Raw genomic sequence first — 56,677 nt, 5'->3', positions numbered from 1 at the left:
TTTGCTTTAACCAATCTCTTAAGTTATCAGCGCGGGCATAAAACTGGCCCTGTTGTAATGATACGTCTGCTAAGCTTGCTCGGTAAAGATAGAGGTTATCTATGCCTTCTTGATATTTTGACTCGGCAGAAGGCAATATCCAGCTTAAACTATCATTATTAAATTGTGGCTGGGCCTTGGTTAGATGTGCATTTTCTACAGACTGGCTTTGTGAGCGACTAAAATCTTTTCGCATGGCTAATGCCAAATCTCGCGTCATTTCTAGTACACCAAATTCCCAACTTGGCATATTGTCCATCATCACACTTGGCGGGATAACATCATTTGAAAGATACCCACCATTTTTGTTTAGCAATACCTCAGCAACCGCTATCAAGCTCGTTGTCATAGTGTATCCTGGGACCACTTTCTCATTTTTAACTTGAGCATTTTGCTGAGCTAACTCTCTAGGCTCAAAACGGTCAGGTTCAACGCTCCAATAAATTGATAGTAGCCACAACAAAAAAACAAGTAGTGCAAATGCACTTATTATTCGTTTGGGCGTAATATATTTTTTCATTCAAATATCCTTAATGATGATGAGCATGGGATGGGCGGGCAACTGTCGCGATGAAGTCTAGCGTTTTTCCATCTAGCGTCAGTAAACGTATACTAACTTCTTGATGTTCAGTTAGTTTTTGATTCAATCCAAACAACATAATATGTAAACCACCTGGTTTAAACTGCACAGTTTCCTCAGGCTCTATCTTAACTGATTCCTGTTGTTGCATACTCATCATATCATTTACTAAAACGTGATTATGTAATTCTACTTTATCTGCAATAGTAGAAGATGCACTCACTAATATTTCAGTTTTATTTGAGAGGTTTTCAATTGAAAAATAAGCAGATGTGTTTGGCACTCCAGGGGGGAGTAGCCTAACGGTTGCATTAGTCACAACTAATTCTGCGTGCCCTAAAAAACTAGTCATTCCTAATAAAATAATGAAAGCCCGTAACATAAACATTCCACACCTAACAAATAATCAGACCTTGATTATTCAGCAATCACTGAGTCATGCCAAGCCTTGTTTATATTTTTATGTCCTAGTCAACACAAAGTTGTTGGCCTGATTTAATATGCTGAAGACGGTCGGTCTCTCACTAGCAAATAAATAATGATAGAAACTAAAATAACAGGCCAAAACATGCCTATCCCTGCTGCAAATACCCCTAACACACTTACAATCAAAACCAATGCGATTGCAGCAACAACACTAAAGGCCACCACAAATCCAACAAGTACCAATAAAACAACAACCCCAGTAGCGGCTAGAATTGACGTGAGTGGCTCAAGCTCATAATCAGATAAGACAAGATGCATATCAAACCACTCAGTCGCCACATGACCAAAACAGTAGGCCAGCACGGCCCCAATCAATACCGCTAAAAAAAGATTCTTTAACATAATAGTTACCGGTTAGGGATTAACACAGTTGCAGTTACATAGGCAACAGCAGTGACCACAGGTAAAGTAATTAAGCACACCACAGCTACACAGCGAACGAGTAATCTTGATACATCCCAGTGCTTTGCCAAACCAGCACAGACTCCAGAAATTTTTCCATGCAAAGAATCTTTATATAATTTGTTTACATCAATAAATTGTCTCATAACGAACCCCTTTCAAACTTAAATGGAGTGGCAAAGTTACCTTGCCACCTACAAATACACGGCCTTACTAAGCTACTTTTTTACGTAACGCTTCTAACTCTGCTTCAATCTGACTTTCAGCTTCAAGCTCCTTAAATTGAGCGTCCAAACCTTTAGTTTCATCAACTAGATCATAGGCTTCAACCTCAGACTCCAAGTCATCAATGCGACGTTCATATTGCTCAAAGCGGATAATGGCATCATCTATTTTCACCGAATGCACTTTCGTTTTCGCTTGCATACGTGCTGATACTGAGCGCTCTCTTAACATCATCGACTTTTGCTTCGCTCTTGCTTCAGCCAACTTTTCTTGCAGTCTCCCCATATCCCCTTGTAGCTTAGACAAAGACTCTTCTATCGCTTCCATTTCTCCCGATAGCGCCGTTAAACTTTGTTGAGTAAGACTTTTTTCTGTCAAAGCCGATCTTGCTAGATCTTCACGGTCTTTCTCTAATGCCAACTCAGCTTTTGCCTGCCAGCTTACGATTTGCTCTTCAAGCTTTGTAAGCTGACGCTGAACTTGTTTTTTCTCAGCTAGATTTGTCGCCGCAACAGAGCGTAGCTCTACTAGCGTTTCTTCCATCTCTTGAATCAGAAACTTGACAACTTTCGTTGGATCTTCAGCCTTATCTAATATGGCATTAATATTGGCTTGTACTATGTCTGACATTCTAGAAAACATACCCATAATAACTCTCCTATTGGTTTTTAAGTATCATAGGCTGAGTTATTTCAGCCTTGGTACGTTTGTTATTACAAGTGGTATGCCAACTCAACAACGCAAGCTAAACAACTGATTTAAAACAACATTTATAAATTTGATTATTTGAATAAAACTTTCAGAAGGGTAAACAATTAATAAAGTGGTCAAATAAACCAATTTATTGGTTAAATACACAACAACATCAAAGTCTGCCCATTAGACGGGATAACAAATTCAATTTAGCTGAGTCTATAAGCCAAACTACCATGACGCACATGTTAGGGAAGGGGCGATGTAACTATGCCTTTATGAGCCAAGAAAACGCTTGTGCAATAATGTCTCAGCCAGAGTTTTGTGAGTATACATTTTACCAATCGCCCAAACCAATTAGCTCCGTTGACACTGGCTTTGTAATCGGGAGAAAGTTAACTTCCGAGCGAGAAAGGATCAATAAACAAATAGCAGTTTTTATCAACTCGGGAGAATTAGAAAAAGCAATCAAAAAACACCTTGAACCAAGTGTTTTTCCAAAACCTACTTGCTAAGTTATTTATAAAAGAAAGGGAGGGAATTTTAGAGTGTAGAAAAGATAAAAACGGTCAATACTGCAATTAATGACCGTTTCTGCATGGAAATACATGGCAATGATAGCTGGTTAACGCTGCCTCTTTATATAAACGAGAAACACAACTAAACACTATTGCCCCAGCTACATAAGCGATTACTGGTGTTAACAACATAACTAATAAAGATAATTGATCAAACATGGTCAAATCCTTATTTTGTTTTAGTCGTCGAAGCCTTTTCATTTTCCACTTTTATGTCACTGATAGAGACACTGCCATTATAAGACTTACTCTCATCCATACTGACGTTATAAGCCACATTTAACACACTTTCGTGAACACTATTTTTAATCTCTTCTTGAGCCACCACCATTGCTTGGTGAACCATACTAGTAACGTAGCTTTCTAGTGACATGTCTTCAGCGCTAGCAGCTGAAGCAGCAGTTAAAGTAGAGATGAATGCAACAGCAGCGATTTTAGATTTAGCAAACATAATAATTTCCTTTTAGTTAATTGAATAAAAATCTGATTAAGCATCAGGTATTGGTTAAGTCGCAGTCTCTATAGCGATAGTTGTGCCAAAGCGATAATTATTTTTATCTACCTGATTTACTTAATATTTTTATTTATAAACTGAAATTTTAACTTACAAAAAAATTCTAAAAACCCAATTATTAGTTAAATTAACTAAAACTATAGTAAATTTAACCAAGCATTTCTGATTGAAATGATTTAGCTTTGACTTGCGCCTCTTTTAAAACATCTAACGCATCAGTAAGAAGCTCAATTCCAACACCGGCTTTAGTACCATTTTGGCTTAAATATCTACGCCATATACGCCCACCAGGTTGACCTTGAAACAATCCTAACATGTGTCTTGCAATATGCCAGGGCCTCGCACCTTCTGCAATCTGTTGTTCAACATACGGCAACATAGCTTCAACAACTTCAAAGCGGGTTCTCGCTGGCGCTTCGTCTTGATAAAACAGCTTATCGACCTCAGCAAGAATATACGGATTACTATAAACTTCACGGCCAATCATAACGCTGTCTATATGTTGCAAATGCTCTGCAGTTTCAGCAATGGTTTTTACACCACCATTAATACCTATGTGTAGTCTAGGAAACTCTTGCTTTAATTGATACACACGGTCATACATCAAAGGAGGAACATCACGGTTTTGTTTTGGGCTTAACCCTTGTAGCCAAGCTTTTCGTGCATGCACAATAAAAGTACTACAACCCGCCGAAGCGACGGTATCAATAAACGCAGACAGGTCTTTATACTCATCCATTTCATCAATACCAATGCGAGATTTTACTGTGACAGGAATATCCACTTCAGCCTGCATTGATTTAATACAGGCAGCAACAGTTTCTGGCTCAGCCATTAAGCAAGCACCAAATCTGCCATTTTGTACTCGGTCAGAGGGGCACCCAACGTTAATATTAACCTCATCATAACCATAGGTTTGCGCCAAGGCACTGCAACGAGCCATGTCAGCAGGATCAGAGCCCCCCAACTGCAAGGCAACAGGATGCTCTTCTTGGTTATACGCCAGATAATCACCCTTACCAAAAATGATCGCACCTGTAGTGACCATCTCGGTATACAGCAAAGTATGCTTTGATATTTGCCTAAGAAAATAACGACAATGTTTATCTGTCCAATCAAGCATTGGCGCGACAGAAATAGTGCGATTAATGGCTTTGCTCATAAGTACCTCAAAAATACGGGCGCGAAGTTTAGCTTATTTTATAAACAAGCACTAGGACGAAGTTTAGGTAGCGCTCTGACCTTGCGATGACAAAGCAAAGAGAACAGTACAATCAACTTTTATACATACTTTTTTAAAAACCACACCATAGAATCAACAAAACACCTAAAAAGTATGAAAGCTCAAGTGACACAAAAAAGCCGCTATAAATATCTAGCGGCTATTTTTACATGTAACACACACCTATTGGTTACAGAGGCTTGCCATGTGCATCTAACTCCACAATATTCTCAAATAGAGGTTTTAGATCTTCAAAGACTGCCTCTTTATCACCCACTACAACAGTAATCATTTCATCTAGTTTCAGATGTTTTGTAGCCAAAGCATTCAATTCTTCTTTAGTGATACTAGCAAGAATAGCGTTTTGCTCATCTTTAAAAGAAGTATCTAGATCGTAAGTCATTATGGTGGATAAAAAGCCCAACTTTTGTTTTGGCGTTTCAAAGCTTCTCGCATCCCTTTGGCCAATTGCACTTTTAACAAATTGCAGCTCTTGGTCTGTCATACCTTGTTTGGCAAATTCTGCTATTTCCTTTCTAAACTGCACAATAGAATCAGCGGTTGTGTCGGCACGCACACCTGCTTGAGCTCTGTAATAACCACGTATGTCATTACCACTAAAGAAAGAGCGGGCTCCATAGGTATAGCCCTTGTCTTCTCTGAGGTTCAAGTTAATGCGGCTGTTAAATGCTCCACCTAGGTTGTAGTTCATTAAATCCGCTCGATAATATTCGCCTGTGCTGTCATATTTAAGAGCCCGTTTACCAATACGGATTTCAGACTGGGCTGCGCCAGGCTTATCAATAAAATACAATGTTCCTGCTTCAAGGGTAGGATACGGATTAATTTTTGGAGCATCACTCGAGTTACCTTGCCAAGAGCCTAAAATAGCGATAGCTGATTCAATATGTTTTTCATCTAAGTCACTTACCACAATCAACTCTGATGCTTCAGGGCCATAGTGGTTAGCATAAAAGTTTTTAACATCATCAAGAGTAAGCTTTTCAACAGTTGAGATTAAACCGCCATTTCCATAAGAGAAGCTATTATTCTCGCCAAACACTAATTTATTAAAGCTATCCGTTGCGGTCACACTGGCATTTTTCTTAGCATTTTTTAAACCTTCTACCTGCTGTTTTTGTAATCTTAAAAAATCTACTTCAGCAAATTTAGGTTTAGTTAGTTTTTCTACAGCAATTTCGAGGGTTTCAGTTAGGTTTTTGGTTAAGGTTCTAATGTTCACAGTGGTAAACTGATCACCCGAACTAAAGCTCACTTGCGAGCCTAGCTTTTGCAATTCATTAGATAACTCCTCGGCACTGGATGTAAGCGTGGCCTCTCCCATCATGGCAGCGGTCAAAGAAGCTAGCCCCAGTTTATCTATGCTTTCGCGGGTTTGCCCCGCAGCGATACGCAAACTTAAAGTCGTTGTTGGAACTTCATCATTTACTGTACCTAAAACATGAATCCCATTATTAGTGTCTAAGCGATAAATTGCCGGTACATGAATACTTGGGTTTTTGCCAGAAGGCGGAATAACCGAGCGGTCAAAACTAGACGTTCCAGGACGCAGCGCTAAAGTAGAATCTTTGCTAGTTTCAGGTATGTTGCGCTGATATCTTTGCCAAGTATCAGGTTTGATTATCCCATCAAGCTGACCTTTAGGCACAATACTCATGATCACTGCATGCTGATTTTTAATGTATTTTTTATAGACACGCATCACATCATCTTTAGTGACATTTTCGTAACGTGCTACATCATCACCAATACCATTTGGGTTATTACGATAGGTTTGATAGGCAGCTAATTGACTTACCTTACCGCTGACACTTTCTAAACCATACACCATACCCGACACAATACTTGCTTTTACACGCTCAAGATCATCATCTTCGGCACCACCTCTTTCTTCAAATTCCTGTAATGATGCCCGCGCAATTTGTTCTAATTCCGCTAATGATGTACCAGGTGTGGGTAAGCCCAGCAAACTAAATTGACAACCCAACTCCTGACAACCATGGCCTGCTTGGGCTTGCACTGCTTTACCGTTTTTCACCATGTTTTTATATAGCAAAGAGGTTTTCCCCGAACCTAAGATAGACATAAGGACATCTAAAGGTGCTTCATCTGGGTGATTTAAATGAACTGTCGGGAAAGTCATATACATTAGAGGTAAAGACACATTATCTTCCATTGAAATATAACGGTCTTCAGGCAAGGTAATTTTGGTATATTCTGGCTCTAATACTTCTGGACCTCTTGGGATCCCACCAAAATATTGCTTTACCCAAGCTAAGGTTTGCGCTTCATCCAAATCACCACCTATGGTTAAAGTGGCATTATTAGGCCCATACCAACGTAAAAAGAATTCTTTCAAATCATTCAAGTTTGCTCGGTTTAAATCTTCAATGTAGCCAATAGTTAACCAAGAGTATGGATGTCCCTCTGGATACATAGCCTCATTTACTCGCTCTCTTAACAAGCCATAAGGACGGTTATCATAATTTTGACCGCGCTCGTTTTTAACGGTTTCTCTTTGGTTTTCAAACTTTTCGGTGGTAACTGCATCGAGAAAAAAACCCATTCGGTCTGACTCTAGCCACAACATTCGCTCTAACTGATTAGCAGGTACAGTTTCGTAATAATTGGTTCTATCGGTATTTGTCGAACCATTTAGAGTACCGCCAGACTCAGTAATCAAAGAAAAGTGCTGTTCATCTGCGACATTCTCAGAGCCTTGAAACATCATGTGTTCAAAAAAATGAGCAAAGCCAGATTTACCTAATTCTTCTCTAGCGGAGCCAACATGATAAGTCACATCAACATGCACTAAAGGATCCGACTTATCTGGATGAATAATAACGGTTAAGCCATTATCTAGCTCATATTGGTTAAATGGGATCACTAGCTCGTCTACATTTTTTGCTACAGATGTAACTTTTTTAATCCCCTCGGGGATCGCAATTTCATGACTTGATACTGGATTATCAAGCTGTTGGTCTTTCACACTACAAGCATTCAACCCCAATATAGACGCTATACCAACGATTAATAGATGATGTTTTTTCACTACGGATACTATCCTTCTCGTAAAATTTCAAACTGAATAATGATATACAAGTTCACACATTTAAAGCTCTATCGAAATTGTATAGTGATATGAGCAAAATAGTTTTGGATTGTTTCCAACTAAAAAAGTTTGTTACAAATTAACAAGCAATAAAGAACTACTACATATTAAGTGAGGTTTTAGTTTAAACTTGCGCAAGTTTTGGAGTAGTTGTTATGTTGAATACCATGTTTTTTTCATTATTAGGCGCGCTATCAGTCGTCATTTATTTTTTAAATACCATACTTTGGTTAATTCCTATTTTACTGTTTTCATTTCTAAAACTGCTTCCCATTGATCCTTGGCGCACCTTTATGTCTCATTTACTAGACGGCTGCGCCACACTTTGGATAAGCGTTAATACTATTAACCAGAGCATCTTTAGCCGAACAAAAATCACTGTCACTGGCTTAGAAGGCTTAAGTCAAAAAGACTGGTATTTAGTTATTTCGAACCATAGGTCTTGGGTCGATATTTTAGTGTTGCAAAGAGTATTTAATCGTAAAATCCCCTTTCTAAAATTCTTCCTAAAGAAAGAATTAATTTGGGTACCTTTTTTAGGGGTTGCTTGGTGGGCACTAGATTTCCCTTTCATGCACAGGTACAGCAAAAAACTCATCGCTAAAAAACCACATTTGAAAGGTAAAGATTTAGAGAACACCCGTAAAGCCTGTGAAAAATTTAAATATAAGCCTGTGAGTATCATGAACTTTGTGGAAGGCACTCGGTTAACCGAAGAAAAGCAAAAACGGCTTTCAGGACAGTTTCAGCATTTACTTAAACCTAAAGCGGGAGGCATGGCATTTGTGTTAGGGGCTATGGGTAACCAATTACATAAGTTACTTGATGTCACTATACATTACCCCCAAGGCACGCCAAGTTTTTGGGATTTTGCCTGTGGCAAAGTTAGTCACTTAACAGTCGATGTTAAGACCCACGATATAGAAGACTTATTGAACAGTGGCGTTTACGGGCCAGACTACTTTAACAACGCTGAGCAAAGAGTGAAATTTCAGCGTTGGTTAACTGACTTGTGGCTAGAAAAAGATCAGCGCTTAGAAGCAATGTCAGTTAATCAAGATACAAAATAGTCCCTAATAACCTTCTTATAACGAGAGTTTCATGGAAAAAAGCCAATACCTGAGTCAAAAATTACTGTCACTTTTAGAGTATTTTGGTTTTCATGTTTCTGAGGACAGCTGGGCGTTTCAAAGCACTGCATTAGTCGGAATTTTACTATTAGCATGGGCTAGTAACTGGCTAACAAAAAGCTTATTACACAGTCGTATTCGCAGGATAATCAGTAAAAGTAAGAACACCTTTGACGACGAGTTACACAAGCACAACTTTTTCCGAAGAGTGGGACATATTGTACCTGCAATTTTACTTTATCTATTAAGCTCATTGCTAATTGATAATGCACTGCTGTTAACCTTTTTACAAAAGTCTGCTGTGGTCTATGTCTTGGTGGCATCAGTATTGGCCGCCAGCGCTATTCTAAATACTGTTGAAGATACCTATAACGCCTCTAATTTAGCTAAAAAAGCACCTATTACTGGTTTTATACAAGTAGGTAAACTATTCATAATTGTTGTTGCCGCACTACTTATTATTTCTAACTTATTAGATAAATCTCCTCTGTTACTGATTTCTGGATTAGGCGCAGTAACCGCTATTTTATTATTGTTGTTTAGAGACACCATATTAGGTTTTGTCGCCGGCATTCAGATTGCCGCTAACCGTATGGTAAATACCGGCGATTGGATAGAAATGCCAAAGTATGGAGCTGATGGCGATGTTCTCCAAGTTGGATTAACAACTGTAAAAATTCAAAACTGGGATAAGACCATCTCCACTATTCCAACCTATGCGCTTATCAGCGATTCGGTTAAAAACTGGCGAGGAATGTCAGAGTCAGGAGGAAGGCGTATAAAGCGCTCAGTCTATATTGATATCCAAAGCATTCAATTCTGCGATCAGCAGATGTTAAATGACTTTTCAAAAATACGTTACATTAAAGAATACATTCAGCACAAACTTGAAGAGTTGCAGAACTTTCATAAAGAACAAAATATTGATACTGAAGATCTCGTTAACAGCCGCAGGCTTACAAACATAGGGACACTGCGTGCTTACATGGCAGCATATCTAGAAAACCACCCCATGATTAATAAAGAAATGACCCTAATAGTCAGACAAATGCCAGCGACCGAATTAGGTGTACCTATTGAGGTTTATTGTTTCTGTGCAGATAAAAAATGGCAAAACTACGAGGGAGTACAAAGCGATATTTTTGATCACTTGTTGGCTATTTTACCAACCTTCAAACTAAGAGCCTATCAACGTATTAGTGACAGGCCCTGATATACTTTAGGCTACGGCTAAAGCATAGATAAATACGACAAAAAGCACTAAGCCTGTCACACCAAAGAAGCCATATTCGACTCTAGATTGCATAGGGTCGTCGCCTTCTTTAATAGGTAAAAAGCTCATAATAAGGCTAGTCATACCCAAAACAAACGCGATTAATGTGAATCCAAATAAAATGGGTTCGTACCAGTTACTCATTAGCTAATTCCTAGTTATTACTTTCTCCATATATTATGCACCAAAAAACTCGTAGACGAAAAGCATAAATACAAAAATTAGATGGTCTAAATTACGAAATATTAGTCACAGTCACTAACCTTTTAATTTTCATTCTTGCTTATCCTCTACACAATCAGGCTATCTATTTGTTTTTTATATACTTTATATTTATGGCGTAGGCTTTGCTCTAGTACTGCAAATATCAAAAATAATACATTTGGAGACCAAGATGCGTTCAATTATTTTAGCTACCACTCTCACTTTTAGTTCACTATCAGCTTTTGCAAATCAGTGCGATATTGAGTTGGATGGAGAGTTAAAACTTGAAGATAAAGTATTGCAAGTTCAAGTTGATAGACGCAACAAGCTAACCATCACTGCAGATAAAACCCTTTACATCAACAATCAAGCCATTAGCCTAACTAGTGAACAACAGGAATGGGTAGATGATTATTACAATGGTATCAACCAAGCTGTACCACAAGCAGCGAATATAGCTACCGATGCCGTAGCATTAGCCAGTAGCGCAATGAATGAAGTCTTTGGCGAACTACTAGGCGCTGATAGCTATGTAATACAAGACCTATCCGATAAATTGTACGACTTAGAACAACAGGTTCACTACAACTTCTATGGAGATAACGGCAACATACGCATCAACTCAAATACCTTTGAAGATGGCGAGTTTATGGGTACACAATGGGAGCAAGAGTTCGAAGAGACAATAGAAGAGTTGGTTGCTGAGTCTATAGGTCACATTATGGTTGCGCTAGGTACTCAAATTATTTTCGGTGGGGGCGATTTAGACGAGTTCGAACATAAAATGGAACATTTTGGACAACGTATAGAGCACAAGTTTGAAACCCAAGCTACAAGTCTAGAAGCAAACACGAACGCCCTATGTTACACATTAACTAAGGTTGATGTGGCAGAAAACAATCTACAAAAAAGTATTCGCCAGCTCCGTAATTTAGATATATTACACATTAGTAACAAGGCTAACTTGATGTGATAACCTAGTATTATTACATTTCGATATGTGGAATAACCTTGTGAAAATATCCATAGTAGGCTGTGGTTGGTTAGGGCAACCATTAGCCTTAAGATTAAAAGAATGTGGTCACAATATTGTGGCCACCAGCCGTTCAGAGCAAAAGTGTCAAGCCCTAAGCAAGATGGGTTTAGAAGCCATTAAATTTGAGCTGGGCGATAACTTAGATGCTGCAAGCTTGAGCCCTATTTTTAACAGCCAAATACTCATACTAAACATACCTGTAGGGCGAAAATCCGTAACCCATGATAGCTTTACCCTAGGCATACAGTCTTTTTTAGAACAGGCTAATAAAGCAAAGATAAACAAAGTTGTATTTGTCAGCACCACGTCTGTCTATGGTAGCGAAGATAAAATCGTAACCGAGCAAAGCCTCACCGAGCCAGAGACGCTATCTGGCAAAATTAATCTTGCCATCGAAGCATTAGTCACCAAACAGTTTCCTAGTAATAGCGCAATCATGCGCCTGTCTGGTTTAGTCAATAGTGACAGACATCCAGTAAAGTATTTGGCCGGAAAAGTAGATTTACAGAACCCAAATGCCAAGGTTAACCTGATACACCAAGAGGATGTAATTAGTGCAATTGAGCATGTGATAGAAAAAGCGCTTTGGGGGCAAACATTCCACCTAAGTGCATTAATGCACCCCACCAGAAAGGACTATTATACTTGGTCAGCGGCACAATTAGGCCTACCAGAGCCTAGCTTTATCAATTGCGATACAGCACCTGCCGGAAAAGAAGTAAACGCAAACCAAAGCCTGAAAGAGCTGGGCTTAACACTCAAGTACCCTAGCCCATATGATATGATTGGATAGCAATACTGGCGGCTAAACAGCCTCGTTAGTTATCCCAGCCAATCATATCAAATGCTATCCTTACACTTAGCCTATTAGGGCGCTACCGAAGAATTTTAGAGCCACTGTATTTGCGAATATAATTAACAAAATCAGTGGGATAAAGGTACCTAGAGCAAAATTCACATAGCGTTCAAGAAAACTACTCTTGAACTCTGGCGCACCTTGATCTAGTTCATCATTAAATGCTTTTGTCTTCCATTTGTAGCTAACAAACAAACAAATTAGCAAACCATTTAAAGGTAAAATAGTGTCATAAAAAACGTCGTACACTAAATCAAAGAAAGACTTGGGAGTATCTGAACCTCCGTAACTCATAAATGAGGTAAAGAAATCAAAAAAGCCAAATGAGAATGCACACATAAGTGCAAATACAATCAAAAGGAACCCACAAATCAATAATGAATGTTTACGCGCTATGCCCTTTTCACTCATCAATGCGGCAACTGGAACCTCGAAGATTGACACAAGTGAAGTGATTGCTGCAAAAAAGACCAGTAAAAAGAAGGTACTAGCAACCACGCTTGCCCCTACATAGCCTAGAGTATCTTGCATGGCTAGAAATATTTGCGGTAAAAACGTAAAAATCATAGATACCGAAGACTCACTTAACTCACTAGGATTAACAGAAGGATTAAAGGAGAAAATTGCCGGTAAAATCATTAAACCAGCAGTAAAAGCAACGGCAGTATCGGTCAGAGCAACTAGTTTAGCGGAAGAAGGTAAATTAGAGCGCTTATCAATATAACTACCATAGGTAATCATAATTCCCATGCCCAAGGACAAGGAAAAGAATGCTTGGGAAAGTGCGCCATTAATGACACTGGCATTAATTTTATCAAAATCAGGGACCAGATAAAACGATACACCAGCCATAGCATTGTCACGGGTTAAGACAAATATAACCATGCCAATTAGCATGACAAAAAGCGCTGGCATTAGTATTTTTGCAGCCTTTTCAATTCCTTGTTTTACTCCGCCTTGCAAAATCAAATATATGATCCCAAGCACCACTGCCATGTAAATAAACAAGCTATTGCTAGAAATAAAATTTCCATAGGTGACGGGATCTGCAAGGACATCCAAATTACCAATACTTGATTCAAACAAGTAACCGAAAATCCACACGGTAATAACGAGATAAAATACCGCAATCATGAAAGGAGTAATAATGGATAACCAACCGGCTAGTCGCCAACCTTTGTTACCACCAGAAAGTGACGTTAAAGCCCCAAGAGGGTCTTTTTGACTAGCTCGTCCAACTGTCATTTCTGCAATCATTACAGGTACACATATAGCCACTACAAAAATGGCGTACATCATTAAAAATGCACCACCACCATTTTTAGCAGCACCGACAGGAAATCCCACTAGGTTACCTATACCTACAGCGGATCCTGCAGCAGCCAAGATAAAGCCTAATCGAGAGCCAAACTGTTCGCGAGGTGCGCTCATAACAAGTCCTATTTTATTTTTATAATTGGAGGCAGATATTACCAGCAGAATTTCAGAAAGTCTTTGTCGATAGCTAATCCTAATGCTTTCCTATAAAAATCATTACATCTATCAAGGACTTTTACATTACCAAGGGATCCTTTTACCTTGCCAATCTAAGTAATAAGGGGCATTTTGTACTGTTAAATCAGGGAGCATATTTAATAGTTGCGACACAGTAAAAGCAGCAGTAAATAATTTACCCTTCGGTACATTATTTTGGAAAGGCTTTGATAAGCCCGTATCTACCGTCCCCGGATGATAACTAACAATTGCAATATTCTTGGCACGTCTTTGCAATTCAATTTGCGCGGTTTGAATCAACATATTTAAAGCTGCCTTGCTGGCCCGGTAACCATACCAACCACCCAGCTTGTTATCAGTGATACTGCCTACTCTCGCACTAAAGAAAACCAACTTAGCCTCATGTTTACCTTTCAACAATTGTTCAACATTTTTAAGCCAAATAGCGGGAATGATGGTGTTTGTTGCAAAATAGAAATCAAGATTACGGCTGTTAATATCTTCAAGGCGTTTTTCTGGCGTAACTGGGTGTTCGTCATTAACCCCATGTAAAGCCCCTATGCAAGATATCACTAGTGTGAACTGAATATTTTGAGCTCTAAGGGATTGGCATAAACTAGCAATATTACCTTCGTCCTCAGAGTCCACCTTATGATAACAAACCTCTCTTACTGGCTCAGAAGGAAGTGTACGAGAAACGGCATGGACTTGATGATATAAACTTGATTGTATTAGCTGACTGACTAATTCGGAGCCGATACCACCGGAAGCTCCAATTACCAAAGCATTACCTTTAAACATTAGATCCCTTTTTAGCAGTTTCACAAGGTAAACAACGCTTTTTACCAGTTAACAGGAATGAGATGGTGTAACGATGCTTTGCAAAAACATTGTAAGCCAAATCTGCGAACCACCTAATAACAGGCCAGCGCAGTGGTGCATATACCCAACCTTTACCTACTAATTTCCAAGCTAAGTGAGTGACATCTAATCCACTTATCAAACGGCCATCGTTTAAATAACCATGAATGCGAGCATTCAAAGCCTGCCAATTTAAGTGAGGGTAATTTTGATTAAAGCTATCCTCTTGTATATCAACAAAAGCAATAGCCTGTGATGTATCTAACGCTTTTAGCTTGCGCATTTCAGCAAGACATAAAGGGCAATAGCCATCATAAAATATAGTGAGTTCGTGAGTCATCAATAAAACACGCCAGTTAGGTTAGCTTATACGTTCGTTACGAACCAACTAACCTCTAGGTTCAACTTTTAAGATTAACTGCGCGTTTTCTTATTAAAAAATCTCGCTCGCTACCGTTCTTACTTAATTTTATTGCCTTTTCTAACGATAGAGTTGCAGCAGCGGTTAGCTGCATGCGACTTTCTATATCACTTCTAGCCGCATAATAAGGTTGATAGTCATTTAACTTAGGTTCAAGTAATACTAATTCCTGGTAAGCTTTTTCTAGTTCACCACTATAAGACATAGCAACCAATAAATTTAACACCACAACCGCTGAGTCATTAAAGTCTAGTAGTCGCAAATATAATAACTGAATTTGATACCAATCCGTTTCTTCCCAAGTTGTCGCAGTGCTGTGCAAAGCACTAATAGCAGCCTGTAATTGATAAGGACCCGGCTGCCGTAAACTCATTGCTTTATTCAGTAATATGGACGCTTCTTGAATCTTAACCGTATCCCACAAACGCCTATCTTGCAGTTCTAGAGGGATATAAGTCGCAACACCAGTGGTCCGAGATTTTCGTCTGGCATCATGAAATAGTATTAATGCGGCATTTCCAAGTACTTCAGCCTTAGGAATTAACTCGACCATCAAGCAGCTTAGCCTTATAGCTTCTTGAGCTAAATCTTGCCGAGTCAGTGCTTGCCCTTCATATGCACTGTAAGACTCGTTATATATAAGGTAAATAACTTTAAGCACACTGGCTAAACGAGCGCTTATTTGCGCATGGCTTGGCACTTCATAAGAGATACCAGCTGTTTTAATTTTTCTCTTTGCTCTAGTGACCCGTTGACCCATTGCCACTTCAGAGGTCAAATACGCCCGAGCGATTTCTTTGACCGTTAAGCCACATAAGGTTTTAAGAGTAAGTGCTACCTGAGCATCCTCATTTAATGCTGGGTGGCAGCATGTAAAGATCAGTCTTAGCCTTTCATCGGGAACATCATAGTCTAGCTCAGACACCTGCTCCGGTTGGCAATACATGGCTTGCTCAATCAAGGCAATTTTCTGCTGTTCATTACGCCCATTTACTTGGCGTAATTTATCGATAAGTTTGCGTTTGGCAACTAGGTGTAACCAAGCACCACAATTAACAGGTATACCTTGAACAGGCCAATGGGTACTGGCCTGCTCGCAAGCATCTTGTAAGGCATCCTCTGCTAACTGCATATCTTGAGAAAAACACATCAAAGACGCGACAAGTTTCCCCGATTCAGCACGAAAAATCCTAGTTAACTCATCCAAGGCTTAAAACACCCCTATGACTCATGAATAAGTTATTCAATCATCATTATTGGTCTCACTTCAATGGTGCCATAACGGGCAGTGGGAATTTTAGCTGCCCACAGTAAAGCTTCATCCAGATCTTTACACTCCAGTAAATAATAGCCACCAAGCTGCTCTTTGGTTTCGGCAAAAGGCCCGTCAATCAATTCAGACTTTCCCTTTCGAACTCTCACAGAGGTTGCTGTACTCACTGCCTCTAAGGCATTGCCTCCTAATATAACCTTCGCGGCTTGCTCCTCAAAGGCACGGTATTGGCCAATTAAGGTTTCCATGTCTACATCGTCTTCGCCTTCACCGGCATAAATTAAAGCTAAATATTGCATAATTTTCCCCTATAAAATGGTTTAAAAAGGTTTGTTTATAAACCTCTCAATCTAATGACGAATCAGATAAGACTATTCCGACACATATTTAAAATTCTTTAGTATTTTTTTATATCTTGAATTTTGTATCTGTAACAACCACATTATGACTATAAACATATTATGTTGGAGTAAAAAATGGCGACAATTCAAACTGCAACCCTTGGTGGTGGCTGTTTTTGGTGTATCGAATCAGCTTTTAGCAGCGTTAATGGTGTGGTATCAGCCTATGCAGGGTACGCAGGTGGGCAGCTTGATAACCCAACCTATGAGCAAGTTTGTAGTGGTAATACAGGCCATGCAGAAGTAGTGCAGGTTAATTTTGATGCAGAATTAATTAGTTACCGTGACATTCTAGAAATATTCTTTGCTCTACATAACCCGACGCAATTAAATCGCCAAGGTAATGATGTGGGCACTCAGTATCGTAGTGCAATTTATTACCACGATGAGTCGCAAAAAATATTAGCCAGTGAGATTTTAAACGAAATTGCAGAAGAAAAAATTTGGCCAGACCCAATAGTTACCGAGCTAACCCCAATCAATAATTATTACCAGGCCGAAGACTATCACCAAGATTACTTTTCTAATAATCCGCAAAATCAATATTGCAATATGGTGGTTGCACCTAAGCTTGCAAAATTCAAAAAAACATTTGCCAGTAAGCTAAAATAGCAAGATTTATCTTGTGCACCTAGTGTTAGGTGCACAACTTAAATAGCCCTTATTGAAACCAAGCTTGTTGAATATCTAGGCTGAATAACAAAGGTGAAAAATTTTCATAATTTTCTTTATTTTCAGTACATTGAATATTATTAGGATACATTTTTTTCCACGGATCATTTATCAACCAAAGGGTGTCATTAAATACTGCAACGCCCTCAATTGAAGCATTGTCCATCTTTTCATACCCCACACAATTTTCGCTTTCACTTTTTAGCTCTGCATAAAATGTAAGTGGCAGCACGCGAGTTTCTTTTTTTCCAGAGATATCAATTACCCATAGGTTCTCGTCATTTCTAGCCGCTGCGATAAGGAACTCTCCGCCTGTTGGAGTTTGGTAATAATCCATGCCATTAATTGGGTGCCTACCTTCCGAATAATGGGGTAATTTTAAAGACAGGTTCGACACTTGGGCAAAATCTTCTGACTCCCAAAAATCGTCATCCATTTTTAAAGAAAATATACGAGCTTGGGTGTGCTTGTCTTTCTCAATGCCCAAATACAAAGTGCGGTTTTTACCGAAGGTCATAGCTTCGATACCATCATTGGGGAAATTCCCTACTTCCATGTCAGCAGAAAATTTAATAGGGCGAACATGGGTCATCAACACAGAGTTTTCATTTTGTAACTCTAAACGAATTAACAACCTAGGGTAATGAGTAGAACCAGTATTAGCATACTTCTGCTGGCACATTGCAGGCATAGGATCCGCGCCGCTGGCGTCTTCGGTAACCAGATAAAATACCTTGTCATCATTAGGATCAATTGCCAATGCCTCTAAATCAGGGTTACCACTGATATAGTCAGCAAAGCAGCTTTGAGTAAGCTTAGTCGATAGAGACATTAAAAGGTTAGGCCCCCTTAGCTTGGCATTATCAATCGATATTTTTCTAAGGCGTAAACGTTGCGATGGAACTGCACTGCGGTCGCTAACCATTAATAATCCGCCTTGCCAAGCTTTTAGTCCTGAAGGCTGAGGGTCAAGCATAACGCTACCGTCGCTCTCTATTACCCAACGGCCGTATACATCTGTACTTTCAGTAGACGAAGGTGTGCTGCACCCAAAAATTAAAAAACAACTGGATAAGACCAATGCCGAGATTAGTTTCATAAATGTTCCGAACTAGATAAGGTTGAAATTAGATAAAGGGTGCAATGAAAAACTAATCTCATGCTTCCAAGCATTCGAATATTACCTAAAGCAATGTAAAATAAAACCAAATAATATCCCTTTATTTTTTTCAATTACACTTTGTTGACGCACTTGGTAAGTAAAAATCCCAAAGAGTTATGTATAATATCAGTGGATAGTTTTTAAGTTACTTACATATTGTCTGACTACATTTTTCATTAAGGCCCACATGTCCACAAAAGAACTAAAGATTGGCTTATTCTATGGCTCCACAACTTGCTATACCGAAATGGCAGCTGAAAAAATTCAAACACAAATACAAGACTTGTCTGAAAGCGCTACCCTTGAGCTGTTTGATATTAAAGACACCCACTTAAAAAAGGCAGAAGAATATGACGTATTGATTTTCGGTATTTCAACTTGGGATTTTGGTGAGTTGCAAGAAGACTGGGAGTCGAGCTGGCAAGATATTAAGTCCTTAGATTTAGCAGGTAAAACCGTTGCCTTATATGGTTTAGGTGATCAACTAGGCTACGCAGATTGGTTTCAAGATGCACTGGGTATGCTGCACGATGAACTTGCAGTGCTACACTGTGAATTTATAGGCTATTGGCCCAACGAAGGGTATTACTTCAACCATTCAAAAGCGTTAATTGCAGAAAACAGCTTTTTTGTTGGCTTAAGCCTAGACGATGAAAATCAATATGACTTAACAGATAAGCGCATTGAACAATGGAGCAAGCAAATTCTAGATGAACTAGCTGGCATGTAAAAAATGCCAAGTCAGCCATCACGCATTCACCAACCCTATTATAGAAATGGTCCGTCCCACAGAGACGGCGCTGATGTTAGCTTTCAAGACATAGTGAAAATATTTGGGTTTCGTACCGTTACCATAGGTAAATGGGTGACCAAAGAAGAGCAACAACTAGCCGCCAACTTATTTTTTGATGCCTTATGCGACTTAATGGAAATCCTAGAGGTGTCAGAAACAGTTATCTCGTTAAATGGCAGCTTGTCGCTGGCATTTGGAAGTGGTGGCAGAAAACACAGCAGTGCCCACTACGACTCGCAGCGTAAAGTATTGGCTTTGGCTAAAAACGCCGGCGGAGGCGCATTAGCCCACGAGTGGTTTCATGGGTTTGACCATTACATTTGCAATAAATTGTTTATAGACACCAAAAGCCATCAATTTGCATCACAGTGCTGGTTGAAAGATCATCAACAAAAGCCCCACGCTCTAAATATAAAACTCAGTCGGGTTTTTGAAGCAATTTTTTTAACCCCCTCTAAAACCCAACCAAATGACTACGTAAACCGCAGTGCATTTGCCGATAAAACACTCAAAATGTATTACTACGCACAGCCCCAAGAGCTTAGTGCTCGTGCCTTTGAGGCCTGTATTCAGGATCACTACAGAAAAAATGCGTTTCTAGTACAAGGCACCAAACAAAGCCCCGAGGCCAAGTTAGGGATTTATCCGGTAGATGAACATAGAGCAACAATTTCTAAAAACTTACTGGATTATTTTGGTCATTTGGGGCAAGTGTTATCCCGACAATCAGTGTGAATCTACAGGCAAATAATCAAAAGCTCCTCTCAAATACAGCTACCCACAGGCTAGAAGATAATGTTAATTTTACCTACAAGCTAAACGTATAAAATTATAGGGATTTAAATGAAACTGCTGATTATTTTAATGCTTCTGCTAAGTGTTAACTTGGTTACCAAGCCTGCGCTGGCGATAGCTAATGCGACTGATAAGAAAGTGGCACACGTTAAAATTGCACGGGCAGATGCTGATGTGCCTGATGAGAAGATAAGGTCTCTTGCTCAAGGTATTTGTAACACTTACGATAATGGACATGATACTGTTTTAAATATTGAGAAAGTCATTAAAAGTCATATCACTGACTATATCCAAATATTAGACCTAACGCCTGAACAAATCACCCTGTTTTTAAATAAGCACAAAGACAATATGACTTGTACTATTAATGGTGAGCAAGTTCACTATATGCATTATTCATTTTATAAAAATAGTTTCGCTTTCTTTTCGCTGTTTAAAAAATACCTCAGCGATAAAGTCTGGATGAATATCGAAGACGAAAGTATAAATATTGATGTAAATGCGGTGAGTTATTTTCAAGACAGTAAACAACCCGAGACGGTTTTAGATTATATGCTTCGAGAATCAGCACGTTTACCTGAGGGCAATGAGCGAAAGGCGAGGATTGACCAAGTTATGCGGATTTTTGTGAATATGTTCGAGGCAAAAACCTACGGGCAATTAGTTGAAGAAAATTAGCCCTTCCTTTAGTGAGCTTATTGAGGGTGTAAATTGGGTTGTAGGCTATCTTAACTAATCTCACGCTATATTTGGTACTCTAGCGTGTACTTTCCCCTTTAGCTGGGCTCGCTAAAAACCTAAATAACTTAAACTTTAGAACCCATCAAACATCACTTTTTTAACTGCTCTCGCACTTGCATAAGCGCAAACCCTAATAGATTTTGCCCAAGCCATGTAGAAGGCTTTTGCGCTCTAGGGTCGGTTTCTTTTAAACCAATGCCCCAAATGGTGTCTGATGGGCTGGCTTCAACAAGCACTTTTTTGCCTGTGTCTAACAAAAAATCACGCAGAGCTTTGCTTTGACTAAATTTGGCTAAGTTGCCTTTTACCACCAAGTCAAATTTGTGGTTGTCCCATGTGTCTCGATTAAAACCTGCTACTTCTCTGCCGAGTTGTTTCGCTTCTTTGGGGCTTTTGCTGGTGATTATCTTTTTAAATATAGGCTCAGCATTAAATAGCTTGGCTTTTTGCGCCATCATGTAATGTTCTGAGGTTTGATACCAATGGCCATCTAGTTGAAAGCTACTTGAGTACCATTGGCTTAAATAGTTTTTATCTACTGCACCGTTTTTGGCTTTGTGATGGGCGCAAAATAACAGGTATTTAACCTTATTGCCCTGTTGTAGATGCGTTATTAGCGCTTGTTTGTTTTTCATCATTGATTGCTGAACACTCGAATGTTTGCGGATTAAGTAGTTGCGAATTAATCGCTTGGAGACTAAGCAGTTGGCGATTAAGTGCTTAGAGCTTGATTAATTTCATCTTGATATTGTTGTGTATCAAACACAATAGCGGGGAACTCTTTGTAGTTCCAAAACATGCCTTGTGCTATGCGTGTTCGGTCGCTGCGATAGGGGTTAGACCACTTACCCCAACAAACAAACTCGTCGTACATTACTATTTCGCCTGTTACAAACCAGCATTCCCATACACCTCAATCACAGGCGAGCGGTGTAAAACGCTGCCCTACTTCTGACAGGCTAATGTTTATAATATCGCTTGTTAATGTGTCGGTATAGGCACCATTAATACGCTTTGAATAGCGGGATTCAAATTCAGTAAACATATCTAACAAAGGTACCTTGTCGATTTGAACTTGATACAAAACCCCTTTGGTTCGATGTTCGTCTACCGCAACAAGTTTGAGTGTGTTTAACATATTAGCCTTTTTTCATGGTGTATATTGAGCTTGGGTTAAGCCAATCGAGCATGTGTTTAGTGTTGCCCAACAAAGCGTCACTTACTGTTTGCGTTAACTCGGCGTCGCTTAACTCGTAATCATCCAACTGACTTAAGGCTGCTCGTACTTCGCCAATGGCTTTGTTTTGCTGAGGGCTAAATAAGTCAGCTATGCCGTGTATTTGGTGCTTGGTTGATAGCCGTTCAAAATGCTTAGTAAATAACATGCTAGACAATCCAACGCAGATAGGCACAAAAAGAGCGTTAGCGAGAGGTTCGACTTATCCGGTATTCAGGTTACTTATACAATTTGTAGAATCTAAATGGCTTGGGCCATTCTTGCCTTGGGCAAAAGGCAATGGCGACTTCTTGGTTTTCTAGTGCTGATTCTGTTAACAGCACACTTTTTTCGAAGGTTTTAGCGGTTTCAAATTCTTTTGCGTTTACTTTACACACCACTTTATAAAATGGCCCAGACAACCATTCTTTTATCTCGGCTTGGTCGGCAAACTTTAAGTAAGCGGCAAGCGACGCATGGGCAGCGGCTAACATAGCAAAGCCCTGTGGTACGTCGTCTTTTATCAAAATGTACATTTTCATCTTATTACTTCTATCTTCGTTTTGTTTGTTGAGGTTTGAATAGGAGTGTCGGCAATGGTTGATTTATCTCAGTGCACAGGATACTCATTACCGGCTAATGCTATTTTTTATTTTGCAAATTTGTCTACTTGCCAGCTTGTTGGGTGTTAACTATGGTGAGCCTACCTATGCTGGTTTCAGCTTGTATATAGTGAGGTGACCACATGACCCTGCTGTTTACATTACACCGATTAATAGTGCCAATGTAGTTCTTCCCCTCTGTTGTAAAAGTTATGCTGCCATCTTCACAGATCCCATCATTACCATCCCCGGGAATATCAGCCTTTAAAGTCAGCTCATGTGTCATAATTTTCACATTTATGTATATGTTGTTGTTTGGCATTGATGTTATTGAACAGTCTTGAATGTCGCTTTCGTAAAAACAGTGTTTTGTACCTTGCTCATCGGTAAAATAGATATAAGATTCAAATCGACTGGGTGGTAACGCTAGGTATGCCGTTAATGCGGCATCAGCTTTATCAAACTGAGCTAGTTCAACTGCTATTCGGTATTGTTGTGCAGTAATAAAGCGAGAGGTAGGGGCGAGTTTTAGTAGAAAATGAGCTAATTCAAAATGCAATAATATTTCATTAAAGCTAATCAACAACCAATCGTCGTCTTGATAATCTGAATATGCTTTATCTAAACAAACCATTAGTTCATCGTAACGGTTTAGTTCATATAAACATCTTAGTTTTATGGGCAAGTAAGGGGTTAATAGCTTTTGCTCGTTCGGCGACGGATAACTGGCAAGCGCGGTATCAAAAGCAGCAAGACTGGCTTCATACTCCTCCCCATTATATAAGTCACTACATACCGACAGTACCTTTTTTATATTCATTATGTAGTACCTGTTGTTTTATCGCACTCTAGTCATAAACCACAGTGCGTTTTTGTTCGTAATCACTCATATCACAATGATAATAACCGTCAATTTTAACGGGCAACGCACTTAACTCATCAAACACGACGTTCCAAAAATCATCGCTTTCTGTTTTTGAGCAATAAAAATCCAGCTTTATGCAGTCGCCTTCTAGACTTGCTGGGTATTCAAGTATGCAGCTTGGGTCAAACAGGGTGTAGTTAAATAATTGTGGCGTATAGTAACCAAGAGCCTTCATTCGTGATTCGGTAAGCTCTATTTGCTCGGGCGTAGGAAAGCCATGTTTTTGTCGTAAATGTGGCCAAAACTCAAATGCTTCAAGCACCAAACGAGTGTGCTCAGGGTTGGGGTAAGTGAGTCGCAAGATAATATCTGTTGATGACATAGAAGTACCTATTGATAAATAGTTAGTGGTTACTGTGCTTGGTTATTTATATCAGGAGCTGTATGTTTTAACTCTGGTTTTACAAAAGGCCGACAGTGACTGCAGGCCCTAGAAGTATATAGATTTAATTTATGAACTGTACAAATATCAACCTACACTCCCCTCAGGCCACTCTACCATAAGAAAAAACACATATTAATTTTTGTATTTAACCAAATTGAAAAATCATGTTGCATCACAGTGCTGGTTAAAAGATCATCAACAAAAGCCTCACGCTCTAAATATAAAACTCAGTCGGGTTTTTGAAGCAATTTTTTTAACCCCCTCTAAAACCCAACCAAATGACTAGGTAAACCGCAGTGCCTTTGCCGATAAAACACTCAAAATGTATTACTACGCTCAGCCCCAAGAGCTTAGTGCTCGTGCCTTTGAGGCCTGTATTCAAGATCACTACAGAAAAAATGCGTTTCTAGTACAAGGCACCAAACAAAGCCCTGAGGCCAAGTTGGGGATTTATCCGGTAGATGAACATAGAGCAACAATTTCTAAAAACCTACTGGATTATTTTTGTCATTTGGGGCACGCTATAGGGAAGTGAAAAACACTAACGCGTGGAGTGTTCCGATAATTGTCTAAGAGCAGTTAGGATCTCCGAGATGAGCTGCCTTAATTTAGAGGCAGTATTCGTATTAACCCAATTGGCGATTTATACCGATGAAAAGAAAAAAGCACGGCAGCGCAGACGACGAAGCTGCAATTGATATGACTCCCATGTTGGACATAGTGTTCATCATGCTTATATTCTTTATTGTGACCACCTCTTTCGTTAAAGAGAAAGGTTTAGAAGTTAGTCGCCCTAAAGACTCTAATACACCACCACCTCCTACTAATGTAAAATCTTTATCTATTCGTGTAGAAGAAGATGGAACTATAGTAGTAAATGGTCGTCAGGTTGATATTCGCCGCGTAGAAGCAAACATTCAAAGCTTCTTAGCAGAAAACAATCAAGACGCAGCAGCTGTTCAGGCTCACCCTAAAGCGAAACACGGTGATGTGACTGAAGTTATAAATGAAGTGAAGAAAGCTGGTATTGCAAATGTTTCTGTATTGGTTGGCAAATAAGCGCTAACAATATTGTAAATTGAAAAAGCCGTGTTTTATAAACACGGCTTTTTTATTGCCTGCAATTTAAGCTCGAAATTAATTTTTGTGTGTAGTTAGGCCTATTGCTGTAAACCTTAAAACTATTCAAGATCCAATGAGTCAGGAGACAAAATGATACCCGTTTGGTCAGCATATAGGTGGTCTTCAGGCAAAAAAGTGACACCACCAAAATTAACAGCGACATCTAGCTCACCTAATTCTTGATCATCAGCACCAACTGGTATCGAGGCGATAGCATGAATACCAATATTTATTTCTTCTAACTCGTCTACTTCTCTAACACTGCCATAACAAACAATGCCTTCCCATCCGTTATCAAAGGCCAATTGTGCCGACGTAGCATCAATGAGGGCTCTACGCATTGAGCCTCCCCCATCAACTAATAATACTTTGCCTACACCAGGCTGTTCTAAAGTTTTATAAATCAAACCTTTATCTTCAAAACATTTAATTGTTGTAATTTCTCCTCCGTAAGAAGGTCTCCCTCCAAAACTAATAAACATGGGCTCAACCACGTCAACGCTGTCCGCAAAAATGTCGCATAAAGTAGATGTGTTGTAATCCATGTCATTTCCAAGTTTGGTGAAGTTAGGTACGAGTATACTGTTAGAAGAATTCAAATCTAGTGCAATCATCTCAATATTCTCAGATTACCCAAGATCCACTGTCATAAACCTTTAGTAAAAGTGTCATATACGATTCATAGGCGATTCATAAGATATTTTTAGTTTAGTAAAAACGAGCTAATCGAATGAAATCCTTACTGCAGAGTGACAAAGCCTTGTTTTACTGGCTATTTAACTTAACCGCTAATCGCGATTGCCGATGGATTAAATGGCTTTCTAAAACCGGAGATGGCCAACTCTACTTAGTCATTGGCTTGTTGCTATGGTACTTAGAGCCTGAACACGGTGATCTATTTCTCTATACCGCTTTATTGGCTTATGCTTTCGAAGTTCCCTTGTACATAATACTCAAACAAAGCTTACGTAGACAGCGCCCTTGTAATCAACAATTAGATATAGACGCACATATTATCCCTTCAGATAAGTTTAGCCTCCCCTCTGGACACACAGCGGCTGCATTTCTTATGGCTTCACTCCTTGCGAATTTTTACCCAATAATTGCTATCCCCGTCTATATTTGGGCTTCTTGCATTGGCTGTTCTCGAGTTTTATTGGGCGTGCATTACCCTGGCGATATATTAGCCGGAGCCGCACTTGGGATGGGTATTTCAATACTCAGCTTATCGTTTTTATAAGGTAGTGTGTTATGAGAATTCTGTATGGCGTGCAGGGCACGGGAAATGGCCACATCAGCCGCGCTAGGATCATGGCAAAGGCATTTAACAAACGAACTGACGTAGAAGTAGATTTTGTTTTCTCAGGAAGAGAGCACAGTAAATATTTTGATATGGAGGTGTTTGGGCAATATCAAACGTTACAAGGTTTATCTTTTGTTACCCACAATGGTGCGATAAATCATTGGAAGACGCTTAAAGCAGCTAAAATAAAACAATTTTTTCATGATATTAAACACCTCGACGTATCTCATTACGACTTGGTTTTAAACGACTTTGAGCCAGTAACAGCATGGGCAGCTAAAAACAAAAACATACCGTCTATCTCAATTAGTCATCAAGCTGCATTTTCTCACCCAATCCCCAAAAGAGAGGCTAACTTAATAGATAACCTTATAACTCGCTATTTCGCGCCAACAGATATTCAACTGGGTATTCATTGGTACCATTATGGTTATCCAATTTTACCGCCTTTTATTGACCCAGAATATTCAAATGAAAGAACCGATAAAAGTATCTTGGTGTACCTTCCGTTCGAAGAAGTCACAGCCATACAGGAGATACTAAGCCCTTTTGCTGAACATGATTTTGTGAGTTTTCACCCCTCGATTAAATACGCACATAAACATGAGAATGTGTGTTGGCACCCCACAGCTAAAGCTCCGTTTCACAAAGTCCTTAGTAGATGTAATGGAGTAATCGCCAATGCAGGATTTGAATTAGCTAGTGAGTGCTTACAGTTTAAAAAACGCATGCTTTTAAAGCCTTTAAATGGCCAGTTTGAGCAAATATCAAATGCCCAAACACTATTTGACTTAGGCCTTTGTCAATTTATGCGCGCCTTAGACCTAGATGCTATCGAGCAGTGGTTACAAAGTGATACGCCAGATACCATGCACTTTTCGGCTAATCCAAATACATTAATTGACTGGATCTTAGAAAAAAAATGGTCAGACACTAAGACGTTATGCTCTGCATTGTGGCGACAGGTAACCTTTCCAGACCAAGTCCTCAAGCAGTTAAATCAGGTCAATTTCTAAGTTTTTACTCAAACAAAAAAGAATCTACCCAATCCTTAAAAACTAAAAGCAGGCTAGTTAGTTATGTCATATTGCATAAAGTAGCAAATCTTCGCGTTCTAGCTCTTTGTTTTTTGGCTAGGTAATGACATTATTGCGAGCTATTTATTTTGCGGTGGTAGTTATGTCAAAACTTCTTAAATTTTCATCACAACTGATTCTACTTTCATGCCTACTAGGTATGTCGGCTTGTGGTCAAAAGCGGGCGCTTTATCTTCCTGAAGACACCCAAAGTAACCAAGTAGAAACAAACAACTCAGAAGCCACCGAATCCCCTGCTACAGGAGCCAATTAATATGGATTACTTTGCATATAAAAACCAAGAACTCTACGCTGAAAATGTCTCTTTAACAGCAGTAGCAGAAGAATTTAAAACACCTTGTTATGTATACTCGAAAGCAACTATTGAGCGTCATTGGCTCGCTTTTGATAAGGCCGCAGGCGCGCAGCCTCACCTAATTTGCTATGCAGTAAAAGCCAACTCAAATTTGGCGGTACTAAATGTTATGGCAAACCTAGGCTCTGGATTCGACATAGTATCTGGTGGTGAGCTGTTACGAGTACTTAAAGCAGGTGGCGACCCTAGCAAAGTGGTGTTTTCTGGCGTGGGCAAAACAGAACAAGAAATAGCCTTGGGGTTACAACATAATATTAAGTGTTTTAACGTCGAATCACGAAGTGAGTTAGCAAGAATAAACAAAGTAGCCGAGCAGCTTGATAAGCCGGCTCCTATCTCAATCAGAGTTAACCCAGACGTTGATGCTAATACACACCCATATATATCCACAGGCCTTAAAGCGAATAAGTTTGGTGTAGCCCGTCAGAACGCGGTAGAAATTTATAAATACGCGAAAAGTTTACCCTTTTTAAATGTCATTGGTATCGACTGCCATATCGGCTCACAGCTAACAGAGCTTTCACCTTTTGTTGATGCTTTAGATATCATTTTGGCACTCATTGACGAATTAGCAGAAAACGATATTCATCTAAAACATCTAGATGTGGGGGGAGGTTTAGGTGTTACTTACCAAAATGAAAAAGCGCCTCATCCTGATGAGTACACCCAAGCATTAGCAGAGCGTATGCAAGGTAGAGAAGATTTATTACTAATTTTCGAGCCAGGCCGCGCGATCATGGCAAACGCTGGCGTGTTATTGACCAAGGTTGAATTCTTAAAAGAAGGAGATGAAAAGAACTTTGCCATTGTTGATGCTGCCATGAACGACTTAATTCGCCCTTCTTTATATTCTGCTTGGCAAAATATCATTCCACTTAACACTGGTTTACAAAGAGATCTTGCGACCTATGATGTAGTAGGTCCAATCTGTGAAACAGGTGACTTCTTAGGTAAAGAAAGGGAGCTTGCTATAGCAGCTGATGATTACCTTGCTGTTCGAAGTGCTGGGGCATATGGTTTTGTTATGGCTTCAAACTATAACAGCCGAGGCCGAGCTGCAGAGGTATTAATAGATGGTGACAAAGCCCACTTAGTTAGAGAAAGAGAAACACTGGAAAGCTTATTTGAAAATGAGCATATACCAAGCTAGCTAAATTAGCTTAATTTGCCATGAGTTTATTCATGGCAATAATAATCTTAAAACACTGAGATATTGAGATTATTTTAGCTGTTGCTCATTAAAGGCATGGTCAGTCTTTATTTGAAATGATATAACTATCAACAACGAATCTGACGACCTGCTTTAAGCGGTTAGATAACAATTTTAGCTAAGTAATTACAATGCAAATCCAGTTTTCAAAGATGCATGGTCTGGGCAATGATTTTATGGTCATTGATAACGTCACTCAGAATGTATTCTTTTCAAAAGAGAAAATACAACAACTTTCAGATAGAAATTTTGGTGTAGGGTTCGATCAACTTCTTTTGGTTGAACCTCCTTACGATCCAGAACAAGATTTCCACTATAGGATCTTCAATGCCGATGGCTCTGAAGTATCTCAATGTGGCAATGGCGCGCGATGTTTTGCACGATTTGTTAAAATGAAAGGGTTAATAAATCGCAATAAAATCATAGTCAGCACAAAAGCTGGCCGCATGATTTTGTATATAGAAAAAGATGGCCAAGTTACAGTTAACATGGGCGTACCAAAGTTCGATCCACAAATGGTACCCATCAAAGCTAAAAAGCAGGAAAAAATTTATGTTCTGCGGGCAGAAGGGCAAACATTTTTTTGTGGAGCCGTCTCTATGGGTAACCCCCATTGTGTATTACTAGTAGACGACGTTCAAAAAGCCGATGTGGAAGGAATGGGACCTTTGCTTGAAAAGCATGAAAGGTTCACCGAAGGGGCAAATGTTGGCTTTATGCAAATCATCAACCCAAATCACGTTAAACTTAGAGTTTACGAACGTGGTGCAGGCGAAACGCTAGCCTGTGGAAGTGGTGCTTGCGCCGCAGTTGCCATTGGACAAATACACAATAAGTTAAGTAAAGATGTTAGAGTTGATTTACCTGGTGGCAGTTTAAAAATACGTTGGCAAGGAAAAGACAATGTATTAAAAATGACCGGAACAGCTGAGCATGTATTTGATGGACATATAAACATATGAGTAAAAGTTTGGAACAATATAATAACAATACGGATATAGACTCAAAATATGAACAAACACCTGCCTTATCAAGTGAGTTAGTAGCAACTTACTTATTAGAAAATCCTGACTTTTTTGCGCAACAAGCACACCTACTTGAAAAACTAGAAATCCCTCATTCCTTAAAAGGCAGTGTATCTCTGGTTGAGTTGCAAAGTGAGCAATTACGCAAAAAAGTAAGAGCGTTAAATCTTAAGCTCAATCAGTTAATTACTATCGCAAAGCAAAATGAAGCAATATACCGAGTTTATGCAGACTTAAATCTTCGTATTTTAAAATGCAAAGACTTGGATGAATTAAAATTCATTTTAGAAGAAGTCATTCAAGAGAATCTTAAGCTCTCAGCAGTGACACTTAAACCCTTTAAAGGTCCCCATGCACTTCCTGAAATTCAACGAAGATTATTTATTGAGAAACGTTTTCAGCGAGATACCTTTTTCTTTGGTCGCTTGAGTGAGCACGAACGTAAACTTTTATTTAATGACCAAGAAGCTAACTCCGTTGCCTTACTTCTTATCGGGGATTCGTCAGAATTAGGAATTTTGGCAATTGGCAGTAAAGACGCTAGCCATTTCAATCCAGATATGGACACCTTACTCATTACTCAGCTGCAGCAATTTTTAGGTATTTTGCTACCTAAAATGTTGACCTATTAAAAGCCCATTATTATGTTATCGCCAAGTTTACAGCCTTGGTTAGACAAATATCTTGCTTACCTAAAGTATGAGAAAAACCTTGCTGTTAAGTCAATCGATAGCTATCAAAGACAACTAAATTCGGCTTTCTCAGATTTACAACTAGATAGCTGGGTATCATTCAATAGCCAAGATGTACGCCAAATTTTAAATCAAGGCAGAAAGAAAGGGCTTAACCCTCGCTCCCTCGCGTTACGGTTATCTTCTATCCGAGGATTTTGTGATTTTCTTATAAAAGAAAACATGTTAATCCAAAACCCCGCGTCTTCTGTTAGTGCTCCGAAACAAGGCAAACCATTACCAAAGCAGCTAAACGTTGATGAAATGCATCAATTATTAGATATAGGCGCAGACGATATTCTCGCAGTTCGAGACAAAGCTATGATGGAGCTCATGTATAGTTGTGGCTTACGTTTAGCCGAGCTCGTCTCCCTAAATCTAAAAAGTCTAGAAGATCAAAACCAACTAAGAGTAACAGGAAAAGGCAATAAAGAACGTCTATTACCAATAGGTAAAATCGCCAAGCAGGCTGTTTCTAATTGGTTAAAAGTAAGACCTGAGTTTGCAAAACCGTCAGAGCCTGCGTTATTTCTAAGTAAACAGAAAAATAGGATAAGCTCCCGTCAAGTCGCAAAAAGAATGAAGTTATGGGCAACGACACAGAATATTGAACAGTCTGTTAATCCCCATAAGTTAAGACACAGCTTTGCTACCCATATATTAGAATCAAGCTCTGACTTAAGAGGGGTTCAAGAGCTTTTAGGCCATGCAAACCTAGCAACGACGCAAGTTTATACCCATTTAAATTTTCAGCATTTAGCTAGCGTTTACGACAATGCACACCCAAGAGCTAAAAAGCTTAAGTAATGTCACAACTTTCATTTGAGTAAGGCTTTCAACTTTACATGATTTTTTATAAAAAACTGCAGAAAGTAAAAGCCATTACTTTCGACCTAGATGATACCTTGTATGACAACCACCCAATTATTATAGAGGCCAATCAAGCACTCATAACTTGGATGCAAACACATTACCCGGCGACTGAAAACGTTAGTCAGAAGTTTTGGATGCTGCAGCAAAAAAATGCACTCAAAGAAAACCCCAATTTAAAAAGTGATATGGGGAAACTGCGTTATATCTCTATGCTGGCGGGATTTAAAAGTTTAGGCTTCAGCACTTCAAAAGCTGAAGCTGCTGCCAAAGAATGCTTTGAGTATTTTTACTACCACAGAAGTAATTTTTCATTAAATGCCAATATCCACGCATTACTAAAAACACTTTCAGAGAAGCTTCCTTTGGTAGCAATAACAAACGGCAATGTAAATCTCGAACAAATCGGCTTATCCCCCTATTTCTCTGCTTGTTTTAAGGCGTCTATCACTTCGCCTATGAAGCCCAACCCAGCTATGTTTGATAATGCCAGGCTTCATCTAAAGTTACCCGCCAGTAATATCTTACATGTGGGTGATAATTTAGAAAAAGATGTTTGGGGTGCTTTAAAAGCCGGATACCAAACGGCTTGGTATGCAGAAAATAGAGATATGGCCTTAGGGCAAGAGCCAACAATCTCCCTCCCCCATATTCAGCTAGAACAATTAGAAGATCTGCTTAATCTGGTTTAATCTTCCAGTATATTTTGCATCATGGTTTCACAAGGGCTCTGACAGGTTGGCTTACCAACTATTTTTGCGGGAATACCGGCAACAGTAACATGTGCTGGTACGTCATTTAGCACAACACTACCTGCCCCTACTTTAACTCCCTTACCAATTGTAATGTTTCCTAAGATTTTTGCTCCAGCACCTATCATAACGCCTTCTTTTATCTTCGGATGGCGATCTCCCGCTTCATTACCTGTACCGCCCAAAGTAACGGATTGCATGACAGAGACGTTATTTTCAATAACTGCAGTTTCTCCAACGACAATTCCAGTGGCATGGTCAAACATCACCCCTTGCCCGATACGTGCTGCTGGGTGAATATCCACAGTAAAGACTTCTGAATTGCGGCTTTGTATAAATAATGCCAAATCATGACGCCCAGCTTGCCATAATTGATGAGCAAGCCTATGCACTTGAATGGCCTGAAAGCCTTTAAAATTAAGCAATACTGTTAAATATGAATGTACTGCAGGGTCACGATTATAAACCGCTTCAACATCACTTATGACGGCTTCAATTATCTTAGGATCTAATAGATAGCTTTGTTCGAACATTTCCCGTAGAGATAATGAGCCCATCACATCATCAGCTAACTTAGTCGATAAAATAAAACCTAGGGCAGCCTCAAAATTATGATGGTTTAAAATACACGCATGCACATAACTTGCTAATAATGGCTCTTTAGAAACTAAACTCTGCGCTTCGGACTTTAAACGCAACCAAAAATCGATCGTCATCTATTTTTTCCTTAAATGAGGGGGCACTAGCTTAACTAGAACGAATCTAACAATCAAAAATTACAAAGGCCAAAGAACTATAGTGTAATTAAATACAGTATTACTGATATACTAAGGACATTATTTTTTAGATGACATGTAGTGTAATGGACGTATCTCGCCTTCTTGACCAATTAAACGATAAACAAAGGGACGCTGTAGCCGCTCCCGCATCAGACATGCTAATTTTAGCAGGTGCTGGCAGTGGTAAAACCCGAGTATTAGTTCACCGTATTGCCTGGTTAATGGAAGTCGAAAACATTGCACCTTATGGTATTTTAGCGGTTACCTTTACCAATAAGGCTGCGAAAGAAATGCGTGGCAGAGTTGAACACTTGCAAGGCTCAGCTCTAAACTCAATGTGGATTGGTACATTTCATGGTATTGCTCATAGGCTGCTACGCACTCATTATGCAGATGTAAACTTACCAGAAAACTTCACTATTTTAGACTCCGACGACCAATATAGGTTAGTCAGACGAGTACTAAAAAGCCTAAATTTAGATGAGAAACATTGGGCACCAAAGCATGTTCAATGGTATATAAATGGCAATAAAGACGAGGGTCTACGGCCACAGCATATCGAAACAAATGGGGACGCCACCCAACAAAAGATGCGTGAAATATATCAAACCTACCAGCAAACCTGTGATCGAGCAGGATTGGTAGATTTTGCAGAATTACTACTCAGGGCCCACGAGTTATGGCTAAATAACCCAGCCATTTTAGCCCATTACCAGCAGCGCTTTAGGGCAATACTGGTAGATGAGTTTCAAGACACGAATAACATTCAATATGCTTGGTTACGGCTTTTAGCCGCCCCCACAAATAATATGATTATAGTGGGCGATGATGACCAATCAATTTATGGTTGGCGTGGAGCCAATGTTGAAAACATTCAACATTTCCTCAGAGACTTTAAAGATGCGAAAACAATTCGCTTAGAACAAAACTACCGCTCAACAGGTAATATATTAAAAGCTGCAAATGCAGTTATTGAAAACAACAGTGGTCGCTTAGGTAAAGAGTTATGGACAGAAGATAGTCAAGGCGATCTAATATCTCTTTATGCGGGCTTTAATGAACTAGATGAAGCGAGATTCAACGTCTCCCGTATAAAAGAGTGGTGTGATAACGGTAATGCTTTAGCCGATTGCGCCATTTTATACCGCAGCAATGCCCAATCTCGGGTTTTAGAAGAGGCCTTACTTCAAGAATCAATCCCCTATAGAATTTACGGTGGTTTACGATTTTTTGAACGTCAAGAAATCCGTGACGCTCTCAGTTACTTAAGGATCATCAACCAATCTATTGATGACGCTGCCTACGAACGTATTGTAAATACACCTACCCGTGGATTAGGCGACAAAACCTTATCCCAAATAAGAGAATTAGCAAGAGATGCTGAATTATCTATGTGGGATGCCAGCGCTAAAATGATAGCTGAAAAAAGGCTCAATGGCCGAGCATCAAATGCTCTGGACGCATTCATGAAACTTATCAATCAATTAAGACAAGATATAACTGAACTGCCTTTAGAACAGCAGGCAGACCACGTGATAAAGCACTCGGGTTTATATGCTATGTACAAAGCCGAAAAGGGCGAAAAAGCGCAAGCTCGAATTGAAAACTTAGAAGAGCTGGTGACTGCATGTAAGCAGTTTGTGGTGCCAGAAGAAGCAGACCAAATGACACCATTATCAGCTTTTTTGGCCCATGCATCTTTAGAAGCAGGCGACACGCAAGCAGATAGCCATCAGGATGCGGTACAAATGATGACAATTCACACGGCAAAAGGATTAGAGTTTCCTTTAGTGTTTATGGTGGGTGTTGAAGAAGGCATGTTCCCAAGCCAAATGAGCAACGAGGAACCAGGTAAAATAGAAGAAGAGCGTCGCCTTTGTTATGTAGGCATGACACGTGCGATGCAAAAGCTGTATATCACCTATGCTGAAAATAGACGAGTCTATGGGCAAGATAAATATCACACTCCATCACGCTTCATTAAAGAAATACCAGCAGCACACATAGAGGAAGTGAGGTTACGTACCACCATCACTCGCCCTGCCCATAACCGCTTTACTGCAACAACGGGACATACAGCATTTGAATCTGCAGCTTTTCAACTTGGTGAACGCGTCAGTCATCCAAAGTTTGCAGAAGGTATAGTGCTAAATTATGAAGGCTCAGGGGAGCATGCGCGAATTCAAGTAAACTTTGATGATTTTGGTAGTAAATGGTTGGTAATGTCCTTTGCTAAATTAACAAAAGTATAATTATTGAAAATCAATATTTATGAACATTTAAGGCTCTAAGGTGCCAGCTAATGTAGCTGGCAAGCTTGCTCGAAAAACCTACCCAAAAATAAAAAATACCTCTTAAACTTTAGGCGTTTTTTTATAGATACGAACCAGATCGAAAATATAAATAGCCAGGGCAGCCCACACACAAACAAAAGTAAATATTTTAGTGCTATCAATGGGCTCTGCGTATAGTCCAACGGCTAAAATAAACATAATTGTTGGCCCTATATATTGAAAAAACCCCAAGGTTGTATATCTAATTCGCCTAGCTGCGGCTGTGAAACATAGCAAGGGCACAGTAGTGATAATACCTGCGAGTATCAATAGGCTATTTGCTGCAATATCGTTGTTAAGTAGGTTGCTATGCTCGGGTTGGGCAATCACCCAAAAGGCAACAGCAAAAGGCAACATAATTAAACTTTCTATAAATAAACCCGGCATTGACTCAACCGCAATTTTTTTGCGCAACAAGCCATAACAACTAAATGTTAAGGCTAAAACTAAGGACACCCAGGGTAATTGACCATAAGAAACCACTAAAGATGCTACCCCAATAAATACAACTAGTACGGCCACATTTTGCATTTTAGTTAAGGTTTCCCCTAAAAATAACCGAGCTAAAACCACATTAATTAATGGATTGATAAAGTACCCTAAACTCGACTCAAGCATACGGCCATTATTTACTGCCCAAATGAAGAGGAGCCAATTCATTGCTAATAGAAAGCCACTTATAAATAACACTCTCAAAACTTTAAAATCTAATATCGCAGCAGTGACTTGCCCAAGTTTGCGCCTAACGAGTAACAACAAAAACAATACAGGCACAGACCAAAAGACCCTATGCATCATAATTTCTACAGCTGGCAATTCCTGTAATAATTTAAAATACATTGGGGCTAACCCCCACATTACATAGGCCGAAATCGCAAACAAAACGCCAGATTTAATAGATTTTTCGCTCAAAGAAATCACCGAATAATATGGGGGGGCAAAAAGACCTGCGAAGTGTGAGACATGGCCCTATGAATTGCAATAAGGTGACATTAAATAGTCACCTTATTTACTTAAAAAAACAGCTAATTATGTATTTGATATGCTGAGGAAAATGAGCTTAAAATTACTTAGCCCTTTAATATTCTTCTGACGCAGAGTAACAATTTCTACCATTTTGCTTGGCTTTAAATAAATGTTTATCTGCACAGTTGAGCAATTCCATTGGATTATTTACAAGACCTTTATCATGGGAAGGCACATAGGCCGTTACACCAATACTAATAGTTACCATTGAGAAGAAGGCCTTTTTCGCCGCTTGGATATTTATCTCTCTCACTTTACTAAGCAATAACTCGGCTACTTGGGTCGCACCTTTTAGGTCAGTAAATGGCAAGAGTAAAACAAATTCTTCACCACCGTACCTAGCTGCAAAGTCTCTCTCCCGCCTCTTACTTTTTGCAATAATAGATGCCACTATTTTTAAGCACTTATCGCCCTCTAGGTGGCCAAACTCATCATTGAACAGTTTAAAATTATCGATATCGATTAAGAGTATTGCCATTGAATGATTGCCACGAACTGCTGCATACCACTCTTTGTTAAGCATAGTATCTAACTGCATTCGATTCGCTAAGCCAGTCAAACCATCGGTGCATGAGACAAGAGCCAACTTCTTCTGTTGGGCTACCATAGTCATGTGGTTTTTGACTCTATAGAGTATGGTATTGGGGCGAGCATTTAGAGCAATATAATCAATGGCTCCCATACTTAAACACTCTTCTTCTTCATCTGCATTGGCATCTAACGCAAGAAAAACAATTGGGATGTGTGCCGTTAAACGATTATTCTTGACGAATGAGCATAGCTCCTGACCATTAATAACAGGGGCATTAACTTTGCTCAATACTAAGTCTATATCGCTAGATACTATTTTTTGCAGGGCAGCTTTTCCATCGTAGGCCACTTCTATAGTAAATATTTGCGCGAACAGCGACGTAAGTGTTGATATATTTACGACATCATCGTCAACAATTAATAATGTGAGATTTTGTTGAAAAACAGTCATTACATCCCTGGTATTTACCCTACCTGTCAACATTGACGGATAATATATTTGTTAGATCTTCACATTCATATTGGCTAAATATCAGACAATAATAAAGGACTTTCTTTCTAAAAAATTTGTCGCAGCTGCCATGGATAAAGCATTAGGTGTAAAAATACTACCAATTAAAATATTATAGATTTACTAATCAAGCTCTTAGATAATTAGGCCAGAGCACTCATGGTTTTTCTGAAAGGTTAAATAATCCAATACTGTCAGTGAATATAAAACAAATTTAAGTAATAAAATGAACAAGGCTTATGTTTACAAGACGCAAATTAAAGTGCCCACTCCTTTAAAAACACGTAAACTAATAAGATAATTTACACCGCAGAGAAATCTTTGTCTGAACCAATACACCACTCTCCATCATCAAATAATAAGCTAGACAAAGCGAGAGATATTCTAAAAAACACATTTGGGTATGATCAATTCAGAGATGGTCAAGCCGAAGTAATTTCCAGTGTTCTTAAAAAACAAGACACACTAGTGTTAATGCCAACAGGTGGAGGTAAGTCCCTCTGTTATCAAATACCTGCCATATTATTACCCGGTCTAACTATTGTCGTATCACCGTTAATTTCATTAATGAAAGACCAAGTAGATGCACTACTGACCTATGGCGTGAAAGCGGCCTATATTAATTCGAATCTCTCCAATGAAGATATGTTTAATATTTATAAAGGCATGCAAGACAATCACTATAAGCTGATCTACCTTGCTCCTGAAAGGCTAATGCAGCTAGAGTTTATCACACGTCTTAAAAGCTTAGATATAAGCTTAATCGCGGTTGATGAGGCGCACTGTGTTTCTCACTGGGGACACGATTTTAGAAAAGACTATAGGCTCCTTGGGCAACTTAAAAATCACTTTACTGATGTACCAATAATGGGGTTAACAGCTACGGCTGATCTAGCAACGCGAACGGATATTAGTTTACAACTCAACTTAAACGACCCTTTTATTTTTAAAGGAAGTTTTGACCGCCCCAACATACGCTATAACCAAGTTGCAAAATATAAGGCAACTGAGCAAGTTATCAGTTTTGTAAAGCAGCAAGATGGCAGCGGCATAATCTATTGTAACAGTCGTAGTAAAGTCGATGATTTAGCCATGGCCCTCGCACGTAAGGGCATTAATAGTGCTGGTTACCATGCAGGGTTAGAGTCTGGAATTCGTGACATAATTCAAAGGGATTTTATTCAAGACAAAATAGACATAATAGTGGCTACTGTTGCCTTTGGAATGGGGATCGATAAATCAAATGTACGCTTTGTTTTGCATTTCGACCTACCTAGAAGTATAGAGTCTTACTACCAAGAAATAGGCCGTGCAGGTCGTGACGGAATGCCCGCGGAAGCCTTGTTATTATTTGATGAAAAAGACGCCACACGGATAAGACAATGGATATCTAGCGGTGAAAACCAAGAGCAAAATGCCATTGAACTACAAAAGTTTGCAGCCATGGAAGCTTTTGGCGAAGCACAAACCTGCCGTAGGCAAATACTCTTGAACTATTTTGCAGAATATTCTGCAGGGCATTGTGGTAACTGCGACATTTGTCTTGACCCTCCAAAAACGTTCAGTGGCACAATAGAAGCACAAAAGGTGCTCTCATGTATTCTTCGACTAAAACAAAGCGTTGCTAGCCAATACCTTATTGACGTTTTAAGGGGTAAGCAATTAAAGAAAATTTTAGAACAAAAACATAATGAATTAAGCACTTATGGAATTGGCAAAGACAAGTCTGATGCATACTGGCACAACATCATCAACCAACTGATACATAGAGGCTTAATACGGATAGACATCACTCAAAATGCTGTCCTAAAGTTAACTGAAGAAGCCAGACCAATTTTACAAAAGTTGCAAGAAGTAGAGCTTGCGGTACCAAGACTTGATGTAAATTTTGGCACTCAAAAATCTTGGAAAACACCTGATTACGATAGGGCTCTATTTGCCAAACTCAAACACTTACGCAAGAAAATTGCAGACCGTGATGACGTGCCACCTTTTGTAGTATTTAGTGATGCAAGCCTAGCTGACATGGCGAATAAGTGCCCTGAGTCAGATGCAGAGTTTCTAGATATTCATGGCGTCGGAGAAACCAAGTTGCAGCGTTATGGAGAACAATTTATTTCTACTATTTCTGCACACCTTAATAAATAAATGATCTACATACTTATGGCACTCGAGGTTTACTTTTTAGCTATTTTTGACGCATACTAATCCCCCATAACTTAGCCGAAAGAACCATGCCCGTTAAAGCAGTCCCAAAGAAAAATTCGGACGACAAAGTCGAAAAACTAAAAGTCCCTCCACATTCAATCGAAGCAGAGCAATCGGTATTAGGTAGTATGCTTATTGCCCCTGACTCTTGGGACAAAGTGGCTGAATTAGTGGTTGAAGAAGACTTCTACAACAGATCTCATCAAATAATCTATGCCGCAATTTTACGTTTGCTCAATAAGAATCAGCCAATAGATCTGATAACTGTCTCTGAGAACTTAGAAGAGCTAGACGAACTTGAAGATGCGGGTGGCTTTGCTTATTTGGGGGAGCTTGCCAAAAATACCCCTAGTTCGGCAAACGTAACAGCCTATGCCAACATAATCAAAGAACGAGCAGTCACCAGAGAGTTAATAGGTGTAGCCCATGAAATAGCCGATACCGGCTATAACCCTGAAGGCCGAAATTCAGGAGAAATCCTTGATATGGCCGAAAGTAAAGTCTTCGAAATTGCTGAGAAAAGAACAGGTAAAGACGAAGGCCCTAAAAACGTCGAGTCCGTATTAACCAAAACAATTGATCGACTAGAAGTACTAGTAAAAAGCAATAAAGAAGTGACGGGGGTTTCCACTGGATATACAGATTTAGATAAGAAAACCAGTGGCTTACAACCCTCAGATCTAATTATAGTTGCTGCGCGTCCTTCCATGGGTAAAACCACATTTGCTATGAACTTGTGCGAAAACGCCATGTTATTAGAAGAAAAACCGGTATTAGTATTCAGCTTAGAGATGCCTTCAGAGCAAATCATGATGAGGATGTTAGCCTCATTAAGCAGGGTAGATCAAACTAAAGTTCGTACCGCACAGTTAGATGACGAAGATTGGGCCAGAATGTCTAATACTATGGCCATGTTGAAAGAGAAAGATAACCTATTTATCGATGATTCCTCCGGCCTGACTCCAATGGAAGTTCGAACAAGAGCAAGAAAACTAGCTAGGGATAAAGGCGGCATTAGTTTAATCATGATCGATTACCTGCAGCTGATGCAAGTACCAGGGTTAAGCGATAACCGAACATTGGAGATAGCGGAAATTTCTCGCTCCTTAAAATCACTTGCAAAAGAACTTGAAGTACCTGTTGTGGCTTTGTCCCAGTTAAACCGGAGTCTTGAGCAAAGAAGTGATAAACGCCCTATTAACTCAGATTTGAGGGAATCAGGTTCAATAGAGCAAGATGCCGATCTAATCATGTTTATCTATCGCGATGAAGTTTACAACGAACAAAGTACCGAAAAAGGTATTGCAGAAATCATTATCGGCAAACAACGTAACGGACCAATTGGAACGTCTCGCCTTACTTTCCAAGGACAGTTTTCCAGATTTGATAACTATGCAGGACCAGCTTTAAGTGACGAGTATTAATAAAGTATAAAGCTAGCAACTTAAATTGGTTTAGCCCCCCATAAAGAGCTTAATTACAAAAAATAAGCAAAAAAAAGAGATGCAATTGCATCTCTTTTTTTGTGTAACGTAATTTACATTACTTTTGTAATTTAACGCGTTCGCTTGCAGATACGATTGCAATAATACGACGGTTTTTCTTATTAGCTTCAGCTGTATTAGCAGTATCTAATAATTGAGTTTCACCATAACCTTTAGTTGTCAATCTAGCATTGTCTACGCCATATTGCTCAACCAAAAGAGTACGAATTGCATCAGCACGCTTTTGAGAAAGGTAAAGGTTATAGTCAGCTGCGCCAGGAGCAGATGAATGACCTTCGATTAGAGCGTCAGCTGATGGGAAACGATTCATGAAGTCAACAAACTCTTGGAACTGAGGATCATTAGGGTTTGTCACAACTGAACTATTATTCGCGAACAATACTTTAATGTTCGAAGAAACAGTTTCTTCAATAAATACACCACAACCTGTTGCATCAACAACATCTGTACTTGGTGTATTAGCACATTCATCGATATCATCAGCAACACCGTCACCGTCTGCATCAGCAATTACTGGTGCAACGTCTGCAACTAAAGCACAGCCGTATGCATCTACGCTAGTTCCGTAAGCCGTTCCTGGACAGTTATCTTGACCATCAGCAACGCCATCACTATCAGTGTCAGTAGTTGCGCTAGAAGTAGACGACTCACCAAATGTGTAAGCTAAACCAAGTTTAAAGCCAACGTGAGTATCATTGCTGTCATCTAAACCTTGGTAAGCAGCAACTTCTGTTACCACTGCAATATCTTCATTTACATGCCAATGTTTACCAAGACCTAGGTTAAACATAGAGCCACCATCAACGATTTTAGTGTATTTTAAACCACCAAAAACATATAAAAGGTCTTCAGGAAGAAAATACAGTGCATCGATACCAACACGGTTACCTGACTCATCAGAAGGTGATGCGTCAATATTTAAATGAGATACCTCTAATCTAGCAGCCCACTCTGGAGCAAATTTAAAACCAAACTCAGCACCAATACCTGTACCGTTATCAAGGAAATTAGGCGCACCTGATTCACTTTCATCAGTAAGATAGTATTCTGCGAACCCTGCAACCCATTTATCTGTGGCTTTGTCTTCTGCTTGTACTGAAGTACTCATAGCAGCGGCAACTACACTAGCGATCAACAATTTTTTCATTTCAACTATTCCTATGTATCTCAATTTATAACAATGGGCGCGATCATATATATGATTAAAATGAAAGCAACCGCTTTATTGATTTTTTAACTTTTTTCACCAGAAACTGTCGCAATTAAGCGACGTTTATCAGCAAAATTACGATGTTCTCCTAAAATTATGCCTTGCCATGTACCTAAGGCTAAGTGCCCGCCAGAAATAGGGATAGTTAAATTGTTCCCTAATAAACTGGATTTAATATGAGCGGGCATATCGTCAGCACCCTCACAACCATGCATATAGTAGGCCATGTTTTCAGGAACCATTTTATTAATATGAGATTCCATATCAATTCTAACAGTTGGATCTGCATTTTCGTTTATGGTTAAACTGGCACTGGTGTGCTGAATAAAAAGATGCAAAAGGCCAACATTTATACTGCGTAGAATAGGTAACTGTTCAATTACTTCACTGGTAATCAAATGGTACCCTCTAGACTTTTTACTTAATATTATTGATTGCTGAAACCAAAAAGACATAGGGTGCCTATTTATTGAAACACATTTCTAGGTACAGCTTTCCTGACGAATGAGAGAAAGGCATTATCATTTTTTTACCGTCAACTTGATGATCAACACTATGGTTTTTACCAGATACCACCATAGGTGTAGCCATACCAAAGTCATATCCTTTCTCGTCTAACTCGTTTTTGGCACCACCACAAATCATATTGGTAATTTCACCCACCATATCTTTTACGTCAGAATCAATAGTGTTGGGTTTCTCACCTAACATCTTTTCCATAATTTCAAAGACTAACGCTTCTTGGAATGATATTGATAATGACCCTTGAATGTTATTACCAACCATGCCAATTAAGCCGGATACATCACCGAAAGCCCTTTCGTCAGTCTTCTTTTTAGGCTTACCTGGTACGAGTTCAATCTGTGCCATGGTTTTCAATACATTCAAAAGCGCAGTTACGAACGGGTTGATAAATTCAGCATTCATTTAGTTCTACTTATTAGTTGATTTAATTGCAATCAGAACAGGTACCATGAGCTTCAATGGTTTGTTTTACGACATTAAAGCCTACACTTTGGGCCTGTTTATCGAGTGTATCTTTGAGCCCTACTGATTGAATTTCTGTTACTTCACCACAGGTGTCACAAATCAAAAATTGGACAGGGTGTAAGCAATCAAAATGGTGGCAGGCTACAAAAGCATTAGTCGACTCAATTTTATGAATCAAGCCAAACTCCAATAAAAAGTCTAAGGTACGGTACACGGTTGCTGGTTTGGCATTAGATTCTGTCAATTTAAGCGTATCTAATAACTCATAGGCTCCTACAGCCCCATCTTGCGCTAACAAAAGGCCATATACCTTTTCACGTAGCAGGGTAAACCTTGCACCTTTCTCTTCGCAAAACTGTCGTGCTTTATATACTTGGTTAGTTATACATTCTTGATCAGTGATAGCCACAATACTTCCTTCAAAATGAACAACTAAATACTATCACTTTTTAATTTCCGATTCCCACTTATAGGTAGTTTAAATGTGCAAATAAATAACAACTGAAAGGTAAGTATTAATCTCGTTATCTATTAACCAATAAACACCCAATGTAATAGATATGTTAACCTAGCGGGAAAGCATTTTCTTAGAACTCAGCATGATAGAACAAAATATATCTGTTACCCCAGATACAAAAGCAATTTGGTTAATTATTAGTGGCGACAAAATCTTCCAAAAAGTAGGTAGCTCAGATCTTATCGCAGACTCTTGGGAAACTTTAGGCTTTGCTCACCAATATCAAGAACAAATCATTCAGATTGGCATCCACCAAGATTTACCCTGTTTTTTAATTGATATGGGGAGTGAACGTATAGAGAGTAACGATTACGTTTTAGTAGGCATTCGTGCCTTGTTATTTCAAGTAGACGTCTCTTTTTTCAGCATAATATCTAGAGCTTGGCAGGTTGCATTGTTTATGAGAACTCATAGGTTCTGTGGTCAATGCGGAAGTGTTATGCAACAAATTGATTGGGAAATGGCACTACAATGCTCTCGGTGCCAGCACCGCTGCTATCCAAGAATTTCACCTTGTATTATTGTTTCTATCCGCCATGAAGATACAATTTTATTAGCTCAAGGAAAGCCACAAAAAGCTAGGCAGATGTTCTCAACGCTTGCTGGATTTGTTGAAAGCGGCGAAACTTTAGAGCAAGCAGTCCACAGAGAAGTATTTGAAGAAGTCGGCATTAAAGTCAAAAATTTACGCTACTTTTCAAGCCAGCCATGGCCTTTCCCGCACTCATTAATGGTTGGTTTTCTAGCCGATTATGATTCAGGTGAAATTAAAGTTGATGGAAAAGAGATACTTCAAGCTGAGTGGTTCACCCCAAATTCATTACCTAATATTCCTCCTGTAGATTCAATTTCTGGGCAGTTAATAGAACATACCTTAAAAGAGATCGCACAAGGGATGCAGCTAGAAGTAAATTAAAAAATTATACACATTGCTGTTGACTGTTATGGCAACCAAAATAAGATAAAAAACTGTTATTAGCACAGGAAATTTTAATGACTTTTAACAGGTCCATACCATGGAAAATCATGGAATCTGTGTAATTATTTCAAAAACTTTGTCAAATTTACCCAGCTTTATATTCTGAAAATCGTTACAATACTGCGTTTTTTATAGCTATAGAGCTGAAATCTATTTTTTATATCTGAGGTAACGAATGCAAGAATTGCAAAACGATCGATATTTACGAGCATTATTGCGCCAACCTGTTGATGTCACACCTGTGTGGATGATGCGCCAAGCTGGCCGATATTTGCCTGAATATAAAGCAACTCGAGCACAAGCTGGTGACTTTATGTCTTTGTGTAAAAATGCAGAGCTAGCTTGTGAGGTCACCTTACAACCTCTGCGTCGATTTGACTTAGATGCCGCTATATTATTTTCTGATATTTTGACTATCCCCGACGCCATGGGTTTAGGATTGTATTTCGAAGCAGGTGAAGGCCCAAGGTTCGAACGACCTTTATCGACTATGGCTGATATCAAAAAGCTTCCCGTATTAGATCCAGAAAATGAATTAGGCTACGTAATGAACGCTGTACGTACCATTAGAAAAAACCTTAAAGGGGCCGTTCCTCTTATAGGATTTTCTGGAAGTCCTTGGACCTTAGCTACCTACATGATTGAAGGTGGCTCAAGTAAAGCCTTTACGAAAATCAAAAAAATGGCTTTTAGCGATCCTCAAGCGCTTCATTTATTGTTAGATAAACTTGCTGACTCAGTCATTTTGTATTTGAACGCCCAAATAAAAGCCGGAGCTCAATCTGTCATGGTATTTGACACTTGGGGCGGAGTGCTATCAGGCCGCGATTACAAAGAATTTTCGTTGCAATACATGCATAAAATTGTTGACGGTTTAATTCGTGAAAACGATGGCAGGCGGGTTCCTGTGACTTTGTTTACAAAGAATGCAGGATTATGGTTAGAGTCTATCGCTGACACTGGCTGCGATGCAGTTGGGCTAGATTGGACAGTAGATATGGCCGACGCTAAAAAACGAATTGGTGACAAAGTCGCATTACAAGGCAATATGGACCCATCCATGCTTTATGCACCTGCAGCAAGAATTGAAGAAGAAGTACAAACTATATTACAAGGTTTTGGCAAAGGTGAAGGCCACGTATTTAATCTTGGTCATGGTATACATTTAGATGTGCCGCCTGAGAATGCAAAAATATTTATTGATGCCGTGCACCATTACAGCAAAGCTTACCACCAATAATTAATCTTTCTTCTCAAAGGTCACAAGTTCACCTGAGGCGCACAACTGATGCGCCTCGACCTTAGAACAATCAGCATCGACTTTTAACATACCAATCCCCGAACTATTCAACAAAGTACGAACTTTATGATTACTTGGCCTACGATGTTTAACCAACATATTACGCCTTTTTGTAAACCAGTTGAGGGGGGAGTATTTACTGTAAAGCACTCTATTTAAGCGATCAAACCAGAGTAACAAATCATCTGGAAACTGATTTTTTATACCGCTACTGGTTATTTGAGTAATATTGGGGGAGTTTTGTTTGAATCTGAGCGTGACATCATAAACAAATGAATAGTGAACATCGCCAGATAAAATTACAAAGTTAGGAGGGGTTTTGCGATTCCTAAAAATATTTAAGATCACACTTGCCGTCCCTTTGTGAGCCATCCAGTTTTCAGCATCTACGGTTAATGCCTTGCCAAAAAATGTAAAAACCCTTTGAATAGTTTCAATTAGCTTAACACCAAAAATTGGGGCTGCAGACACCATAATCACCGCTTTTTGACCAATCAACTCTTGTTGTAACTCACATAGGGCTTCCCAATCCATCAAGCCTGAAGGCTTATTCATATTAGACTCAGAGCGCCAACGCTGAGTTCTAGTATCTAACACTAGCAGTTTAGGAGAACTATCTAGATGATAATGCCACCGCTCCCAATCTAAAACATGCTCTACCAACTTATCATGTTCAATAATGCCACCAGCACTAAAGTGCTCTTCACACTTATTATACAAAGCATTTAAGGCCTTGGGATCATTTCCCCAACCTTGACATAACCAGTAACCAATTAATGCATTACCTACAATGCGTTTGGCAAACTGATTACCATAAACCGCTTCTTCCCAGCCACGAGTTAAATTCCAATCATCGGTTATATCATGGTCATCAAATATCATATAAACCGGTATATTAGCTAAGGCTCTTCTTACCCTAGGTAAACCTGTGACAAAGTTTTCAATAATGGCCTTTTCGGCACTAAAAATTGAACGAAAAGATTCTGGAATATCTTGATCGGTAATATCCACTTGGTTCCACATTTCAGGAGACCAAGTTAAAATATACATGGCCATAACCTCTGCAAAGGAAATAAGGTGGTTGTTGGCATTAACAGATGTAAATATTGGTTTCTTTTTCCCTCCAAAAAATAACTTTTGGGTATTTTCAGAAGAAGGAGTATCTGGCAGTAGCTCTGGTCTTTGGTAATAACAGTGTGGATGCTCAAAAACCTTATAGCTGCTATCTATTGCCGCGCCTTGCAATTCCTCATTAAATAAACCAAGAAGAGCAATGGTTTGCTTAATAGCCACTAACATCGGGCCTGCAACATCATCGGTATAGACTTGATCACCAGATAAAATGAGGATATCGGGGCCACACTCTTGCTGTAATTTGGCGTCTTCAAGTTGCGCATCTACCACCAACAAACCATCTCCACTGTCATGATGGGGTTTACGACAAGAGCCATGTAACACCTTGCGCAGATCCAGCTTAACTACAAAATTAGGCAAGCTTTGCTTGGGGTATACAAGATCAGGCATCAAAGAGGTAATGCTAAAACTAGGCTCCCCCTCACTGCATAAGTTAATGTCGTAACTAATGGAAGTTCCACATTTGACTGGGGAACTGAACTCTATAGTCAATAAGTTAACAAATGCATGCTTACCGACAGGAACTTGAGATAAGTACTCAGGCTGCACTTTGTTATCAAACAACAACTCTTGATTCAAGCCGTTACGTAACAACACCTCAAAGTCATAAGCTTTTGAGGTTACCAACCAAAAAGTTACGCTTTTAGCATCAACCTTTCTAACAATAGGGCCAGCTAAAACTTTTGGTAAAGATTGCAAACTTGAGTGAGTCAAAAAAACACCCGAACTACTTGAAGAGCGCGTTTAGATAAGCTGCGATTCTGACACCTCCCATTTGCAATCGTTTTTTAACAATAGGCAAATTTTGATATTGATAGTCCCATGAAATTTCATCTGATTCTGGATAAAGCTTGGCCCGTAATTCAGCACTCTCAGCAATCCAAACATTTGGATCTAGTTGCATCCACTGCTTTGCTTGTTGCTCAGATATTTTAGCCAGCAAAATTGCGCTCCATTCTGTGTATGAAAACTGCTGACTATCAATTAACCCTGAATCCCAAACTCTATGTAAGTTTGAGTCTTGCCAGAAAAATTTTAGCTTTACGTCATTACCGCCTCTGTCGGTACCATTACCTGCATGGAATGGTTGATGTAAATCTCCAATAATATGAATGATAAAACGCAATGCTAGTTGCTTTTGCTCTGGACTAGTTTTGTTACTTTTTAACTGCGCCGCAAAAGTTTGCAATGCACTAAAGCCATCACCCTGCTCTGGAGCTCCAACATCTGCATAAATTTTACCATCGGGAACCGTTACATAGTGATAAGGCCCTGCTGTTTTTTTCCAAAATTCGCTAGGGTTAGAGCGCATTTCATCGGGCCAAGTTGAGGCTTCAGCAAGGGTTTCATGGGGAAGAATTTTTGCAATCGCTAATTGTGCTTCATCTGTTAGGTAGTGCTCGGCTATCGCACCCGTTACTCTGTGACCGATTTGCCCCCAAGACCATGCTTGAAAGCTCATAGACGTGACAAAAACACCTAAAATTAATACTCTAAATTTCATTTTAAATTTTCACTTAAGCTTTTTTAATTAATGTAAGTTGCTCTAACAGCGTGTTATGTATCCCACCGAAACTACCATTACTCATGACCAAAATGTGATCACCTGGTTGTACGTAAGATAAAATCGATTTAATTAAAATATCCATATCTTTGTAAAGCATAGCCGTGACATCACTCTCGGCTAGCAGCTCTTCCATAGACCATGACAAATTAGAAGGTTCAAAAATAAACACATGGTCTGCATTTATCCATGAGTTGGCTAAACTATCTTTGTGTACTCCCATTTTCATTGTATTTGAGCGAGGCTCCAAGACTGCCAAAATTCGGCCATCTCCAACTTTCGCTCTTAATCCATTGATTGTTGTAGCAATTGCACTAGGATGATGGGCAAAATCGTCATATAAAGTAACACCATTAACGACCCCTTTTACTTCCATACGACGCTTAACATTTACAAATTCAGTTAATGCTTTTATGGCAACATTAGGTTTTACCCCAACATGATGAGCAGCAGCAATTGCCATCAGAGCGTTATTCACATTGTGCTCACCCACTAAGTCCCAACTCACCACTCCCTGTTCTTCACCCTTGAAGAAGACCTCAAATTCACTCCCATCTGGAATCAAGTTGTTGGTTTGCCAATCCGCCCCTGTAAACTGAACAGGCGTCCAGCACCCCATATCTAAAACTCTTAAAAGTGCCTTGTCTGACTTAGGTGACATTACCAAGCCATTGTTAGGAACCATACGCAGTAAATGATGAAACTGCTTTTGAATGGCCCCTAAATCTTCAAAAATATCTGCATGATCAAACTCAAGGTTATTCATAATTAATGTACGAGGACGGTAATGAACAAACTTCGAACGCTTATCAAAAAAGGCACTATCATACTCATCAGCCTCAATCACAAAAAATGGGTGCTTACCTAATCTCGCCGACACATCAAAATTTTGTGGTATACCTCCGATTAAAAACCCCGGCTCTAGTCCTGCATATTCTAAAATCCATGCCAGTATGCTTGATGTTGTGGTTTTCCCATGGGTACCTGATACAGCTAACACCCAACGGTCTTTTAATACATTTTCCAATAGCCACTGGGGACCACTTATATAAGGTAAGTTTCTATCTAACACATACTCTACAGCTTGGTTGCCCCGTGACAGCGCATTACCAATAATGACAATATCAGGCTCTTTGAACTGCTGTTGTGGGTCTAGCTTGTCTTTGGGTTCTATTGCTACTTTAAATTGGCTTGGGTCCCAACCTTCATATAACTCAATTCCAAGAGACTCCAGTTGTGTACTCATAGGGGGGTAAACATTTGCATCTGCGCCTGTAACTTTATGTCCCATAGACTTCGCTAACGCAGCGATGCCTCCCATAAAAGTACCGCAAATGCCAAGAATGTGTATATGCATAGTTTATCGTTCAAAATAATCAATATTCTTAGGTTACCAGAACAGTAAAGACGAACCCAATCTTGAATGTAAAAATATGTGCTATTTAAAGCCGACTTAACATTCGGTTATAAAGAATGCGTTTCGGTTGCTGAGTTTCTTGCTTTTTGTAGGTACAATCATTGAAACTTGTGACAAAAATAATAAAAATAACTTTGTCACATTCTCTGTTCCTACAACACAAGGCGTAAAAAAGCATGAAAAGACTTAACTCGCAACTACAAGAAGACGGCGCTCCAATGGAGCTAATCTTGCTAATAAGAACATTATTGGCAGGGTGTAAAGAGATATCCTTTAGGGTCGGTCAGGGAGCATTAGCTGGTGTGTTAGGTTCAACCTTAAGTGAAAACGTTCAAGGTGAGACTCAGAAAAAACTTGATGTTATATCTAATCAAATTTTAAAAGATATCCTAAGTGAATCAGGCTATGTAAAAGCAATTTCCTCAGAAGAAGAAGATGATGTGGTTGCATGTAACCCCGATGGTAAATATTTAGTGAGCTTTGATCCTCTAGATGGATCATCGAATACAGATATCAACAGCTTAATCGGTACAATATTTTCTATAACCCATGCACCGCAATGGATGGATGCCGATGATCCTTCAGCCTTCTTGCAGCCTGGCACTCAAAGCGTTGCTGCTGGATATGTGTTATATGGCCCATCAGCCATGCTTGCACTTACAACAGGTAAAGGCACACATTTATACACTTTAGATAAAACCCATGGTGGATTTCTTCTAACGACCCCTAACATCAAAGTTTCAGAACAAACATCTGAATATTCTATAAACGCTTCTAACCAACGTCATTGGGAAGCCCCAATGCAAGAGTATGTGAGCGACTTAATTGCTGGAGCAGATGGCCCTCGTAAAAAAGACTTCAATATGCGTTGGGTTGCTGCAATGGTAGGTGATATTCACAGAGTATTGTCCCGTGGTGGCATTTTCATGTATCCATACGACAAACGTGATCCAAACAAACCTGGTAAATTGCGTTTGTTATATGAAGCCAACCCAATGGCATTTTTAGTAGAACAAGCTGGAGGTTTAGCTGACACAGGTTCTGGTCGCATAATGGAAGTTATGCCAACTGAAATACATCAACGTGTACCTGTATTGATTGGCTCTAAAGAAGAAGTCGAAACCTGCTTAAGTTATTATAAAAAGTAGATAGGCAACAAAAAATGCCGCTTACTTAGAGTAAGCGGCATTTAGTTAATCAAAACTAACTCAATATTTTTAAACTTTAGTTTTCTCTGACTCAATCCAGTGGTCAATTTTACTTTCTAGAATATTCAGTGGTACGGGACCATCTTTTAACACTTCATCATGAAAACCGCGAATATCAAACTGCTCACCTAAAGCATCTTTTGCCTTATCTCTTAGCTCCATAATTTTTAGCTTTCCAATCATGTAAGCAGTAGCTTGCCCAGGCATAGCTATGTAGCGCTCAATTGCTTTAACAGAGTCGTTTCTTGGATTAGGGGTATTCTCGATTAAGTAATTTATCCCCTGATCTCGACTCCATTTTTTAGCATGAATCCCCGTATCAACGACCAATCTGCAGGCACGCCACAACTCCATAGCTAAGCGTCCAAAATCTGAATAAGGGTTTTCGTAAAAACCCATATCTTTAGCTAGCTCTTCGGTATATAGCCCCCAACCTTCAGTATAAGCTGTAAAACTTACATATTTTTGAAACTCTGGAATACCCTCTAGCTCTTGGGCAATAGAACGCTGCATATGGTGGCCTGGAATTCCTTCATGGTAAGCCAAAGCTTCCATTTGGTAAGTTGGCATGTCTTTCATATTGTATAAGTTTGCATAATAAGTCCCAGGACGAGAACCATCTTTAGAAGGGCTTTGGTAAAAAGCTTTACCCGCTGATTTTTCTCTAAATGGCTCTACCCGTTTAACCTGAATTCTAGCTTTTGGAGTTAGCCCAAAATATTCAGGTACTTTAGCTTCCATAGTATCTATTAAAGCCTTAGCTTCATCCATGTAGCGCTTGCGCCCTTCATCATTAGCAGGGTAATAGAACTGCTCATCGGTACGCATGAACTCAAAAAAGGCCTTTAAGTCCCCTTCAAATCCCACTTTCTGTTTTATATCATTCATCGCTTTATGTATGCGCTCAACATTCTGCAGTCCAATTTGATGAACTTGTTCTGCATCTAAATCTGTTGTGGTAAACCACTCTAAACGGTTTTTATACCATTTATCACCATCAGGTAAGCGCCACACACCATCACCTTCTGGCGATAATTTTTGTTGTACTTGCAGTTCTTTAATAAGGCTTCGGTATGCTGGTAAAACAGACTCTTCAAGGGCAGTTCTAGCCTCAGACATTAACCCAACAGTTTCCATATTGCTAAGACCTAATGCATTCACTTTTGCTGTAAAGTCCGCCCAGATTGTCGAATCTATAGGTGACTCTTCAAAAGGATTTCCACTAATCACATTGTGCGCGGCTTGGATCATCTGATCGTAAGCCCATTTAGGAGGAAACACTCCTAGCGCCTCTCGCTTCTTTAATTGATTAATCACCTCTGTGAACAAAGGTTTTACATTGTTCAATCGCGACACATAAGCTTTTGCGTCTTCAAAATCATCGATCCGATGAATGTTAATTAAAAAACTAGGAACCATAGTATGGAATGCTCTGAACTGATGCATTATGTAAGTATGGTCTCGGAACTCATCGTTGGCTAAACGGCGTTTAATATCGGTTAGCGCAACATTAATACTCAATTTTTCTTGAGCAGTTAATTGGCTTTCATCAAAGCTTTCTAAATCCGTTAAGCGCTTTCTTAAGATCCCAATAGTTTCATCTTGATGGGTATCAGAAATATCATTCCATTTACCGTAATCCCATTTATACCCCAAATAACTTTGCGTTAAGGGTGAGCGATGTAAATCCTCCTCGAACATGCTCGAGAAATAACTGGCTAATTTTTCAGACTCGGTTTCTGGTGCCACTTGCTCTGCTGGGGCTATGGGTGTCTGAGCTTGTTCCGTGGGTTGTGGAGAACACCCAGCTATGGCAATAGCTAGTGCACTCAATGGTAATAGTTTAAAACGAGTGGTCATTGGATTTTCCTGTCTGATTCTTAATTTTATAATTTATGTCTAATTAGCCTGAGAATATAATGTTTGCTTCAGCATCGCTAGCGCCTATTACCTAAGTACAAAAACAACAAATAGCATATTCAAGGTAAAATGATTCATCTCAGAACAAATATCCATCAAGCCTTTGAATACAAGAGCGGGACTCTATATAATTCTTTTTAGAAAATTAACCCAACAAAGGTAAAAAGATGAGCCTTAACTCAGTTCCCGCTGGTAAAAATTTGCCAGAAGAAATTAACGTAATTATTGAAATTCCAGCTCACGCTGACCCAGTTAAATATGAAGTAGATAAAGATACCGGTGCCATTTTTGTTGACCGCTTTATGGCTACATGTATGCATTATCCAACCAATTATGGTTACGTTAACAAAACATTATCTGAAGATGGTGACCCTGCTGATGTATTAGTAATGACTCCTTTTCCTCTGCTAGCTGGAAGTGTAATTAAGTGTCGCCCAGTTGGTGTTTTAAAGATGACTGATGAATCTGGTACAGACGCTAAAATTTTAGCTGTACCTGTAGATAAACTGTCTACTATATATCATGGCATTAACGATATCGATCAGGTTCCTGACTTACTTAAAAATCAAATTCAACATTTCTTTGAGCACTATAAAGATTTAGAGCCAAACAAATGGGTTAAAATTGATGGCTGGGAAAACGCCGCAGCGGCTAAAGCTGAATTAGTAAACAGTGTAAAACTATACGAAGAGTCAATTAAGTAACTATTACTTTAATTGGTTTCAATATTTCATGAAAAAAGCCGGCATCAGTCGGCTTTTTTATTGAAAAAGGCTTCTAGTGCGACAACTCTTAAAAGGGATTTCAAAGATTTTGCTTAACGTTGTAATTATGAGTCAGAAGCTAGCTCGTAATCTACGTCATTTCACCCCATATAAGTGCTAATATGTTAATTGTTTACTATTGCTGGGCCAACTAAAGCCCACCTGCTACCAATAAGTGTATTTTACAAGATGTATAAATTAATTGCTTTACTATTATTGCTCACTACACACATAACTTTTGCTGAACCATTAGAACTCTATTGGGAAGATATGATCCCCAAGGATTACATAGCGTCAGACATTCCACTTGATCATAACAACAGTATGCAACAACAGAATCTTGATGCTCCAGTGGTCCACGAACTAAATGGCAAATTGGTTAAAATCCCAGGTTTTATTGTGCCGCTTGAAGGTGATAATGAAAAAATCACTGAGTTTTTGCTCGTTCCCTACTTTGGCGCATGCATTCACGTCCCGCCACCGCCACCTAATCAAATTGTTTATGTGAAGTTTTCTATGGATATGCCGATAGAGTCCATATACGATGCAGTGTGGGTAACAGGCACTATATCTACGACAAGTTGGCAAGGAGATATAGCAACTGTTGGTTATTCATTAGAAGGTATAGCGATTATGCCCTATGATTAACGATTAAATTGATAAGCAGCCATTCGCCGATAATCTCAATAGCGTCTATATTTGATACTAATTGTTAATTTAATGTAGTGAGAACACATAATACAATTTGGTTTATATAACTATTAAGGTAACTCGATGAATTTTTTACACAAAATGTCTATAGCGCAGAAGTTGTACATGATCCCTATAATTGGGACAGTCGCATTTCTATTATATTTAGGTATTACAACAGCCAATGCTTTAAATAATGTAAATATTTTAGAGAGTGTAATTGAAGTTGAATACCCATCATTAGATTTGTCCAAAACGGCCTTAGTGAAAATTGAGAAGGTAAAAGAATCCTTAACCAGTGCCGTAACTACAGCAGATGAAGATACTCTAAATAATGCTGAAATTTACGCATCAGAAACCAAACAATTATTGCAACAAATTAAAGCAATTGACCCTTCATTAAGTACACAAGTTAACAACATACAAAGCGCATTTGATAGTTATTACAGTATAGCCTTTGAAGTGTCAAAAACTATGATAGAAGGTACAGCCGATTATTCAAAACTTGGCGAAATGTCTGCATCGATGAACAACTTTTACGATAATGCTTTTGCTGGCTTAACTGCATTTAAGGATGCGAGATTAGAGTCATTTCAAACCTATATCAAACAAGCGAGCGCCAGTGGCGAATCGATGATTTCAATTGGGTTCATATTGGCAGTTTTTACCATAGTGCTGCTTTTTGCTACCGCAATTCCAATTGTTAATGGGTTAAAAGGAAGTATAGTTCAAGTGGTTGATTCTCTTAAAGATATTGCCAAAGGAGATGGTGACTTAACCGTTAGGTTAACTTCCAAAAATAAAGATGAGATTGGTGAACTAGTACACTGGTTTAACGAGTTTATGGAGAAGCTTCAAAGCATAGTGAAAGACATTGTAGAGTCAACCTTGCCTTTATCTCAATTAGCACAAAACCTTAATCAGCTCACCGAAGATACCAATAAAATTATTGATATCCAGCAACGTTCTGCTGCTCAAGCAAAAGAAGCGGTTGATGATATGAGTGAAAGTGTAAACGCGGTAGCCGCCAGTGCCGCAGAAGCAGCTACTGCAGCGGTTGACGCCTCAACCGCAGCTAGTGATGGACAAGAGGTTGTGAATCACACCGTACAGAGCATTCAAGAATTGGCTGCGAATGTTGACGACAGTGCTGAGGTTATCAGTAAACTTGAAGCTGACTCTAATCAAGTTGGGGTCGTCTTAGATGTGATAAAAGGCATTGCCGAACAAACTAACTTGCTAGCGCTAAATGCTGCCATCGAAGCCGCAAGAGCAGGTGAGCAAGGACGAGGATTTGCCGTTGTTGCCGATGAGGTAAGAACATTGGCTTCTCGAACCCAACAATCTACAGAGCAAATTCAAAGCACAATAGAACAACTGCAAGACGCCGCTCGTTCCGCTGTTAGCGCCATGGCAAAAGGCACAGAGAGAGCATCTACAAGTGTAGAAACAGCCAATAAAGCTGGTACCAGCCTCACAGCCATAACTGAAACGATTAACCGAATTACCAGCAT

The 56,677-nt window shown here is 39.3% G+C and carries 61 protein-coding genes and 1 pseudogene (2 of these 62 running past the window's edge); 27 read left to right on the top strand and 35 right to left on the bottom strand.

What is annotated here, in order from left to right; translation table 11 throughout:
- The 9 genes from ACMUMK_RS15290 to ACMUMK_RS15250 form a co-directional block, all read right to left on the bottom strand.
- Positions 1-559, bottom strand: partial view of a DUF2333 family protein gene (locus ACMUMK_RS15290; protein ID WP_414702004.1) — the 5' portion only. It extends 434 nt beyond the left edge of the window; the window shows 559 of its 993 coding nt (coding positions 1-559); it begins with the start codon at positions 557-559; the stop codon falls past the left edge of the window.
- A 10-nt stretch (positions 560-569) separates the two neighbouring features.
- On the bottom strand, positions 570-1,007 hold the full coding sequence (locus tag ACMUMK_RS15285; RefSeq protein WP_414702003.1) for a copper chaperone PCu(A)C: 438 nt from the start codon (positions 1,005-1,007) through the stop codon (positions 570-572).
- Between the two features lie 107 nt (positions 1,008-1,114).
- A complete protein-coding gene (locus ACMUMK_RS15280; protein WP_414702002.1) occupies positions 1,115-1,447 on the bottom strand; it encodes a hypothetical protein in 333 nt (110 codons plus the stop codon).
- Between the two features lie 5 nt (positions 1,448-1,452).
- On the bottom strand, positions 1,453-1,653 hold the full coding sequence (locus tag ACMUMK_RS15275; RefSeq protein WP_414702001.1) for a PspC domain-containing protein: 201 nt from the start codon (positions 1,651-1,653) through the stop codon (positions 1,453-1,455).
- Positions 1,654-1,720: 67 nt separating this feature from the next.
- The gene (gene pspA, locus ACMUMK_RS15270) at positions 1,721-2,380 is read right to left on the bottom strand and encodes a phage shock protein PspA (RefSeq protein WP_414702000.1); all 660 of its coding nucleotides are present in this window, start codon (positions 2,378-2,380) and stop codon (positions 1,721-1,723) included.
- A 626-nt stretch (positions 2,381-3,006) separates the two neighbouring features.
- Complete coding sequence (locus ACMUMK_RS15265; RefSeq protein WP_414701999.1) at positions 3,007-3,162, bottom strand: hypothetical protein; 156 nt, start codon at positions 3,160-3,162, stop codon at positions 3,007-3,009.
- A gap of 10 nt (positions 3,163-3,172) precedes the next feature.
- Positions 3,173-3,454 (bottom strand): hypothetical protein, encoded by a 282-nt coding sequence (locus ACMUMK_RS15260; RefSeq protein WP_414701998.1) that lies wholly within the window; start codon positions 3,452-3,454, stop codon positions 3,173-3,175.
- A gap of 211 nt (positions 3,455-3,665) precedes the next feature.
- The gene (dusA, locus tag ACMUMK_RS15255; protein WP_414701997.1) at positions 3,666-4,679 is read right to left on the bottom strand and encodes a tRNA dihydrouridine(20/20a) synthase DusA; all 1,014 of its coding nucleotides are present in this window, start codon (positions 4,677-4,679) and stop codon (positions 3,666-3,668) included.
- Between the two features lie 250 nt (positions 4,680-4,929).
- Positions 4,930-7,812, bottom strand: a complete 2,883-nt coding sequence (locus ACMUMK_RS15250; protein WP_414701996.1) for a M16 family metallopeptidase — start codon at positions 7,810-7,812, stop codon at positions 4,930-4,932.
- Positions 7,813-8,027: 215 nt separating this feature from the next.
- On the opposite strand from ACMUMK_RS15250, the gene ACMUMK_RS15245 reads away from it, so the two are divergent.
- Together ACMUMK_RS15245 and ACMUMK_RS15240 are read left to right on the top strand one after the other, a co-directional pair.
- Entirely contained in the window at positions 8,028-8,942 is a 915-nt protein-coding gene (locus ACMUMK_RS15245) for an acyltransferase (protein ID WP_414701995.1), read from the top strand.
- Positions 8,943-8,973: 31 nt separating this feature from the next.
- Positions 8,974-10,215: a mechanosensitive ion channel family protein gene (locus tag ACMUMK_RS15240; protein WP_414701994.1), complete on the top strand. Its 1,242-nt coding sequence runs from the start codon at positions 8,974-8,976 to the stop codon at positions 10,213-10,215.
- 6 nt (positions 10,216-10,221) lie between these two features.
- Here ACMUMK_RS15240 and ACMUMK_RS15235 read toward each other — a convergent pair whose 3' ends face one another.
- Positions 10,222-10,419 (bottom strand): hypothetical protein, encoded by a 198-nt coding sequence (locus ACMUMK_RS15235; RefSeq protein WP_133469767.1) that lies wholly within the window; start codon positions 10,417-10,419, stop codon positions 10,222-10,224.
- Positions 10,420-10,669: 250 nt separating this feature from the next.
- Between ACMUMK_RS15235 and ACMUMK_RS15230 the strand changes: the two genes are divergently transcribed.
- Positions 10,670-11,452, top strand: a complete 783-nt coding sequence (locus ACMUMK_RS15230; RefSeq protein ID WP_414701993.1) for a DUF2884 family protein — start codon at positions 10,670-10,672, stop codon at positions 11,450-11,452.
- A 40-nt stretch (positions 11,453-11,492) separates the two neighbouring features.
- Complete coding sequence (locus tag ACMUMK_RS15225) at positions 11,493-12,308, top strand: NAD-dependent epimerase/dehydratase family protein (RefSeq protein ID WP_414701992.1); 816 nt, start codon at positions 11,493-11,495, stop codon at positions 12,306-12,308.
- Positions 12,309-12,374: 66 nt separating this feature from the next.
- On the opposite strand, the gene ACMUMK_RS15220 is transcribed toward ACMUMK_RS15225, so the two are convergent.
- The 5 genes from ACMUMK_RS15220 to ACMUMK_RS15200 form a co-directional block, all read right to left on the bottom strand.
- On the bottom strand, positions 12,375-13,802 hold the full coding sequence (locus ACMUMK_RS15220; protein ID WP_414701991.1) for a sodium-dependent transporter: 1,428 nt from the start codon (positions 13,800-13,802) through the stop codon (positions 12,375-12,377).
- Between the two features lie 126 nt (positions 13,803-13,928).
- Entirely contained in the window at positions 13,929-14,666 is a 738-nt protein-coding gene (locus tag ACMUMK_RS15215; RefSeq protein WP_414701990.1) for an SDR family NAD(P)-dependent oxidoreductase, read from the bottom strand.
- The gene (locus ACMUMK_RS15210) at positions 14,659-15,066 is read right to left on the bottom strand and encodes a thiol-disulfide oxidoreductase DCC family protein (protein ID WP_133469772.1); all 408 of its coding nucleotides are present in this window, start codon (positions 15,064-15,066) and stop codon (positions 14,659-14,661) included. Before ACMUMK_RS15210 ends, ACMUMK_RS15215 begins: the two co-directional genes overlap by 8 nt.
- A gap of 61 nt (positions 15,067-15,127) precedes the next feature.
- Positions 15,128-16,354 (bottom strand): RNA polymerase sigma factor, encoded by a 1,227-nt coding sequence (locus ACMUMK_RS15205; RefSeq protein WP_414701989.1) that lies wholly within the window; start codon positions 16,352-16,354, stop codon positions 15,128-15,130.
- 32 nt (positions 16,355-16,386) lie between these two features.
- Positions 16,387-16,719 carry a YciI family protein gene (locus tag ACMUMK_RS15200; protein ID WP_414701988.1) on the bottom strand — a complete coding sequence of 111 codons (333 nt, stop codon included), beginning with the start codon at positions 16,717-16,719 and terminating at the stop codon, positions 16,387-16,389.
- Between the two features lie 177 nt (positions 16,720-16,896).
- Between ACMUMK_RS15200 and msrA the strand changes: the two genes are divergently transcribed.
- Entirely contained in the window at positions 16,897-17,433 is a 537-nt protein-coding gene (msrA, locus tag ACMUMK_RS15195; protein WP_414701987.1) for a peptide-methionine (S)-S-oxide reductase MsrA, read from the top strand.
- A gap of 49 nt (positions 17,434-17,482) precedes the next feature.
- Here the strand turns inward: msrA and ACMUMK_RS15190 are convergent, their stop codons facing one another.
- Entirely contained in the window at positions 17,483-18,592 is a 1,110-nt protein-coding gene (locus ACMUMK_RS15190) for a hypothetical protein (protein WP_414701986.1), read from the bottom strand.
- Positions 18,593-18,842: 250 nt separating this feature from the next.
- On the opposite strand from ACMUMK_RS15190, the gene fldB reads away from it, so the two are divergent.
- From fldB to ACMUMK_RS15175, 3 genes are all read left to right on the top strand, one after another.
- Positions 18,843-19,385: a flavodoxin FldB gene (gene fldB, locus ACMUMK_RS15185; protein ID WP_414701985.1), complete on the top strand. Its 543-nt coding sequence runs from the start codon at positions 18,843-18,845 to the stop codon at positions 19,383-19,385.
- A 3-nt stretch (positions 19,386-19,388) separates the two neighbouring features.
- Positions 19,389-20,183, top strand: coding sequence for a CLCA_X family protein (locus ACMUMK_RS15180; RefSeq protein ID WP_414701984.1), 795 nt, complete (start codon positions 19,389-19,391; stop codon positions 20,181-20,183).
- Between the two features lie 108 nt (positions 20,184-20,291).
- On the top strand, positions 20,292-20,921 hold the full coding sequence (locus ACMUMK_RS15175) for a hypothetical protein (RefSeq protein ID WP_414701983.1): 630 nt from the start codon (positions 20,292-20,294) through the stop codon (positions 20,919-20,921).
- 152 nt (positions 20,922-21,073) lie between these two features.
- On the opposite strand, the gene ACMUMK_RS15170 is transcribed toward ACMUMK_RS15175, so the two are convergent.
- From ACMUMK_RS15170 to ACMUMK_RS15140, 7 genes are all read right to left on the bottom strand, one after another.
- The gene (locus ACMUMK_RS15170) at positions 21,074-21,622 is read right to left on the bottom strand and encodes an NADAR family protein (protein ID WP_414701982.1); all 549 of its coding nucleotides are present in this window, start codon (positions 21,620-21,622) and stop codon (positions 21,074-21,076) included.
- A gap of 74 nt (positions 21,623-21,696) precedes the next feature.
- The gene (locus ACMUMK_RS15165; RefSeq protein ID WP_414701981.1) at positions 21,697-21,858 is read right to left on the bottom strand and encodes a hypothetical protein; all 162 of its coding nucleotides are present in this window, start codon (positions 21,856-21,858) and stop codon (positions 21,697-21,699) included.
- Positions 21,859-21,897: 39 nt separating this feature from the next.
- Positions 21,898-22,122: a hypothetical protein gene (locus ACMUMK_RS15160; protein ID WP_414701980.1), complete on the bottom strand. Its 225-nt coding sequence runs from the start codon at positions 22,120-22,122 to the stop codon at positions 21,898-21,900.
- A gap of 1 nt (position 22,123) precedes the next feature.
- Entirely contained in the window at positions 22,124-22,369 is a 246-nt protein-coding gene (locus ACMUMK_RS15155) for a hypothetical protein (protein WP_414701979.1), read from the bottom strand.
- A 70-nt stretch (positions 22,370-22,439) separates the two neighbouring features.
- Positions 22,440-22,742, bottom strand: a complete 303-nt coding sequence (locus tag ACMUMK_RS15150; RefSeq protein WP_414701978.1) for a peptidyl-tRNA hydrolase — start codon at positions 22,740-22,742, stop codon at positions 22,440-22,442.
- Between the two features lie 124 nt (positions 22,743-22,866).
- The gene (locus tag ACMUMK_RS15145; protein WP_414701977.1) at positions 22,867-23,622 is read right to left on the bottom strand and encodes a tetratricopeptide repeat protein; all 756 of its coding nucleotides are present in this window, start codon (positions 23,620-23,622) and stop codon (positions 22,867-22,869) included.
- Between the two features lie 28 nt (positions 23,623-23,650).
- On the bottom strand, positions 23,651-24,049 hold the full coding sequence (locus tag ACMUMK_RS15140; RefSeq protein ID WP_414701976.1) for a hypothetical protein: 399 nt from the start codon (positions 24,047-24,049) through the stop codon (positions 23,651-23,653).
- A 379-nt stretch (positions 24,050-24,428) separates the two neighbouring features.
- Between ACMUMK_RS15140 and ACMUMK_RS15135 the strand changes: the two are divergent.
- Together ACMUMK_RS15135 and ACMUMK_RS15130 are read left to right on the top strand one after the other, a co-directional pair.
- Positions 24,429-24,647 (top strand): annotated as a pseudogene (locus tag ACMUMK_RS15135) (LPD1 domain-containing protein); the annotation flags it as partial.
- Between the two features lie 116 nt (positions 24,648-24,763).
- Positions 24,764-25,171 carry an ExbD/TolR family protein gene (locus tag ACMUMK_RS15130; protein WP_133469779.1) on the top strand — a complete coding sequence of 136 codons (408 nt, stop codon included), beginning with the start codon at positions 24,764-24,766 and terminating at the stop codon, positions 25,169-25,171.
- Positions 25,172-25,293: 122 nt separating this feature from the next.
- Here ACMUMK_RS15130 and rraA read toward each other — a convergent pair whose 3' ends face one another.
- Positions 25,294-25,779 (bottom strand): ribonuclease E activity regulator RraA, encoded by a 486-nt coding sequence (gene rraA, locus ACMUMK_RS15125; protein WP_414702026.1) that lies wholly within the window; start codon positions 25,777-25,779, stop codon positions 25,294-25,296.
- Positions 25,780-25,964: 185 nt separating this feature from the next.
- Here rraA and ACMUMK_RS15120 point away from each other — a divergent pair, with 185 nt between their 5' ends.
- The 8 genes from ACMUMK_RS15120 (at position 25,965) to ACMUMK_RS15085 (ending at position 32,517) form a co-directional block, all read left to right on the top strand.
- The gene (locus ACMUMK_RS15120; protein WP_414701975.1) at positions 25,965-26,474 is read left to right on the top strand and encodes a phosphatase PAP2 family protein; all 510 of its coding nucleotides are present in this window, start codon (positions 25,965-25,967) and stop codon (positions 26,472-26,474) included.
- Between the two features lie 11 nt (positions 26,475-26,485).
- On the top strand, positions 26,486-27,553 hold the full coding sequence (locus ACMUMK_RS15115; protein WP_414701974.1) for an MJ1255/VC2487 family glycosyltransferase: 1,068 nt from the start codon (positions 26,486-26,488) through the stop codon (positions 27,551-27,553).
- A 163-nt stretch (positions 27,554-27,716) separates the two neighbouring features.
- Positions 27,717-27,887: an LPS translocon maturation chaperone LptM gene (gene lptM / locus ACMUMK_RS15110; RefSeq protein WP_414701973.1), complete on the top strand. Its 171-nt coding sequence runs from the start codon at positions 27,717-27,719 to the stop codon at positions 27,885-27,887.
- 1 nt (position 27,888) lies between these two features.
- Positions 27,889-29,139 carry a diaminopimelate decarboxylase gene (gene lysA / locus ACMUMK_RS15105; RefSeq protein WP_414701972.1) on the top strand — a complete coding sequence of 417 codons (1,251 nt, stop codon included), beginning with the start codon at positions 27,889-27,891 and terminating at the stop codon, positions 29,137-29,139.
- Between the two features lie 191 nt (positions 29,140-29,330).
- Positions 29,331-30,161, top strand: coding sequence for a diaminopimelate epimerase (dapF, locus tag ACMUMK_RS15100; RefSeq protein ID WP_414701971.1), 831 nt, complete (start codon positions 29,331-29,333; stop codon positions 30,159-30,161).
- The gene (locus tag ACMUMK_RS15095) at positions 30,158-30,856 is read left to right on the top strand and encodes a DUF484 family protein (RefSeq protein WP_414701970.1); all 699 of its coding nucleotides are present in this window, start codon (positions 30,158-30,160) and stop codon (positions 30,854-30,856) included. The genes dapF and ACMUMK_RS15095 overlap by 4 nt, the downstream gene beginning before the upstream one ends.
- A 12-nt stretch (positions 30,857-30,868) precedes the next feature.
- Positions 30,869-31,762 carry a tyrosine recombinase XerC gene (locus ACMUMK_RS15090; RefSeq protein WP_414701969.1) on the top strand — a complete coding sequence of 298 codons (894 nt, stop codon included), beginning with the start codon at positions 30,869-30,871 and terminating at the stop codon, positions 31,760-31,762.
- Between the two features lie 38 nt (positions 31,763-31,800).
- Positions 31,801-32,517 (top strand): HAD-IA family hydrolase, encoded by a 717-nt coding sequence (locus ACMUMK_RS15085; protein WP_414701968.1) that lies wholly within the window; start codon positions 31,801-31,803, stop codon positions 32,515-32,517.
- Here ACMUMK_RS15085 and cysE read toward each other — a convergent pair.
- Positions 32,514-33,293 (bottom strand): serine O-acetyltransferase, encoded by a 780-nt coding sequence (cysE, locus tag ACMUMK_RS15080; protein ID WP_414701967.1) that lies wholly within the window; start codon positions 33,291-33,293, stop codon positions 32,514-32,516. The genes ACMUMK_RS15085 and cysE overlap by 4 nt on opposite strands.
- A gap of 146 nt (positions 33,294-33,439) precedes the next feature.
- Here cysE and uvrD point away from each other — a divergent pair, with 146 nt between their 5' ends.
- Positions 33,440-35,608 (top strand): DNA helicase II, encoded by a 2,169-nt coding sequence (gene uvrD, locus ACMUMK_RS15075; protein ID WP_414702025.1) that lies wholly within the window; start codon positions 33,440-33,442, stop codon positions 35,606-35,608.
- 102 nt (positions 35,609-35,710) lie between these two features.
- On the opposite strand, the gene rarD is transcribed toward uvrD, so the two are convergent.
- Together rarD and ACMUMK_RS15065 are read right to left on the bottom strand one after the other, a co-directional pair.
- Entirely contained in the window at positions 35,711-36,601 is an 891-nt protein-coding gene (gene rarD / locus ACMUMK_RS15070; RefSeq protein WP_414701966.1) for an EamA family transporter RarD, read from the bottom strand.
- 166 nt (positions 36,602-36,767) lie between these two features.
- Positions 36,768-37,697, bottom strand: a complete 930-nt coding sequence (locus ACMUMK_RS15065) for a diguanylate cyclase (protein ID WP_414701965.1) — start codon at positions 37,695-37,697, stop codon at positions 36,768-36,770.
- A gap of 381 nt (positions 37,698-38,078) precedes the next feature.
- Here ACMUMK_RS15065 and recQ point away from each other — a divergent pair, with 381 nt between their 5' ends.
- Both recQ and dnaB read left to right on the top strand, forming a co-directional pair.
- Positions 38,079-39,905, top strand: coding sequence for a DNA helicase RecQ (gene recQ / locus ACMUMK_RS15060; protein ID WP_414701964.1), 1,827 nt, complete (start codon positions 38,079-38,081; stop codon positions 39,903-39,905).
- Positions 39,906-39,991: 86 nt separating this feature from the next.
- Positions 39,992-41,389, top strand: a complete 1,398-nt coding sequence (dnaB, locus tag ACMUMK_RS15055; protein ID WP_414701963.1) for a replicative DNA helicase — start codon at positions 39,992-39,994, stop codon at positions 41,387-41,389.
- 118 nt (positions 41,390-41,507) lie between these two features.
- Here the strand turns inward: dnaB and ACMUMK_RS15050 are convergent, their stop codons facing one another.
- From ACMUMK_RS15050 to ACMUMK_RS15035, 4 genes are all read right to left on the bottom strand, one after another.
- On the bottom strand, positions 41,508-42,617 hold the full coding sequence (locus tag ACMUMK_RS15050; protein ID WP_414701962.1) for an OmpA family protein: 1,110 nt from the start codon (positions 42,615-42,617) through the stop codon (positions 41,508-41,510).
- Positions 42,618-42,703: 86 nt separating this feature from the next.
- Positions 42,704-43,135, bottom strand: a complete 432-nt coding sequence (locus tag ACMUMK_RS15045) for a secondary thiamine-phosphate synthase enzyme YjbQ (protein ID WP_414701961.1) — start codon at positions 43,133-43,135, stop codon at positions 42,704-42,706.
- A gap of 7 nt (positions 43,136-43,142) precedes the next feature.
- Entirely contained in the window at positions 43,143-43,607 is a 465-nt protein-coding gene (locus ACMUMK_RS15040; protein WP_414701960.1) for a chemotaxis protein CheX, read from the bottom strand.
- 22 nt (positions 43,608-43,629) lie between these two features.
- Positions 43,630-44,079: a transcriptional repressor gene (locus ACMUMK_RS15035; RefSeq protein ID WP_414701959.1), complete on the bottom strand. Its 450-nt coding sequence runs from the start codon at positions 44,077-44,079 to the stop codon at positions 43,630-43,632.
- A gap of 190 nt (positions 44,080-44,269) precedes the next feature.
- Here ACMUMK_RS15035 and nudC point away from each other — a divergent pair, with 190 nt between their 5' ends.
- Together nudC and hemE are read left to right on the top strand one after the other, a co-directional pair.
- A complete protein-coding gene (nudC, locus tag ACMUMK_RS15030) occupies positions 44,270-45,103 on the top strand; it encodes an NAD(+) diphosphatase (protein ID WP_414701958.1) in 834 nt (277 codons plus the stop codon).
- Positions 45,104-45,341: 238 nt separating this feature from the next.
- Positions 45,342-46,406, top strand: coding sequence for a uroporphyrinogen decarboxylase (gene hemE / locus ACMUMK_RS15025; protein ID WP_414701957.1), 1,065 nt, complete (start codon positions 45,342-45,344; stop codon positions 46,404-46,406).
- On the opposite strand, the gene ACMUMK_RS15020 is transcribed toward hemE, so the two are convergent.
- The 3 genes from ACMUMK_RS15020 to mpl are packed head-to-tail and all read right to left on the bottom strand — an operon-like array spanning position 46,407 to position 50,521.
- A complete protein-coding gene (locus ACMUMK_RS15020; RefSeq protein ID WP_414701956.1) occupies positions 46,407-48,314 on the bottom strand; it encodes an alkaline phosphatase D family protein in 1,908 nt (635 codons plus the stop codon).
- A gap of 13 nt (positions 48,315-48,327) precedes the next feature.
- Positions 48,328-49,104 (bottom strand): S1/P1 nuclease, encoded by a 777-nt coding sequence (locus ACMUMK_RS15015; protein WP_414701955.1) that lies wholly within the window; start codon positions 49,102-49,104, stop codon positions 48,328-48,330.
- 13 nt (positions 49,105-49,117) lie between these two features.
- Complete coding sequence (mpl, locus tag ACMUMK_RS15010; RefSeq protein WP_414701954.1) at positions 49,118-50,521, bottom strand: UDP-N-acetylmuramate:L-alanyl-gamma-D-glutamyl-meso-diaminopimelate ligase; 1,404 nt, start codon at positions 50,519-50,521, stop codon at positions 49,118-49,120.
- A 236-nt stretch (positions 50,522-50,757) separates the two neighbouring features.
- Here mpl and ACMUMK_RS15005 point away from each other — a divergent pair, with 236 nt between their 5' ends.
- Positions 50,758-51,729 (top strand): class 1 fructose-bisphosphatase, encoded by a 972-nt coding sequence (locus ACMUMK_RS15005; RefSeq protein ID WP_414701953.1) that lies wholly within the window; start codon positions 50,758-50,760, stop codon positions 51,727-51,729.
- 69 nt (positions 51,730-51,798) lie between these two features.
- Here ACMUMK_RS15005 and ACMUMK_RS15000 read toward each other — a convergent pair whose 3' ends face one another.
- A complete protein-coding gene (locus ACMUMK_RS15000; protein WP_414701952.1) occupies positions 51,799-53,649 on the bottom strand; it encodes a DUF885 domain-containing protein in 1,851 nt (616 codons plus the stop codon).
- Positions 53,650-53,876: 227 nt separating this feature from the next.
- Here ACMUMK_RS15000 and ppa point away from each other — a divergent pair, with 227 nt between their 5' ends.
- The 3 genes from ppa to ACMUMK_RS14985 form a co-directional block, all read left to right on the top strand.
- Positions 53,877-54,413, top strand: a complete 537-nt coding sequence (gene ppa, locus ACMUMK_RS14995; protein WP_414701951.1) for an inorganic diphosphatase — start codon at positions 53,877-53,879, stop codon at positions 54,411-54,413.
- Between the two features lie 249 nt (positions 54,414-54,662).
- Positions 54,663-55,121: a DUF3299 domain-containing protein gene (locus tag ACMUMK_RS14990; protein WP_414701950.1), complete on the top strand. Its 459-nt coding sequence runs from the start codon at positions 54,663-54,665 to the stop codon at positions 55,119-55,121.
- Between the two features lie 126 nt (positions 55,122-55,247).
- On the top strand, positions 55,248-56,677 hold the 5' portion of the coding sequence (locus ACMUMK_RS14985; protein ID WP_414701949.1) for a methyl-accepting chemotaxis protein. Its footprint extends 190 nt past the window's final position; only the first 1,430 of its 1,620 coding nucleotides appear in the window; it begins with the start codon at positions 55,248-55,250; its stop codon lies beyond the right edge, outside the window.

This window comes from Paraglaciecola sp. 2405UD69-4 (genome assembly GCF_047525415.1).
In the GTDB taxonomy this organism is placed as follows: Bacteria; Pseudomonadota; Gammaproteobacteria; order Enterobacterales; family Alteromonadaceae; genus Paraglaciecola.
The sequence above is the reverse complement of the archived record's forward strand: the minus strand, read 5'-3'. Positions and strand labels throughout refer to the sequence as shown.

What these genes read in the sequence shown, in the direction of transcription:
- ACMUMK_RS15155 (WP_414701979.1), bottom strand. Translation starts at nt 22,369, where the DNA reads ATGTTATTTACTAAGCATTTTGAACGGCTATCAACCAAGCACCAAATA.
- dusA (WP_414701997.1), bottom strand. Translation starts at nt 4,679, where the DNA reads ATGAGCAAAGCCATTAATCGCACTATTTCTGTCGCGCCAATGCTTGAT.
- dnaB (WP_414701963.1), top strand. Translation starts at nt 39,992, where the DNA reads ATGCCCGTTAAAGCAGTCCCAAAGAAAAATTCGGACGACAAAGTCGAA.
- lptM (WP_414701973.1), top strand. Translation starts at nt 27,717, where the DNA reads ATGTCAAAACTTCTTAAATTTTCATCACAACTGATTCTACTTTCATGC.
- ACMUMK_RS15175 (WP_414701983.1), top strand. Translation starts at nt 20,292, where the DNA reads ATGAAACTGCTGATTATTTTAATGCTTCTGCTAAGTGTTAACTTGGTT.
- ACMUMK_RS15160 (WP_414701980.1), bottom strand. Translation starts at nt 22,122, where the DNA reads ATGTTAAACACACTCAAACTTGTTGCGGTAGACGAACATCGAACCAAA.
- nudC (WP_414701958.1), top strand. Translation starts at nt 44,270, where the DNA reads ATGATAGAACAAAATATATCTGTTACCCCAGATACAAAAGCAATTTGG.
- ACMUMK_RS14990 (WP_414701950.1), top strand. Translation starts at nt 54,663, where the DNA reads ATGTATAAATTAATTGCTTTACTATTATTGCTCACTACACACATAACT.
- ACMUMK_RS15140 (WP_414701976.1), bottom strand. Translation starts at nt 24,049, where the DNA reads ATGTCATCAACAGATATTATCTTGCGACTCACTTACCCCAACCCTGAG.
- msrA (WP_414701987.1), top strand. Translation starts at nt 16,897, where the DNA reads ATGGCGACAATTCAAACTGCAACCCTTGGTGGTGGCTGTTTTTGGTGT.
- ACMUMK_RS15005 (WP_414701953.1), top strand. Translation starts at nt 50,758, where the DNA reads ATGAAAAGACTTAACTCGCAACTACAAGAAGACGGCGCTCCAATGGAG.
- ACMUMK_RS15015 (WP_414701955.1), bottom strand. Translation starts at nt 49,104, where the DNA reads ATGAAATTTAGAGTATTAATTTTAGGTGTTTTTGTCACGTCTATGAGC.
- mpl (WP_414701954.1), bottom strand. Translation starts at nt 50,521, where the DNA reads ATGCATATACACATTCTTGGCATTTGCGGTACTTTTATGGGAGGCATC.
- ACMUMK_RS15090 (WP_414701969.1), top strand. Translation starts at nt 30,869, where the DNA reads ATGTTATCGCCAAGTTTACAGCCTTGGTTAGACAAATATCTTGCTTAC.
- pspA (WP_414702000.1), bottom strand. Translation starts at nt 2,380, where the DNA reads ATGGGTATGTTTTCTAGAATGTCAGACATAGTACAAGCCAATATTAAT.
- ACMUMK_RS15115 (WP_414701974.1), top strand. Translation starts at nt 26,486, where the DNA reads ATGAGAATTCTGTATGGCGTGCAGGGCACGGGAAATGGCCACATCAGC.
- ACMUMK_RS15275 (WP_414702001.1), bottom strand. Translation starts at nt 1,653, where the DNA reads ATGAGACAATTTATTGATGTAAACAAATTATATAAAGATTCTTTGCAT.
- ACMUMK_RS15260 (WP_414701998.1), bottom strand. Translation starts at nt 3,454, where the DNA reads ATGTTTGCTAAATCTAAAATCGCTGCTGTTGCATTCATCTCTACTTTA.
- hemE (WP_414701957.1), top strand. Translation starts at nt 45,342, where the DNA reads ATGCAAGAATTGCAAAACGATCGATATTTACGAGCATTATTGCGCCAA.
- fldB (WP_414701985.1), top strand. Translation starts at nt 18,843, where the DNA reads ATGTCCACAAAAGAACTAAAGATTGGCTTATTCTATGGCTCCACAACT.
- ACMUMK_RS15230 (WP_414701993.1), top strand. Translation starts at nt 10,670, where the DNA reads ATGCGTTCAATTATTTTAGCTACCACTCTCACTTTTAGTTCACTATCA.
- ACMUMK_RS15245 (WP_414701995.1), top strand. Translation starts at nt 8,028, where the DNA reads ATGTTGAATACCATGTTTTTTTCATTATTAGGCGCGCTATCAGTCGTC.
- ACMUMK_RS15215 (WP_414701990.1), bottom strand. Translation starts at nt 14,666, where the DNA reads ATGTTTAAAGGTAATGCTTTGGTAATTGGAGCTTCCGGTGGTATCGGC.
- ACMUMK_RS15240 (WP_414701994.1), top strand. Translation starts at nt 8,974, where the DNA reads ATGGAAAAAAGCCAATACCTGAGTCAAAAATTACTGTCACTTTTAGAG.
- ACMUMK_RS15000 (WP_414701952.1), bottom strand. Translation starts at nt 53,649, where the DNA reads ATGACCACTCGTTTTAAACTATTACCATTGAGTGCACTAGCTATTGCC.
- ACMUMK_RS15190 (WP_414701986.1), bottom strand. Translation starts at nt 18,592, where the DNA reads ATGAAACTAATCTCGGCATTGGTCTTATCCAGTTGTTTTTTAATTTTT.
- ACMUMK_RS15170 (WP_414701982.1), bottom strand. Translation starts at nt 21,622, where the DNA reads ATGATGAAAAACAAACAAGCGCTAATAACGCATCTACAACAGGGCAAT.
- ACMUMK_RS15095 (WP_414701970.1), top strand. Translation starts at nt 30,158, where the DNA reads ATGAGTAAAAGTTTGGAACAATATAATAACAATACGGATATAGACTCA.
- ACMUMK_RS15180 (WP_414701984.1), top strand. Translation starts at nt 19,389, where the DNA reads ATGCCAAGTCAGCCATCACGCATTCACCAACCCTATTATAGAAATGGT.
- ppa (WP_414701951.1), top strand. Translation starts at nt 53,877, where the DNA reads ATGAGCCTTAACTCAGTTCCCGCTGGTAAAAATTTGCCAGAAGAAATT.
- dapF (WP_414701971.1), top strand. Translation starts at nt 29,331, where the DNA reads ATGCAAATCCAGTTTTCAAAGATGCATGGTCTGGGCAATGATTTTATG.
- ACMUMK_RS15200 (WP_414701988.1), bottom strand. Translation starts at nt 16,719, where the DNA reads ATGCAATATTTAGCTTTAATTTATGCCGGTGAAGGCGAAGACGATGTA.
- ACMUMK_RS15150 (WP_414701978.1), bottom strand. Translation starts at nt 22,742, where the DNA reads ATGAAAATGTACATTTTGATAAAAGACGACGTACCACAGGGCTTTGCT.
- ACMUMK_RS15040 (WP_414701960.1), bottom strand. Translation starts at nt 43,607, where the DNA reads ATGAATGCTGAATTTATCAACCCGTTCGTAACTGCGCTTTTGAATGTA.
- ACMUMK_RS15120 (WP_414701975.1), top strand. Translation starts at nt 25,965, where the DNA reads ATGAAATCCTTACTGCAGAGTGACAAAGCCTTGTTTTACTGGCTATTT.
- uvrD (WP_414702025.1), top strand. Translation starts at nt 33,440, where the DNA reads ATGGACGTATCTCGCCTTCTTGACCAATTAAACGATAAACAAAGGGAC.
- ACMUMK_RS15285 (WP_414702003.1), bottom strand. Translation starts at nt 1,007, where the DNA reads ATGTTTATGTTACGGGCTTTCATTATTTTATTAGGAATGACTAGTTTT.
- ACMUMK_RS15220 (WP_414701991.1), bottom strand. Translation starts at nt 13,802, where the DNA reads ATGAGCGCACCTCGCGAACAGTTTGGCTCTCGATTAGGCTTTATCTTG.
- ACMUMK_RS15045 (WP_414701961.1), bottom strand. Translation starts at nt 43,135, where the DNA reads ATGTCTTTTTGGTTTCAGCAATCAATAATATTAAGTAAAAAGTCTAGA.
- ACMUMK_RS15085 (WP_414701968.1), top strand. Translation starts at nt 31,801, where the DNA reads ATGATTTTTTATAAAAAACTGCAGAAAGTAAAAGCCATTACTTTCGAC.
- ACMUMK_RS15210 (WP_133469772.1), bottom strand. Translation starts at nt 15,066, where the DNA reads ATGACTCACGAACTCACTATATTTTATGATGGCTATTGCCCTTTATGT.
- ACMUMK_RS15145 (WP_414701977.1), bottom strand. Translation starts at nt 23,622, where the DNA reads ATGAATATAAAAAAGGTACTGTCGGTATGTAGTGACTTATATAATGGG.
- lysA (WP_414701972.1), top strand. Translation starts at nt 27,889, where the DNA reads ATGGATTACTTTGCATATAAAAACCAAGAACTCTACGCTGAAAATGTC.
- ACMUMK_RS15050 (WP_414701962.1), bottom strand. Translation starts at nt 42,617, where the DNA reads ATGAAAAAATTGTTGATCGCTAGTGTAGTTGCCGCTGCTATGAGTACT.
- ACMUMK_RS15165 (WP_414701981.1), bottom strand. Translation starts at nt 21,858, where the DNA reads ATGTACGACGAGTTTGTTTGTTGGGGTAAGTGGTCTAACCCCTATCGC.
- ACMUMK_RS15130 (WP_133469779.1), top strand. Translation starts at nt 24,764, where the DNA reads ATGAAAAGAAAAAAGCACGGCAGCGCAGACGACGAAGCTGCAATTGAT.
- ACMUMK_RS15280 (WP_414702002.1), bottom strand. Translation starts at nt 1,447, where the DNA reads ATGTTAAAGAATCTTTTTTTAGCGGTATTGATTGGGGCCGTGCTGGCC.
- ACMUMK_RS15265 (WP_414701999.1), bottom strand. Translation starts at nt 3,162, where the DNA reads ATGTTTGATCAATTATCTTTATTAGTTATGTTGTTAACACCAGTAATC.
- rraA (WP_414702026.1), bottom strand. Translation starts at nt 25,779, where the DNA reads ATGGATTACAACACATCTACTTTATGCGACATTTTTGCGGACAGCGTT.
- ACMUMK_RS15235 (WP_133469767.1), bottom strand. Translation starts at nt 10,419, where the DNA reads ATGAGTAACTGGTACGAACCCATTTTATTTGGATTCACATTAATCGCG.
- cysE (WP_414701967.1), bottom strand. Translation starts at nt 33,293, where the DNA reads ATGACGATCGATTTTTGGTTGCGTTTAAAGTCCGAAGCGCAGAGTTTA.
- ACMUMK_RS15065 (WP_414701965.1), bottom strand. Translation starts at nt 37,697, where the DNA reads ATGACTGTTTTTCAACAAAATCTCACATTATTAATTGTTGACGATGAT.